The organism is Herbidospora sp. RD11066 (assembly GCF_054661255.1).
The window spans coordinates 227291-284961 of record NZ_BAAGDO010000008.1 but is presented as its reverse complement, the minus strand read 5'-3'; the positions used below and the strand labels follow the sequence as shown (position 1 = coordinate 284961).

The following is a 57671-nucleotide window of genomic DNA, read 5'->3' as shown; positions in this document are numbered from 1 at the left end:
CGGGTTCGTCCGGGTCTCGCCGACGTCGGTGCTGGTCCCCGAGGGCGGGTCGGCCACGGCCGCGGTGTCGCTGTCGCTCCAGCCGACGTCGAACGTCACGGTCACCCTGACGAAGTCGAGCGGCGGTGACGCCGACCTGACCACGGCGTCCTCGACGCTGACCTTCACGCCGAGCAACTGGAACGTCCCGCAGAACGTCACCGTGTCGGCCGCGCAGGACTCCGACACGACCAGCGGCACCGCCCGGTGGACCCTGTCGACGAACGGGGGCGGGGTCTTCTACTTCTCCTCGTTCCTGGACGCCACCGAGGCCGACGACGACGGCACGACGGGCAACCAGTACGTCCAGCGGTTCACGTCGCTCTACAACAAGATCCACGACCCGGCCAACGGCTACTTCTCACCGGAGGGCGTGCCCTACCACTCGGTCGAGACGCTGCTGGTCGAGGCGCCGGACCACGGGCACGAGACCACGTCGGAGGCCTACAGCTACTACCTGTGGCTGGAGGCGGTGTACGGCCAGGTCACCGGCGACTGGTCCAAGTTCAACAACGCGTGGGCGTCGATGGAGAGGTACATCATCCCCTCCACGCAGGACCAGCCGACCAACTCGTTCTACAACGCGAGCAGCCCGGCGACCTACGCCGGTGAGTTCGACGACATCAGCGCCTACCCGTCGCAGATCACCAACGGCGTCTCGGTCGGCGTCGACCCGATCGCGGCCGAACTGCGGTCGGCGTACGGCACCAGCGACATCTACGGCATGCACTGGCTGCTGGACGTCGACAACACCTACGGCTTCGGCCGCTGCGGCGACGAGACGACCAAGCCGGTCTACATCAACACCTACCAGCGCGGCCCCGAGGAGTCGGTCTTCGAGACCATCCCGCAGCCGTCGTGCGACACGTTCGCGCACGGTGGCCGTAACGGCTACCTCGACCTGTTCATCAAGGACAGCAGCTACGCCAAGCAGTGGAAGTACACCAACGCCCCCGACGCCGACGCCCGCGCCGTGCAGGTGGCCTACTACGCCAACGAGTGGGCCAAGGCCCAGGGCAAGCAGTCGCAGGTCTCCGCCACGATCGCCAAGGCCGCGAAGATGGGCGACTACCTCCGCTACGGCATGTACGACAAGTACTTCAAGCAGCCCGGCTGCACCAGCACGTCGTGCCCGGCCGGAACCGGCAAGAACTCCTCCAACTACCTGCTGAGCTGGTACTACGCGTGGGGCGGCGCGACCGACGCGTCGGCCGGCTGGGCCTGGCGCATCGGTTCGTCGCACAACCACGGCGGCTACCAGAACCCGCTCGCGGCCTGGGCCCTGTCGACCCAGTCGGACATGCGTCCGCGCTCGGCGACCGGTGCGTCCGACTGGGCCACCTCGCTGACCCGTCAGCTCCAGTTCTACAAGTGGCTGCAGTCGGACGAGGGCGCCATCGCCGGCGGCGCGACCAACTCGTGGCAGGGCCACTACGCGACCCCGCCGTCGAACCTGCCCAAGTTCCACGGCATGACCTACGACTGGCAGCCGGTCTACCACGACCCGCCGTCGAACCAGTGGTTCGGCTTCCAGGCCTGGTCGATGGAGCGCGTCGCGTCGCTCTACTACGCCAGCGGCAACTCCGACGCCAAGACGATCCTCGACAAGTGGGTCGCCTGGGCGATGGCCAACACCACCATCAACGCCGACGGGACCTACCAGATCCCGTCGACGCTGCGCTGGTCGGGCGCCCCCGCCGGTAACTGGAGCTCCACCACCGGCATGCCCCCGGCCAACCCGGGCCTGCATGTCACCGTGGCCGACCACACCACCGACGTGGGCGTCGCGGGGTCGTACGCGAAGGTCCTCATGTACTACGCCGCCCGCGCCAACCACACGGGTGCCAAGAACATGGCCAAGGCGATCCTCGACGGCCTGTGGCTGGTCCAGGACGCCAAGGGCGTGTCGGTCCCGGAGACGAAGGCCGACTACAACCGCATCGACGACCCGGTCTACGTGCCCCCGGGCTGGACCGGCACCATGCCGAACGGCGACGCGATCAACCAGAACTCGACGTTCCTGTCGATCCGCTCCTTCTACCGGAACGACCCCGACTGGCCGAAGGTCCAGGCCTACCTCGACGGCACCGGACCTGCTCCGACCTTCAACTATCACCGTTTCTGGGCCCAGGTCGACGTAGCCGTCGCCATGGGCGAATTCGGCCGCCTCTTCCCGAACGGCTGATCCCGCTGACCGGGGGGTGACGGCGCCGGACCCTCCGTCACTCCCCACCCGCGCACCAGGAGCCCCCTCCCGAGGGGGCTCCTTCTTTTCGGGTACGTCCACCGTCGGCGAGCTGAAAGTTTCAGTGCACAAAGTCACTGGTCACAGCCTATGAAGGGCATAACCGCAGCCCGGAGTGCACACGCCTCACGAGGCCCGATCGTGCCTTACAGCGCTTGATTGACATCTGGTCCCGGGTCCAGAGAATTGAATGTGGGAGCGCTCCCACGCGCTCCGAAGGCCAGGGGTGCGACAGCGCCTGACCCGCTGTCGCACCCCCGACACCCCTCGCCCCGTAAGGACGCTTCTATGCGCCGTACGCTCCGCATCGCGGCCGTGGCCCTGATCGCCGCGGTCACCCTCCAACCGCAACAGGCCTCGGCCGCCGTGTTCAACTACGGCGAGGCGCTGCAGAAGTCGATCCTGTTCTACGAGGCCCAGCAGGCGGGCCCGCTGCCCTCCTGGAACCGCGTCTCCTGGCGCGGGCCCTCGGGGCTCACCGACGGCGCCGACGTCGGGCTCGACCTGACCGGCGGCTGGTACGACGCCGGCGACCACGTCAAGTTCGGCCTCCCGATGGCGGCGGCCACGACGATGCTGGCCTGGGGCGCGGTCGAGAACCGGGCCGCGTACGGGAGCCAGCTCACGCACCTGACGAACAACCTGAAGTTCGTCAACGACTACTTCATCAAGGCCCACCCGTCGGCCAACGTGCTCTACGGGCAGGTCGGCAACGGCGGGCTCGACCACGCCTGGTGGGGTCCGGCCGAGGCGATGCAGATGAACCGGCCGTCGTACAAGATCGACGCCTCGTGCGGCGGCGCCGACCTGGCCGGGGAGACGGCGGCGGCGATGGCGGCCTCCTCGATGGTGTTCAGGCCGACCGACCCGACCTACGCGAACACGCTGGTCACGCACGCGCGGCAGCTCTACACGTTCGCCGAGAACGTCCGGCGGGCCTACAGCGACTGCATCACCGACGCGGCGGGCTACTACCGGTCGTGGAGCGGCTTCAACGACGAGATCGTATGGGGTGCGATCTGGCTCTACCGGGCGACCGGGGAGGCCGCCTACCTGGCCAAGGCCGAGGCCGCCTACGCCAACCTGGGCACCGAGCCGCAGTCGACCACGAAGTCGTACAAGTGGACGATCGCCTGGGACGACAAGTCCTACGGCGCCTACGTCCTGCTGGCCAAGCTGACCGGCAAGCAGCAGTACCTCGACGACGCCAACCGCTGGCTCGACTTCTGGACCGTCGGCGTCAACGGCCAGCGGGTGGCCTACTCGCCCGGCGGCCAGGCCGTTCTCGACCGGTGGGGATCTCTGCGGTACGCCGCCAACACGGCCTTCGCGGCTCTCGTCCACAGCGACTCGATCACCGACGCGACGCGTAAGGCCCGCTACCACGACTTCGCGAAGCGCCAGATCGACTACGCGCTCGGCGACAACCCGCGCAATTCCTCGTACATGATCGGTTTCGGCGCGAACCCCCCGAAGAACCCGCACCACCGCACGGCCCACGGCTCCTGGACCGACCAGATGACCAACCCGGTCGACACCCGCCACGTCCTGTACGGCGCCCTGGTCGGCGGCCCGCCCGACCCGAACGACGCCTACACCGACAAGCGCGACGACTACGTGATGAACGAGGTCGCCACCGACTACAACGCCGGCTTCACCAGCGCCCTGGCCCGCCTCTACGGCGAGTACGGCGGCACCCCGCTGGCCAACTTCCCGCAGCCCGAGGTGGCCCCCGAACCGGAGATCTTCACCGAGGCCTCCGTGAACGCCACCGGGACCAACTTCACCGAGATCAAGGTGATGGTCCGCAACCAGTCGGGCTGGCCGGCGAGGAACCTGACGAACGGCTCCTTCCGCTACTACTTCACCCTCGACGGCGACACGACCCCCGCCGACATCACGGTGACCGCGAACTACAACCAGTGCAGCGCGCCGACCGGCCCCACCCAGCACTCGGGCGCGACCTACTACGTGACGATCAACTGCACCGGGCAGAACATCGCCCCGGCGGGCCAGTCGCAGCACCGTCGCGAGGTGCAGTTCCGGGTGGCCAGCTCGAAGCAGTGGAGCGCGGCCAACGACTGGTCCTACGTGGGCGTGTCGACCACGCCGGGCTCGACCCCGGTGCGGGTGACCAACATCCCGCTGTACGCGGGCACGACCAAGATCTGGGGCAACACCCCGGGCAACGACCCGTCGCCGTCGCCCTCGCCCTCCCCCAGCCCTTCGCCGTCGCCGTCGCCTTCACCGTCGCCTTCACCTTCGCCGAGTCCTTCTCCCAGCCCGTCGCCGTCGCCCTCTCCCAGCCCCTCCCCGTCACCTTCGCCGGGTGGTAAGGCCTGCGCGGCGACGTACAACGTGACGAACCAGTGGGGCGGCGGCTTCGGCGCCGAGGTGTCGGTCCGGAACTCCGGTGCGGTGAACATCACCGGCTGGACCGTGAACTGGACCTGGCCCAACGGCCAGACCATCTCCCAGCTCTGGAACGGCCAGCACACCCAGAGCGGCTCCGCCGTGACGGTCCGGAACCTCAGCTACAACGGCAACCTCACCCCGAACACCTCGACCGCGTTCGGCTTCAACGGCACCTGGAACGGCACCAACGGAACCCCGACCCTGACCTGCACCCCGGCCTGACCCCAAGCCGCCCGCCTCCCCCAGACGGACCCCTCTGGGGGAGGCGGGCCTCCAACGGCCCCGCCCCCTCATTCCGCAGGGGGGCGGGGCTTTCCACGTCCTGCCGAGGCCTCGGCGTTCAGCTGGGAGATGCGCTGGTGGGACAGCATCAGGGCGCGCCCCGCGTCGCGGGTGGTCCAGCCCTGGCCGATGAGGACCCGCACGGCGTTCCGCACCGCGTCACGCTCGGCCTGCTCGGCGTAGACCCGGTCGGACCGCGCCATCATCACGGCGCCGATGGCCGACGCGGCCTCCGGGTCGGCCGGGACCATGTGGTAGCCCAGAACGTAGGGAGGCTCCGGCGTGACGGCCGCGTCGAGGCTCTCGCCGACGTTGTGGGTCGTCTCGGCCCAGGTGGCGCCGTGGGCAACCACGACTTTCCCGCCGGGGAGGTCACTGACGGTGGCCTTCCATCCCCGGCCCTCCCGGGTGACGACGGCGATGTAGTCGGTGGAGATCCCCAGGGATTCGTCGACGTCCTCGACGATGTCGGGCTCGTCGAAGACGGCTTCGTGTCGTGTACGCATCTTGGCAGTATGTCTAGCGAGCTAGTCAGAATTCGTCTATCCGGATAGCCACAGTACGAACGCGCGAGCCTTCCGGGTACGGTTCGGCTCGTGAGTTCCCAGCGCAGCAAGTGGACGATCCACGGCGAACGGCTCGTCGACGACACCCCCCACATCACCCTGAGCATCGCCTCGGTCGAGTTGCCGAACGGCGTCACCTTCGAGCAGTACGTGATGCGGATGCGCCGCTGCGCGATGACGGTCGTCCTCGACGACGCGGCCGAGCACGTGCTGCTCATGTGGCGGCACCGGTTCGTCGTCGACGCCTGGGTGTGGGAGCTGCCCGGCGGTTACGTCGACGAGGGGGAGGACGAGGCCGCCGCGGCGGCCCGCGAGGTGGAAGAAGAGACGGGCTGGCGGCCTCGGCGGCTGGAGAAGGTGCTCAGTTTCCAGCCCGCCATCGGCAACGCCGACTTCCCGCAGGACCTCTATCTGGCGCGGGGCGCCGAGCAGGTCGGGGAGCCCGACGCCGACGAGACCGAATACGTGCAGTGGATCCCGCTGGCGAAGGCGCGGGAGATGATCTCGTCGGGCCGGATCGTGGGGGCGGCGACTGTCATCGGGGTGCAGCATGCCCTGCTGGTCGCAGGAGGCCCGGCAGTGTGAGATTGGCGTGCTCGGTCAGTTCGCGCACCTCGATGGTGTCGCGGTGGGGGTGCAGGCGGCGGAACAGGTCTTTCAGGTTTCCGGCGGCCCGGTGGGAGTTGAGGCCGCCGACGAGGTCGACCGCCGTGCGGCCCTCGGCGCAGGCGCGGTCGACCTGGCCCTGCTGGGCGTGCGCGACGGCGAGCAGGATCTGGTTGAACGCCCGGCCGCGCGCGTAGCGGTCGTCCATGTTGAGCGACAGCTTGGCGTAGCGCTCGGCCTTGTCGCCCTGGCCCAGATCCCGGAAGCACTGGGCGAACTTGGCGTCGAGGTAGGCGGCGTCGAAGTAGGTGAGCCAGGCCGGGACGTCCGACGAGCGTGCCTGGTCGAAGGTCTTCTCCGCCCTGGCCAGAGCGGCGGCGCAGGCGCGGGCGTCGCCCCTGGCGGCGTGGCCGTGGGCCTCCAGCACGACGCACTCGGTGAGCAGCGTGGGCAGTCCGGCCCGGCGGGCCGCCGCCTGGCCGGTGCGCGCGACGTCGATGGCGGTGGCCGGGCGGGCGAGGTAGACGCTCTGGTGGCTGATCGCGGCGAGGATCTCCCCGCACAGCGCGCTGTCTCCGGCCGACTCGGCGAGCGAGAGGGCTTGCAGCAGGTGGCGCTGGGCCAGGCCGTGCGCCTCGGCGTCGTAGCTCAGCCATCCGGCGAGCTGGGCGAGTTCGGCGGCGGCCCCGGCGAGGGACCGGCCGATCTCGTCGCCGTAGCGGCCGTGCCGCAGCAGCGGGGCCACCTCGTTGTTGAGGTAGTTGACGACCACGCTCCTGATCCGGACCCCGCCGAGCCGGTTGTCGAGGGAGCGGTAGGTGCGGGTGACCTCGCGGATCGCGGCGACGTCGGAGGGGCCGACGCGGCGCAGGCCGCGCCCGATCGGGGGCTCGGCGCCGGGTGCGGTGAGCCATCGCAGCGCGGCGGTGGACGACGCCGCCACGGCGATGCCGGCGTCGGTGAGGAACTGGCGTCGTCGCACGTCTTCCTTCCAGAGCCCGGTGACCGCCCGGACCCGGTCGGGCCACCGTCCGTCGGTGTCCAGGCCGAGTTCGGCGGTGACGGAGCTGCTTCTCATGCCGATGTCGTCGGCGGTCACCTGACGTCCGAGCGCGGTCGTCAGGACTTCGGCGATGAGCTCGGGAACGGGCTCCTTCGGCTGCTCGCCCTCGTACCAGCGGGCCACCGAGCTGTGGTTGTAGCGGAGCCCGTCGAGACCCCTCGTCTCGCCGTGTTCGACGACGCGGCGCGCGAGTCCCTTGTTCGACAACCCGGCCTCGTCGGCCAGCCCGGCCAGGCGGGTGTTGGGTGGTTTGGGCTGTCTGCCCATCACTGCCTCCGAACGCCTCGGATGCGGACAGTGTCACATGCATCACTGATCGTGACTGTCGATTCTCCGAACGTGCACGCCCCCCGTGCACTCCCCCGCCTCCGGTTCACGCCTTATGCGACCTGCCCGAGGTGGGCTGTGCTGGGAGAATGACCACCGACCTCAGGATGGTGCTGGGCCTGCCGGCCGAGGAGCGCAGCCTCGGCGTCGTCCGCCGCGCGGTGGCCGCGGCCCTCTCGGCGTGGGGGTTCGACGACCTCGTCGACGACTCCCGCCTGGTCATCGACGAACTCGCGACCAACGCCGTCGCCGAGCTCCCCGGCGCCTGGATCGAGGTCCGCGCCGAGGTCGGGACCGACGGCCTGGTCCTGAGCTGCTGGGACGGCTCCCCCAACCTGCCCGGCGCCCCCGGCCTCCCCGACGACGACGCCGAAGACCACCGCGGCCTGTTCATCGTCGACGCGCTGTCGGTCAAGCACGGGACGACGCCCACACCCGACCAGGGCAAATGGGTCTGGGCGCTGATGAGCACAGACTCACCCGCCGGAATGGGCTAGATACAAGGTGTGGAATCACACACCCTCGCCCGTCTCCAGTTCGGACTTCGCATAGCGCTGCTCCTGGTGCTGATCTGTGGTGCGGTGCTCGTGAGCGCCACGCTCCGGCCCTCGGCCCGGACACTCGACGAGTTCCGCGCCGCGGTGGCGGCCGGAGAGGTCGACCGGGTGACGTGGCGGGGCGACGACTTCGGCATCTGGGAGCTCCACTGGTCGGAGTCACCGCTGGTCTGGCACGAGGTGCCGGGCAACGGGCTGACGGCCGACAGCGGGACGTACATGCTCGCGCGGTTCTACGAAGATCTGGATCGCGCCCCGGTCCGGCCCTCGATCGAGCAGATGACGCATCGCGGCGGGTCGATCGTCCCCGACTGGCCCTTCCGCTTCGCCGGCGGCGGTGCCCTGTTGTGGCTGGCCGCCGCCTGGTTGATCGCGTTCGTCGTGATGGTGGCCTCACGGCCCCGGCTGGGCAACCGGTGGGCGTGGTTCTGGCTGTTCACGGTCGGGGAGATCGGCGCCCCGCTCTTCCTGGTCCTGGAGCCGAGGCCCCTGTGGAAGGGGCCCGGCCCGGGCGCCGCCGAGAGCACACCGATCAGCGGCCGCAGGGGCTGTCTCTACTCGATCCTGCTGGGCATCATCTCCGCCGTGCTCGCGCTCGGCATCGGCGAACTGGTCAGACTGCTGCTGGGGTAGCCATGCGCGTCCTCCTGTACGGCGTCCGCATCCTGCTTCTCGCGATCCTGGTGGCCGGGGCGCTGTTCAACGCCGCCACCCTCCAGCCCGCCCACCGGACAATCGAGCAGTTCCGCGCCGCCCTCGCGGCCGGTGAGGTGGACCGAGTCAGTTTCGACGTCGTCCGCGACGGCGGGCCGATGAGCGAGCTGCGCTGGTCGGAGTCGCCGCTGCACTGGCGGATGGTCACCGACGACTTCGCCGACGGCGAGGGGCGCTACACCGGGGAACGGCTCTCCCAGGATCTGTCGGCGGCTCCCGTCCATCCGGAGTTGCGGCAGCAGCCCTGGCTGACGGTCACCCGGCTGCTGGTGTTCCCGACCTGGCCCTTCGCGTTTCCGGGTGGCGGCAACCTGTGGTGGCTGGCCGCCGCCTACTGCGTCGCCGTCTGGCTGCTGTTCTGCTCACGGCCCCGGCTGGCCACCCACTGGGCCTGGTTCTGGATGTGTACGGTCGGCGAGTCCGGAACCCTGTTCTTCCTGCTCCTGGAGCCGAACCCGCTGTGGAGGGGCCCGAGCGAGGGGCCCCTCCACGCCAAACCGATCAGTGGCCTCTACGGCCTCTTCGTCTCGATCCCGATGCTCTACGCCTCGTGGGGCGTGTCCGCCGGGGCCGGGTGGGTGATCATGAAGCTGCTGGGGTGAGACGGCGCGACAGGTCGAGGTAGGCGTAGTTCATCTCGCCGGTACGGATCGTCCGCAACGTCAGCACGTGACGGCCCGCCGCCAGCCACGGCAGGTCGAACCTCAGCAGCGCCCAGTGATGCCAGCGGCGCCACTCGATCTCGTCGTCGGCGCCCGTCGACGGGAGGTCGACCACGTCGCCGATCTCGTCGTCGACGTCGATCCTGATGGCGCCGTCTCTGGCCGCCGCGTAGAGCAGGGTCGCCTCGTACTCCCCCGGTTCGGCCACCTCGACCGTGTAGCGGAGCCAGTTGCCGGGGGACGTCCACCCCACATAGAGCAGGCCCATGTCGGGGCGGTGCGACTGGTAGGGGTGGTTGTCGATGCCGTCGGGCTTGGTGTAGCTGGTGCCGACGTTCTCGTCGGCGCGGAAGTCGTTCAGGTAGCTGCCGTCGATCGGGTTGAGGCCGCCACTGCCGTGGTTGCGGTGGTGGCGGTCGTGGTAGGCGACGCCCTCTCCGCCCAGGTCGTAGAAGGCGCACATCACCCGGCCGGGCACCCGCTGCGGCGCACCGGTGAACGGGCGGCCGGTCACAGGTCGGTGCCGGCCACGGGGGCCAGCAGGTGGTCGATCCGGGCGAGTTCCTCGTCGGTCAGGGGGGCGCCGTCGAGGGCGGCGAGGTTGTCGTCGAACTGGGCGACGCTGCTGGCGCCGACGATCAGCGAGGTCACCCGGTCGTCGCGCAGCGCCCAGGTGAGGGCGAGCTGAGCGAGCGACTGGCCGCGTTCTTCAGCGAGCGCGTTCAGGCCGCGCAGGGTGTCCAGCAGGGCGGGGTTCAGCACCGAGCCGCGCAGCGAGTCGCCGCGCGCCATGCGGGAGTCGCCCGGGGTTCCGTCGAGATAACGGCTGGTCAGCAGGCCCTGGGCGAGCGGCGAGAAGGCCACGCAGCCGATGCCCCGGCCGCCGAGCACGTCGAGCAGGCCCTGTTCGGGGGTGCGGTCGAGCATCGAGTATCGGGGCTGGTGGACGGTGAGGGGGACGTCCAGGAGCTTGGAGGCCAGGGCGGTCTGGTCGGCGTCGTAGTTGGAGAGACCGACGTACAGGGCCCTGCCTGATCGGACGATGTCGGACAGTGCGCCGAGCGTCTCCTCCAGCGGGGTGTTCGGGTCGGGGCGGTGGCTGTAGAAGACGTCGACGTAGTCGAGGCCCATCCGCCGCAGCGACTGGTCGAGGCTGGCGATCAGGTATTTGCGCGAACCCCACTCGCCATACGGTCCGGGCCACATGCGGTAGCCGGCCTTGGAGGAGATGACCAGTTCGTCCCGATGCCTGGAAAGATCTTTTTGCAGGACGGTGCCGAAGGTGGCCTCCGCCGAGCCGGGCGGGTTGCCGTAGTTGTTGGCCAGGTCGAAGTGGGTGACGCCCCGGTCGAAGGCGTGGGTGATGATCTGGCGGTGGCGTTCCATGGGGCCGTCGTCGCCGAAGTTCTGCCACAGGCCCAGGGAGATCTCCGGCAGCAACAGGCCGGAGTTGCCGAGCCGGCGGTAGGTCATCTCGTCGTACCGAGACAAGGAAGTGCCTTTCTAACGGACGCCCACGGTCGCGATGCCCTGGGTGAAGTAGCGCTGGAGGAAGACGAACACGAGCACGATCGGAGCGATGACCAGCACGGATCCGGCCAGGAGAAGTCCGTACTGGGTGGCGATCTGCCCGGTGGAGTAGAGGGACAGGGCCACCGGCAGGGTGTACATGTCCTGGGTCTGGGCCGCGACGAGCGGCCACAGGAAGTTGTTCCACGACCCGAGGAAGGTCAGGATGCCCAGGGTCGCGAGCGGCGGCCCGCACAGCGGCAGCACGATCCTGGCGAAGATCCGCAGCTCACCGGCGCCGTCGATGCGGGCGGCCTCCAGCAGCGCGTCGGGGATGTCCGCGATGAACTGCCGCATCATGAACACGCCCAGCGGCGACGTGAGGAACGGCAGGATCAGCGCCGTGTACGTGTTCGTCAGCCCCAGCTTCGCGACCAGCACGAACAGCGGCACGAACGTCACGACGCCCGGCACCATCAGCGTGATCATCACCAGGGTGAAGATGAACCGCTTGCCGCGGAACTCGAACTTGGCCAGGGCGTAGCCGACCATCGAGCAGAACAGCAGGTTCCCGGCGACGGTGACCGCCGCGACGACCACGCTGTTCAGGAAGAACCGGCCGAGGTGCAGCTCGGTGAACCAGGTCGCGTAGTTGTCCGCCGTCGGGGCCTCGGGCCAGAAGCCCGAGGGGTTGCGCAGGATCTCGCCCTGGGTCTTGAACGACCCCAGCAACATCCAGATGAAGGGCAGCAGCGTGATGACGACGGCCACCACGAGGCCCACGTACACGATCGATCGACGAGTCATTTTTTCGACCTCAGCGCCCGGAACATCACCATGCTGAGCAGCGCGATCGCCACGAAGAGGACGTAGCTGGCCGCCGAGGCGAAGGCGTAGTTGCCGAATCCGAACTGTTTGTAGGCGAAATAGCCGACCGAGAGCGTCGCGTCGAGCGGGCCGCCCTGGGTCATGACGAAGGGTTCCTCGAAGAACTGCAGGTACCAGACCGACAGCAGCACCGCCCCGAACAGCAGGGTCGGCCGCATCAGCGGCAGCGTGATGCTGGTGAACCTCTTCACCGGCCCGGCGCCGTCGGTGCGCGCGGCCTCGTCGAGCTCGGTCGGGATGGTCTGCAGCCCGGCCAGGAAGATCACCATCAGGGTGCCCATGTTGCGCCACACCCCCATGACGATCATGGCGGGCATCGCCCAGGTCGTGCTGTGGAGCCAGTCGGGGCCGTCGATGCCCACCAGGCCGAGCACCGCGTTGAGCGGGCCCTCCTGCTGGAGGATGAACCGCCACACCACGGCCACCGCGACGATGCTGGTGACGACCGGGGTGTAGAAACCGGTGCGGAACGCGGTCCGGAACCGGTTGATCCCGCTGTTCAGCGCCACCGCCAGGGCCAGCGCGACGCCCATCGTGAGGGGGATGCCGACGAGCACGAAGTAGGCCGTCGTCCACATCGACCGCACGAACTGCGGTGTCTGGAACAGCTTGACGTACTGGTCGAGCCCGACGAACTCGACCGCGAACGGCGTCTGGACGTCGGCGCTCCTGAAGTCGGTGAACGACATCCCGAACGACGACACCAGGGGGACGAAGGTGAAGGCGCCGAACAGCAGCACGAACGGCAGCGCGAACGCCCAAGCGATCACCCCTTGGCGGCGCTTCAGGCCTCCCGGCCCGCCGCCCGTGACGGCGGCGGGCCGGGCGACGCGCTTCCCGGTGAGGACGGCCATGATCGTCAGCTACCGGTGCCGATCGAGTCGGCGGCGGCCTGGGCCTCGCCGAGGGCGGCGGCCGGGTCCTTGCCGTTCTTCACGACCTGTTCCATCTGCTGCCCGAGCACGTCGGCGACCTGGAGCCAGGTGGCGTTCGGCGGCGGCGAGTTGGTGTCCTTGAGTTGCTCGCCGAACACGCCGAGGCGGGCGTCGCCCGACAGCGCGGGGTCCGACCAGGCCGACTGGACGGCCGGGAGCGCTCCACTGATCTTGTACCACTCGACCTGGACCTCGGGCTTGGACAGCCACTCGACGAACTTCCAGGCGGCGGCGCTGTTCTTGCTGGCCTTGAACACGACCAGGTCGGAACCGCCGGCGAAGGAGGTGCCGCTCTTCTGGACGGGGAAGGTGGCCAGGGCGTACTTGTCCTTGAAGCCGTCGCCCCCGGCCTCGTCGAGCGCGGTCGACTCACCGGGACCGGCGACGAGGATGCCTAGGTCACCGCTGACGAAGGCCGATTCGGCGGCGCCCGCGCCGCTGTCGGGGGCCGGGTCGGCGATCTTCTCGGTGAACAGGCTCTGGTAGAACTTCACGCCGTCGACGACGGCGGGGTCGTTGAGCGTCCACTTCGCGCCGTCGGCCGAGACGATCTGGCCGCCGTTGGACCACGGGAAGGCCAGCGAGTTCTGGAGCTCCTGGTCGGGCGTGGTGGACATGCGGATGCCCCACTTCGCCCCGGCCTTCTCCTGCATGCCCTTGGCCATGGCCTTGAGCTCGTCCCAGGTCTTGGGCGGCCCGTCGAACCCGGCCTTCTTCGCCAGGTCGGTGCGGTAGTAGAGGACGCGCGTGTCGACCACCCACGGAACGCCGACCGTCTGGGTGCCGACCTGGGCCGACTTCAGCGGGCCCTGGAAGTAGACGCTGGTGTCGGTGCCCGCGGGCACCTCCTGGAAGGCGTCGGTGATGCCGCCCATCAGGGTGGTGCCGACCTGGGCGATGTCGGGCGTCACGCCACCGGCCTGGGCGGTGCGGAACTTGGCCGCCGCGTCCTGCCACGGGACCGAGGTGACGTCGACCTTGTAGCCGGGGTTCTCGGCCTCGAACTTCGCGGTCAGCTTGGGCAGGTTGTCGCCGTCGGTGCCCATGGCCCAGACGAGCAGGGTGGCGGGGGCGGCGCTCTGCGCGGGGGCGGGGGCCGCCGCTTCCGGTGCGGGCGTGGCGTCACGACCGCAGGCGGCGAGGGCGGCGAGGGCGAGGAGAGCGGCCGAAGCGGCTTTCAGAGTTCTCACGTGCAGGTCCTTCTGGGGGGTTACCGCAGTGTTAAGAAGAGGTATTTATTAAATATTTTTCGTAACCATAGACCCAGGCCACACCTGCGTCAACCATCCTCAGAGGTTAATTTATGTCCAGTACGAACCGATACGGACAGCCGGTAAAGCTTCAGGCGGCGGGGAACGGCGAGGCGCCGAACAGGCGGCTCTCGACCTCGACCACGGCCCGGCGGATGGCGCCGAGCACGGTCGCACGGCCACCGAGCTCGGCCAGCGCGAGCTCGGGAGCGGGGGCGGCCAGCCGCCGGTAGAGCGCGGCCGTCTGCGTCTCGATGGCCGGCATCAGCCGGGCCGCCGCGTCGGCGGGCAGCCCGCAGATGACCACGAGCTCCGGATCGAGCAGCGTGGCCAGCATCGCGATCGGCCGCGCCACGATGGCGCCGACCTCGTCGATCACGCGGGACGACACGGCGTCGCCCGCCTTGAAGATCATGTCGGTGGTGACGTTGCCCGGGTCGCCCCCGGCGAGCTCGGCCAGCGCGCCCGACTCGTGCATGGCCGCCGCCCCGAGCTGGGCGGCCTTGCGCAGCACTCCCCCGGACGGCCCCATGCCCGACAGCAGGTCGACCGAGGTCATCTCGCCCGCGAACCCGTTGCTGCCCCGCACCAACGCGCCGTTGACGATCAGCCCGGCCCCGAAGCCGTTCTCACACACGTCGAGCAGCACCGCGTTGGCCCGGTCACGGGCGGACCCCTGCCACTGCTCGCCGATCATGGCGAGGTTGGCGTCGTTCTCGGCCACCATCGGCCACGGGAGATGACTCTCCAGCTCGGCGATGACGTCACGCGCGCTGGAGCGATAGGCGGCGGCGGTGCCGGGGTCGTATCCGGTCGACTGGACCGGCGCCGGGATGCTGACACAGACCTGCCACACCTGCCGGGCCTGGAGCCCGGCGAGTTCGAGCAGCTCGGCGGCGATGGCCGGGGCGTGCACGGTGGCCTGGGAGCGGAGCTCCTCGTCGGTCTCGATCTCCCGGGCCAGCTCGGCGCAGACCGTCCCGGCCAGATCGGCGACGGCCGCGACGATCCGGCTCTCCCGGATGTCGACGGCGATCACGAACCCGGCCCGGGGGTTGGTGCGGTAGCGACGGGCGGGCCTGCCGGGCTGGGAGTCGGGCCCCGGATCGCTGTCGAGCTCCACGACCAGCCCCTGGCCGATGAGCCAGTCACAGGTCGTGTGGACGGTCGGCCGGGACAGCCCGGTGATCGACATGAGGTCTTTGGCGGTGCAGGAGTCGAGCGGGCGCATGGCGTCGTAGACGGCGGCGGCGTTGACGAACCGGATCTGCGCCGCCGACGGTGTGCTCACACGACGGGACACCCCGGTTCCCTCCTTCGAAACTCCGGGCCCGAGCGTAATACATGCAGCCGGAACTCGGGACCGGGCGGCGGGGCCACGAGATCGGCGCCGGGTGGGCCCGCACGGCGATTTGCGTTCCGCGCGGGCACGACCCAGCATGGCCCGGGTGAAGCCCTGGGTGAAAGTCGTCTGTCTGGTCCTGGTCGTCAGCCTCGCGGGCGCGGCACTGGTCTCCGCCGTGGATCTCTTCCTGTCGTTCGTCTAACGGATCTGCCGGGTGATCGAGGGGTCGTCGATCGCGGTGTCGTTCGCCAGGAGGAAGGCCTTGCTGAGGATGAGGGACAGGCGGCCGTCCTCCTCGAACGGGAGGAACACCCCTCGCTGGACCTCGCGTCCGGCGACGATGCACAGGTAGGCGTCGTTGGGCTCCATCAGGATGTTCGCCGAGCCCAGGTGGATCTTGTAAGTGCGCAGATCACCCCGGACCACCAGGAACCGATCGGTCAGCGTGCACCGGTCGGCGATGGTCAGGCGCGGGAGGAGACGGGCCAGCGCGTCGCGCCGGACCTCGGCCGAGGGCCACAGCTCGGCGAACGCGCCGGTCTGCCAGTGGGCGCGCATCTCGCCCGGCTCCCGGTCGGCCCACTGGGGATCGGTCGCGATCGAGGTGACCGCGACGAACAGGTCGAGGTCGCGCATGGCCTCGCTGAACACCAGCGGCGGAACCTCCGGCAACGGCGTCTCGCGCCAGCCCTTCCCGTCGAGCCGGTGGAACCGGACCTCTCCGGTCTGCGCGTAGCCCTCGTCGTAGAGACCATGACTGAACGTGGCCCGCCACCGCCCGCCCGCCATGATCCGCCGGGCCTCCCCGTCGGTATCGGCGCCGTCCCAGAAGCCCAGGTAGTGGGACGTCCAGCCGCGGTCCTTGAACAGTGCGCGGATCCGCGAGTAGTGGACGATGTGATCGGCGAACCGGCCGGAGTGGCGACGGGTCGCCTCCTCGGCGGGCGTCAGCAGGTAGACCTCGCGGAACGCCTGCTTGAACGGCTGCCGGATCTCCTTGTCCTGGACGACCTCCCGCCAGGCCCGCACCTCCTCCACCGTCGCCCGTGCGGGATGCCACAGCCGCACCGGCACGTCGGGGACGACCATCCCCAGCTCCGCCCGCCACACCCCGGGCGCGACCTCGAACTCCCAGATCAGCCGGTCGGTGATGGGATTGCCGGCCAGCTGCCGGTAGGGCGGCGGCGTCGCGCCCGTGTATCCGGCCTCCAGCGCCCTGGCCAGGGTGACCTGCCGCTGGGCGGCCTGCTTGGCCAGGTCTTTCAGCCGCTTGACCTCCTCGGGGTGGTCCCGTCTGACCGCGGCGGGCACCGACTTGAGCTTCCTGTCGCCCTGCCACCAGGACAGCTCGACGGCGCCGTCGACGGAGATCACCGCGGTGTGCGCGCCGACCTGCCGCCGGAGCCGCCCGTCGGGCACCCGGAACGCGACGTCGAGCCGTTCGGCCAGGGCGGGTTCCATGCGCTTGAACTTCTTGTCGAGTTCCTTGGGCACTCCCCCGTGCCGGGTGATCCGGGCGGCCGTGCGCAGCGAGGAGATCGCCTCGGGGGTCGGCCGCTCCTCGACCGCGCGGGCGATCTCGAACAGCAGCCCCTGCGAGGGCAGGGTCTTGGCCTGGGTGGGGGCGACCGCGATGCCGCGTACGAGGCTGTCGAGCAGTTCGGGCAGCCAGGTCTCGTCGCGGTGGAGCGCCAGCCGGGCCGCCCGCCCCAGGCTCACGATCTCGGCGGGCTCGAAGGCCTTGGTCGTGTACGGAATCTCGCCCGCCTGGATCGCCCGCGCCCTGGCCTCGGCCGACTCCAGCGCGCCTCGGGCGAAATCGAGGTAACCGGGCTGGTCGGCCAGCCAGTCGAGCCCGTCGGCCGGCAGCGGCGGGCGGGGCAGCTGGCCGGCGACGCTCCGTACCAGCTCGGAGAACAGCGCCCGGCCCTCGACGCCCCAGCCGAAGATCACGGTGTTCTCTGCGACCGCGATCGGGCCCTGCCGCCCGGCGAGATGGGCGGCCAGTTCGGCGTCCATGCCCGCGATCCCCGCCGCGACCATGGTGGGGAGCGTCGGCAGGCGCGGGTGGTGGTCGTTCAGCGTGTTCCCGACCAGTTCGCGGGCCGCTTCCGCCATCACGCGCAGGTCCGGGATGTTGGCCCCGGCCAGGGTCTTCGTGTCCTGAGCGGTTCCGTCGAGCACGTGGTAGAGGCGGTTCGCCAGAGGAGAGAGATGCATGTCCGTCGTTTCGGTCAGGGTCGAAGCTGGCGGGTGATGGTCGGGTCGGTGATGGCCGTGTCGTCGGCCAGGAGGAAGGCCTTGCTCAGGATGAGGGACAGGCGGCCGTCCTCCTCGAACGGGAGGAACAGCCCGGTCGACGAAGCGCGTCCGGCGACGATGCACAGGTAGGCGTCGTTGGGCTCCATCAGGATGTTCGCCGAGCCCAGGTGGATCTTGTAGGTGCGTAGATCACCCCGGACCACCAGGAACCGATCGGTCAGGGTGCAACGCTCGGCGATGGTCAGGCGCGGCAACAGGCGGGCCAGCGCGTCGCGCCGGACCTCCGCCGAGGACGACAGCTCCGCGAACGCACCCCTCTGCCAGTAGTCGCGCAGAGGTCCGCGGTCGGCCCGTTGGGGGTTGGTCGCGATCGAGGTGACCCCCACGAACAGGTCGACGTCGCGCATCGCCTCGCTGAAGATCAGCGGCGGGACCTCGGTCAGGGGTGCGTCGCGCCAGCCGTCGTCCCCGTCGCCCACCCGGCCGCCCTCGGCCGGGCGCTGGAAGCAGACCAGGCCGGTGAGGGCGTAGCTCTCCTCGTAGAGGTGGTGTTCGAGGGTGGCGCGCCAGCGGCCGCCCGCCATGACGCGCCGGGCCCGGTCGTCGTAGCCGCCTTCCCAGCGGCCCATGTAGGGCGCCTGCCAGACGCGATCTTTGAACAGGGCATAGAGCTGCGCGTAGGTGACGATGTGGTCGGCGAACCGCCCTGAGTAGGTCGCCGTCGCCTCCTCGGCGGGCGTCAGCAGGTAGACCTCGCGGAACGCCTGCTTGAACGGCTGCCGGATCTCCTTGTCCTGGATCACCTCCCGCCAGGCGCGCACCTCCTCCACCGACGCCCGCGCCGGGTGCCACAGGCGCACCGGCACGTCCGGCACGGTCATCCCCAGCTCCGCCCGCCACTCCCCCGGCGCGACCTCGAACTCCCAGATCACCCGGTCGGCGATCGGGTTGCCCTCCATTTGCCGGTAGGGCGGCGGAGTGGCGCTGGTGTAACCGGCCTCCAGCGCGCGGGCGAGGGTGACCTGCTGCTGCGCGGCCTGTTTGGCCAGGTCTTTCAGCCGCTTCACCGCGTCGGGGTGGTCGCGCCGGACCGCCGCCGGGACCGACTTGATCTTCTTGTCGCCCTGCCACCACGACAGTTCGACGCCGTCGCCGACGGAGATCACGGCGGTGTGCTCGCCGAGCTGTTCCCGATGGCGGCCGTCGGGCATCCGGAACGCGACGTCGAGCCGCTCGGCCAGGGCGGAGACCATGCGCTTGAGCTTGCGGTCGAGTTCCTTGGTCACACCGGCGTGCCGGGCGATCCGTCGGGCCGTGCGCATCGTGTTGATCGACTCGGGGGTCGGGCGTTCCTCGACGGCGCGCGAGATCTCGTACAGCAACGCCTGTGAGGGCAGGGTCTTGGCCTGGGTGGGCGCGACCGCGATGCCGCGGACGAGGCCGTCGAGCACGTCGGGCAGCCACGTCTCGTCGCGGTGCAGCGCCACCCGGACGGCCCGGCCGACGGTGGCGACCTCGGCGGGTTCGAAAGCCGTGGTCGTGTACGGAATCTCGCCCGCCTGGATCGCCCGCGCCCTGGCCTCGGCGGCCTCCACCGCGACCCGGGCGAAAGCGACATAACCCGGCTGGACCTCCAGCCACTCGAGTTCGGCGACGGGCACCGGCTGGAAGCCGATGTCGGCGATCCGCGAGTCCACCACCTTCCGCAGGAACCACTCCCGGCGGCCCACTCCCCAGCTGAGGGTCAGCAGCCACTCGCCGAGATGGATGGCGCCGTCTTCCACGCTGAAGTGGGCGCGCCCGTCGGCGTCGAGTCCCGCCAGACCCGCCGCCACCAGCTCGGGGAAGGTCCACCGCTCGCCCAGGAGCCGCTCCACCTGCGCGCGGCCGGGACCGGTCAGCCGCCGGAGGTCCACGTCGGCGAAGGCCGTGGGCCACTGCGCGGGGTCCTTCCACGGCCCGTCGAGCAGCGTCTTGAGATCTTGGCTGATGTCCATGTCCGTCATTTCGGTCAGGTGTGGAGCTGGCGGGTGATGGTCGGGTCGGTGATCGTGGTGTCGGCGGCGAGGAGGAACGCCTTGGACAGCACGATCGACAACATCCCGCCCTCCTCCTCGAACGGCAGGAACACCCGATCGCCGCCGCCGCCCGGCACGATGCAGAGATAGGCGTCGTTGGGCTCCATCAGGATGTTGCCCGAGCCGAGATGGATCTTGTAAGTACGCAGGTCACCCCGCACCACCAGGAACCGCTCGGTCAGCGTGCAGCGCTCGGCGATGGCCAGCCGGGGCAGCAGGCGGGTCAGCGCGTCGCGCCTGATCCTGGCGCTCTCGGCCAGGTCACCGAAGCCGTAGGACTGCCAGTAGTCGCCCGTCCCCTCAGGATCGAGGCCGGTCGAGGTGACGCCCACGGCGAGGTCGGCGTCGCGCAGCGCCTCCGACAGCACGAGCGGCGGGACCTCCGCCAGCGGGACGGCCCGGTCTCCACCGTCGTGGAAACGCAGGGCGCCGCTGACGCAGATGGACGCCGTTGCGCCGAAGCCGTCGCGTTCGTAGGCGTCGGGGTCGAGGTGGAAGTCCCAGGCGGCGGTCAGCCCGCCGGGCATCCGCCGGACGGCCGTGCAGTGGCCGGAGCCGCCCGCGCCGTCCCAGTTGCCGAGCGACATGTCGGTCCAGCCGCGCTCGGTGAGCAGCGCCTTCGCCTGGCCGTAGCGGAGCAGGTGCCCGGAGAAGCGCAGCGAGTGGTCACGCGTCCGCTCCTCGGCCGGGGTCAGCAGGTAGACCTCGCGGAAGGCCTGCTTGAACGGCTGCCGGTGTTCCAGCAGGTGATCGCGCCACACCCGCACCTCGTCGGGCGTGTGGGTGAGCGGATGCCACAGCAGAACGGGCGTCTCGGGGTTGGGCTGGATGCGGCGGCCGGCCGGGTCGGTCAGTTCCCACGCCCCGTCGACCCGCACCGGCACCCCGGCCGGGCCCTGGAGGATCTCCCAGATCAGCGTGCGGGCGTAGCAGCCGGTGACCGGGTGGTCGAGGTAGAACGCGCACACGTCGCGCCAGCGCCAGATGCGCTCGGCCGCCATCGCCCGCTCGATGCGGAACCGCTCGGCCGGCAGCGCCTTCTTCAGTTCCTTGGACGTCGCCCGGAACTCGGCGAGCAGCTCGCGGTCGACGCTCTTCGGGATCGTCTTGCGCCCATTGAAGGTGATCGCACCGCTCACCGACAGCACGAGCCCGCCGGAGGAACGTGTTCCGCCGTCGTCGAGGCCGAAGGTGGGCACGGTGCGTTCGAGGAGCTGGTCGGGGGACAACCCCTCGCGGGCGCCGATCGATGCGAGGATCCCGGCGACCTTGGCCAGGATGCTCTTCCTGCGGACCTTCGCCTGCACCAGTGCGAGCTGGGGAACCGCGTCCAAGCCGCCGAGCCGGTCGAGCACGTTGAGGGCCGCGTTGGCCACCCGCTCGTTGCGCGAGTTGGGGCCCGAACCGCCGATCCCGATGCCGGTGGCCAGCGCGACCTGGCCCAGCAGGCCGGTCACCCAGGGTTCGTCGATCACCTCACACGTCCAGAGCATGCCGCGCAGCAGGTCGGCGGTGCGCTTGTCGAGGTAGGTGACGACGTTCTGGTAGCCGTTGTGCCAGGTCGTCTCGCGGTAGGCGGGCACCCGGCCGAGGATCTCGCGTAAGAGCGCGGTGTTCACGGGGGTGAGCAGGTCGCGGGCCCGGTCGGTCCAGCCCTTCGGCGGGGTGGGGACGGTCGCGGTGGCCCAGTGGCGCAGCAGCGGCAACGCGCCGGGCGTGCCGAGACGGGCGGCGTATTCGTCGCACAGCAGGGCGGCGAAGCCGTCGCGGGCCGACAGCAGGGCCGACGCGGCTTCGGCCGGGTCGGCGGCCAGGTGACCGGCGAGGTGGTCCTCCAGAACACGGCGCATGGTCCAGTCGCCGGAGTAGGGCGTCAGCTCCATGTCCTTGCGGGCCTGGAGCAGGTGCGGCAGCAGGGGCTCCCGCTCCTCGGCGGTCAGGCCCTTGAGCGCGGCCACCGGGATGCGGTAGCGGTAGTCGCTGCGTGGGGCTCCGGGCAGGCCGTTGGTGACCCGCCACAGCAGGTCGCGCTGCGGCGATGTCCATTTCAGCTTCCGGTGGGCCAGCCGCCAGACGACGCCCTCGGTGGCGCAGGTGTGCGCGAGCAGGTGGGTCCACAGCGTCATCGCCCGCCACTCGGGCTCGCCCCACGCGGCGGAGTGCTCCTTCAGGAGGTCGTCGTCGACGAAGGTGTGGCCGTGCCGGACGGACAGCAGCTTCGCGTCGAAGACGGCGAACAGCTCCAGAGTCGCCGGGTCGATCTCGTCGAGCCAGGCGCGGTGCCGGGCCGGCAGGTCGTCGAGCACTCCCATGTCAGCCGCCCACTAACGGCACGAGCTTCACGAACGACACGACCGGGTCGGTGAGCAGGTCGATCTCGGCGTCGAGGTCGAGGATCTGCCGGTCGCCGATCAGCAGCAGGAACCCGTTGCGGGTGAAGGCCGCCTCGGCGGCGTCGGCCTGGCGTTCCCAGTCGAGCTTGCGGACCGAGCGCATGCGGTAGCCGTTGAGCTCGGCCTCGGCCTCGGTCGGCTTCACCAGACCGCGGAAGTGCTCGGAGGGGGCGGCGTTGTAGCGGGCCACCTCCTCCCGCACGCGCAGCCGGACCAGTTCCCGCGCGGAGATGCGTTCGGGCAGGTCGGGAAGGGAGAACTCCGCCAGCGCGCGACCGGTCGCGGTCTCGTCGCGGAACGTCACCAATGCCATGGGGGGCGCCTTGTCCTCGGGGAAGATCATGTCATTCATAGCAACGGCGCCCGACAGAATCGGGGGTAGCTTGTCGGGATGCTTGTGCACGCGGTCTGGGCCGGGGGGCGGGCCGGATTCTGGGCGGAAGGTTCGCCCTGCCCCGCCACGTCGGAACACCATCCCTTCGCCGAACCCCCGGAGACCCTCGACGACCTGCCCGAAGAGATCGTCCTGCGCCTTCCGTCCGACGCCGACGGTCCGGTGCACTCGTCGTTCACCACCGCGACCCATCTGCGCGAGTGGTCCCTGCCCGCGGTCTTCCCCGCCGCGTTGCCCGAGGTCGAAGAGCCTTCGGGTTCTGTACGTTTTCTCGCCGCCCTCGACGACTTCGCGCGTGACCTGGTGCGACGCGGTCGCGTGCTGCCCGGCCTGGTCGGGCGTGAGGCGCGCTGGCGGCCGGTGCTGACCGGTGCCGACGCCACCCGGGCGGCCGAACTGGTCGCGGCGATGCCCCCGGTCTTCCGGGCCGCCGATGCGCGCCCCGCCCGTGAGGTGCTGCACGAGGCGCTGATGCGGCTGGCCGACTCCGCCGTCCGGCGGAACCTGCCCGACCGGATCCTCATGGGCCACCGTCCCGGTAAGCGCAGCCCGATCGCCGACCAGTGGGCGGTGAAGCTCATCGGCGACGACACCCTCCTCGATGGCGACCTCTCCGAGCTGCGCGGTGAGCTCGACCGCTGGCACACCGCCGCCCACGCCTTCGACGGCCCCGCGCGGGCCGCCTTCACCCTGCGGGAGACCGGCGACGACGGCTGGGAGGTCGGCTTCTCGCTCCAGTCGGCCGACGACCCGAGCCTCGACCTGCCGGCCGCCGAGGTCTGGCGCGGCGCGCGCCTGCCGGGGGCCGTCGCGGAGAACGAGCTGCTCGCGGGGCTGGGCCGGGCAGTGCGGCTCTATCCGGAGCTCGACCGGGCGCTGCGCGACCCGCAGCCCGAGGGGCTCACGCTCGACACCCGGGGCGCGTTCGTCTTCCTGAAGAACGCGGCGCCGCTCCTGGGCGCCGCCGGTTTCGGCGTACGCCTCCCCGCCTGGGCGGGCAAGACGAGGCTGGGGCTCAAGCTCACCACACGTACACGACAGGGACCGAAGGCGGTCGGCGGCCAGGGGTTCGGGCTCGACCAGATCGTCGACTTCCGGGTCGATCTCGCCGTCGGCGAGGAGGTCATCTCCGAAGAGGAGCTGGCCGAGCTGGCCCGGCTGAAAGTGCCGCTGGTGCGGGTGCGCGGCCAGTGGGTGGAGCTCGACGACCGGCAGCTCAAGGCCGCGCTGAAGATCCTGGAGCAGCGGCGCGAGGGCGAGCTGTCGGCGCGGGAGGTCATCAACGAGGTCGTGCTCGGCGGTGACGACGACCTGCCGATCACGGCGGTCGACGCCGACGGGCTGCTCGGCGACCTGCTGTCGGGCGAGGCCGACCGGCGGCTGGAGCCGGTCCCGGTGCCCGCGACGCTGACCGGCACGCTGCGGCCGTACCAGCAGCGGGGTCTGTCCTGGCTGAGCTTCCTGTCGGGCCTGGGCCTGGGCGGGGTGCTGGCCGACGACATGGGTCTCGGCAAGACGATCACGACGCTGTCGCTGCTGCTCGCGGAGCGGGAGGACGGCAGGCTTCCGGCGCCGACGCTGCTGGTCTGCCCGATGTCGCTGCTGAGCAACTGGCAGAAGGAGGCCGCGCGGTTCGCCCCGAGCCTGCGGGTGCACGTCTACCACGGGTCGGGCCGCGAGCTGGCCGACGCCGATCTGGTGCTGACCACCTACGGCACCGCGCTGCGCGACGTCGGGAACCTGGCGGCGCAGACGTGGGAGCGGGTGGTCTGCGACGAGGCGCAGGCGATCAAGAACAGCGCGGCCCGGCAGTCGCAGGCGGTCAGGTCGATCCGGGCCCGCACCAAGCTGGCCCTCACCGGCACCCCGGTCGAGAACCACCTCGCCGAACTCTGGTCGATCATGGAGTTCTGCAACCCCGGCCTGCTCGGCACCGCCCGCACCTTCCGCGACCGCTTCCAGGAGCCCATCGAGGTGCGCCGCGACGAGAACGCGGTGGCCGCCCTGAAGCGCGCGACCGGCCCGTTCGTGCTGCGGCGCCTGAAGACCGACAAGACGATCATCTCCGACCTGCCCGACAAGCTGGAGATGAAGGTCTGGTGCACGCTCACCCCCGAGCAGGCCACCCTCTACCGGGCGGTCGTCGACGACATGATGGGCCGCATCGAGAGCAGCGACGGCATCGAGCGGCGCGGCAACGTGCTGGCCGCGATGACCCGGCTCAAGCAGGTCTGCAACCACCCCGCCCACCTGCTCAAAGACGGCTCCCGGCTGCCCGGCCGGTCGGGCAAGCTGGCCCGTCTCGAAGAACTGTGCGAGGAGATCCTGGCCGAAGGCGAGAAGGCACTGGTCTTCACCCAGTACGCCGAGTTCGGCTCCCTCCTGCAACCGCATCTGGCGGCCCGGCTCGACCGTCCCGTGCTCTGGCTGCACGGCGGGCTCACCAAGAAGAAGCGCGACGCGCTCGTCGAGCGGTTCCAGACCGACGACGAACCGATGATCTTCCTGCTGTCCCTGAAGGCGGCCGGCACCGGCCTCAACCTGACGGCCGCCAACCACGTCATCCACGTCGACCGCTGGTGGAACCCGGCCGTGGAGAACCAGGCGACCGACCGCGCGTTCCGCATCGGCCAGACGAAGAACGTGCAGGTCCGCAAGTTCATCTGCACCGGCACGATCGAAGAGCGCGTCGACGAGATGATCGAACGCAAGCAGGCCCTGGCCGAGAGCGTCGTCGGCACCGGCGAAGACTGGATCACCTCCCTGTCGACAGACCAGCTCAGAGACCTGTTCAGCCTGGGGCCGGAGGCGGTCGCGTGAGCTGGTTCGAGGCGGGCACCCCGATCAAGGTCGAAGGCGGCATCCGAGCGAAGGGGCGCCGGGGCACCCTCGGGGAGAAGTGGTGGTCGCGGCGGTTCGTCGACATCCTCGAACAGGTCTGCGACCGGGGGCGGCTCGCGCGTGGCCGTGCCTATGCCCGCCAGGGCCAGGTGGTCTCGATGTCGATCGGAGACGGCCTGGTCGAGGCCGTGGTGCAGGGGTCGCGCCCAGATCCGTACCGGGTGGAGATCGAGATCGAAGCCTATGGCCAGGCTGAATGGGCCGTGCTCGAACGGGTCATCGCCGGGCAGGCCGGTCACCGGGCCAGGCTGCTCGCCGGTGAGATGCCGAAGGAGCTCGACGCGCTGTTCTCCGAGGCGGGGTTCCCGATCTTTCCCGAGCAGGGCGAGCTCGAGATGACCTGCGGCTGCCCCGACTGGGGAAATCCGTGCAAACACGTCTCGGCGGTGCTCTATCTGCTCGCCGAGGCGTTCGACGACGACCCGTTCCTGGTGCTGGCCTGGCGCGGCAAACCCCGGGAGCAGCTCTTGGACGACCTCCGCACCCCCGCCGACGAACCGCTGGAAGACCGGCTCGCCGACTTCTACGCGCTCAACGTCTCACCCGCGAGGCTGAAGGGCACCCCCGCGCCCGACACCCCGCCCGACCTGCTGCTGCGGGCGCTGGAACCCCCGAAGGTGAAGGTCAGGCACATCCCGCTGCTCGACCTGCTGCGCCCGGCCTACCGGAGCTTTACGTATCCACAAAACCCTGAGGGACCATGACCCGCACCCCGTTGGGGATCGTCTTGATCACCAGCGGGGTCATCAGCCGCACCTCGCCGTCGATGTCGGCGGCCATCGGCGGGTCGGTCTCCAGGAGCATCTCCTTGCCGACCACGAACGGCCCGCCCGCGAGCGAGCGCCACTTGCCGGTAGTGGCCCGCAGGAACGTTTCCCCGAGCAGCCGCACCCGCTTGCCCGAGCCGAGTTGGTAGGCGACCAGGTTGCGGTTGTCGATGGAGATGTCGCTGGCGATCTGCCAGCCGCCGTGGAAGCGGCCGTTGGCGATGTTGAGCTGGTGGGTGAGCAGCTCGTGGCGCTTGCCCTCGACGGTGATGAACGCCCGGAACGGCGTGTGGCCCGGCAGGATCGTCAGCGCCGTCAGCGGATAGGCGGCCCGGCCGGCGAGCTTCTTCAGCCACGGCTTGACCGTGCCCGCGACCTCGACCGACACCCCGAAGCTGGCCAGGTTGGCGAACGGGCGGTCGCCGCACAGGCCGAGGTCGATGTCGGCGACCTTGCCCTCGCTGAAGACGCGCACCGCGCCCGCGCGGGTCAGCGGCAGGCCGAGACTGCGGGCGAAGTTGTTGGTGGTGCCCAGCGGCAGCACGCCGAGCGCGACGTCGCGGTGGGCGATGTGCTTGATCGAGCTGGACAGGGTGCCGTCGCCGCCGCCGACGATGAGCAGGTCGGGCCCGAGGCCGAGCGCTTCGTCGAGACGGTCGCGCAGACGGCGCGGATCGTCGACGGGGAAGACGCCGAGCGGCGAGAAGCCGGACTCCCGGATGAGCCGCACGACCTCCGCGAAGTGTTTGCGGCCACGGCGGGATTTCGTGTTCACGACGACAGCGGCCCGGCGATTATCCCGGATGGCCGCCGTATGGTCGGGCTTGCTCCGCACCCTGCACATGGTAGTGCCCGGCGGTCTCCCGCCGGGCACCAGTCAGATGAACCTGATCTTTACTTCTTGGACGGGGTCACCTGGACGATGACACCGAGGTTCAGCGGCAGCGGGCTGACCAGCTTGAGCTTGACGCCCAGCTGCTTGCCCTCGTCGCCGGGGTTGCCCGTGCCGAGCACGAACCCGTTGACGTTCTCGCCGTAGAGGTCGGTGGCCGGGCTGCCGTCGGGGTTGACGATCCGGGCCGAGTAGGCCTGGTTGCCATAGGACGGCACGACCGCCGAGGCGTCGCGCGAACGGTAGTAGAGCCCGTCGGGACGGTTCTCGAAGCCGGGGTACCAGGTCTTGGCGTCCGTGAACTCCTTGACCGGGTTCTGCGCCGGGAACGAGGTGCAGTACTCCTTGAACGGCTCGGCGGCCAGCTCCAGGCACTCCTTGAACGTGTAGGACTTCCCGAAACCGAAGGCGGCGTTGGACGCCTGCGGACGCATCGGGATGTTCTTCAGCGCACTCGGGTCCTTCGTCGCGGCGACGCCGGAGCGGCGCAGCGGCTCGAAGTGCGAGTCGATCAGGAGCAGCTGGCCCTTCGAACCCACCGACGGCAGGTTGAACTGGTTGGCGGCCGGGTTGTTCATCCCGTACGACGCGTCGCGCAGCCACACGAGGAGGCCGGGGGCGTTGTAGGGAACCTTCTCGACCTTCCAGGCGCCGTCGCGCTGCCAGGTGGTGTCGTAGGTGTACTTGAGGCCCTGGTCGAAGCCGTCGTAGTTACGCCACTCGGCCAGGTAGTACTGCTCGGAGTTGATCGAACCGCCGTGGATGTTCCAGCCCGCACCGGTGGTGTCGGTGAACGTGCCGGTCGTGGCGGTCCAGCCGTTGGCGCCGCCCTCGACGTCGTCGCTCCAGACGGTCGCGCCACCGTTGGTGAGCGAGAAGTCGTCGGAGAACCAGCCGCGCTCGATGGCGGCCTCGTCGGTGTTGTACGTCAGGCGGACCTGCACGGTGGTGCCCACGAACGGAGCCAGGTCGACGTAGTCGTGACGCCAGCCGTGGGTGTCGCCGGTCAGTCCGTACTTCTTGTTGCCGAAGTCGTGCAGGCGGCCGTTCGGGTCGCCGTAGCCGTCGTCGGTGGTGACGAGGGTGCCGTCCTCGGAGTAGACCTTCTGCTGGGCCCACGTGGTGCCACCGTCGGTCGAGACCTCGACGAAGCCGAAGTCCCACTCCTCTTCGATGGTGTAGTCGTTCCACATCCAGAACTTGGGGTCACCGGCCGGGACCTGGACGGTCCGGGTCAGCTTGCTGTCGGACCACATCTGGTCGTTGTTCGACCACCACATGTTCGCGCCGGAGTGGGGCGTGGCCATGGTGACGTGCTTGGACGGCAGGTTGATGCGCAGGCCGTCCTCGGTGAGCTTGGGCGTCCGCGAGGTCTGGCCGATGGTGACGAGCTTGGACTTGTCACCGGGGTTGACGATCTTGGGGTTCGCCCAGCCGAGCACCCACTTGTCCCACAGACCCATGTGGGTCGGCATCGACTGGAAGATCGGGCCCGAGTGCGAGCCGGTCGACATCAGGTCCCAGAACTCCACCGAGCTGTCGCCGGCGCCGGAGGCGTCGTACAGGTCGGGCAGGCCCAGGTCGTGGCCGTACTCGTGGGCGAACACGCCGACGCCGGAGTCCTCCGGCTGCACGATGTAGTTGGCGATCTTCTTGTTGGTGCCGGGGACGGTGTAGCCGCCGGGGATGGTCGAGGAGTGCGCCCAGATGGCGTACGTGCCCTCGGCGCCGCCGCCGCCCGACTTGTCCTCGCCCGCGTGCACCAGCACGAGGTGGTCGATGACGCCGTCGGGCTCGAGGACGTTGCCGTCACCGTCGGCGTCGGCGGTGTCCTCGATGTCGTAGTCGGCCCACGGGAAGTTCGGCTGCTGCTGCGCCAGGACGTTCACCGCGTCGATGCCCAGACGGGCGGGGCCCGCCGGGTTGTCGGGGTGACCGGCCATCTGCTGCGGGTAGGTGCCGCACTGACCGGCGCCGTACCAGGCCTCCGAGTGGGGGACCTTCAGCCAGCCGATCGCCGCGCCCGAGACGGTGTAGGCGCCCTTGGACATCTCCTCGTACATCTTCTTCATGGTGAAGCCGGAGACGTCGATGCCCTTCTTCCCGTCGCGGGGGTCCTTGAGGTCCTTGCGGACCCGCTCGGTGATCCCGGCGTCGGAGTAGAGCATCTTGTTGAAGTGGTCGGTGCTGAAGTTCGGCACCCAGAAGGAGTTGTTGTCCTTCCCGCCGCCCGCGGCCGTGGCCGGGTCGGGGATGTTGTTGTGCAGGGGGCCGTTCATCTTCGTACCGGCCGGCTCGGTCACACAGGTGTTGACGTCGGCGGTCGACACCGGACGGACGAATCCGGAGAAGTCGTCGTTGGCGTTCTCGTTGAACTCCACCAGAAGCGTCAGCAGCTTGGCCGTACGCTTCGTGCCCGCCTTCTTGTAGATGAAGTCGAACGGGTTCTGGCCGGTGCGGATCGCGCGGCGCTCGTTGTTGGCGAGACCCCGAGCGGCGACGGGGTTACCGCCGGCGTACTTGTGGTCGATCTCCTCGGCGATCGCCTGGGTGGCCTGGCGGCTCGCCTTGGCGGCCTCGCTCACCTTCTCGTCGGAGCGCTCGGAGACGTCCGACTGCGCACGAGGGGGCGTGTAGTTGATGTAGTGGTCGCTTAACGACGGGATCCAGCGGGCCTCCGTGGAGTCCGCCGATGCCGGGACCGTGGCCGCGGTGAGACCCGCGGCCAGCAGCCCGAGCGCGGGCACGATGGCGGCCAACCGCCGTGCTCTGCGAGGGGATGCTGCAAAGGCTGACAAATGTTCCTCCCTCACCCGGTAGTCAGCCGGGCTGTTTCCGAGGCGCGCGGGGGGTGTTTGCGCGCCACCGCTGTAACTGGTGCGGCAAACCAGCCACACCAGTCGCAACCGGGACGTTAGATGACTCCGTAAAGGAAAAGTAAAGTCAATTCGGGATGTTGCGAAACCGATATCGACCGACCGCCTTACCGGAGATGTCAGGCCGATTGATACTGTTTCGCGATGTGGACGACCTCATCTCAGCGCTGCCCCCCGGCCGTGTGCTGACCGACCCCGACGTCACCGCCTCCTACGCGGGCGACCGCACGTTCCTGCAGCCTGGAGCGGTGCGCGGGGTGGTTCTGGCGGAGTCGCGCGACGACGTCGTGGCGACGATGAAATGGGCCACCACCTACGGGGTCCCGGTGGTCCCGCGCGGCGCCGGCACGGGCCTGGCCGGAGGGGCCGTGGCAGGAGACGGGTCAATCGTCCTGTCGCTGGCCCGCATGACTCGGATTGTCGAACTCTCCCCCGCCGACGAGGTGGCCGTCGTCCAGCCCGGAGTCATCACCGCCGACCTCGACCGCGCCGCCCGCGCCCATGGGCTGATGTACGCCCCCGACCCCTCGTCCTACGAGATCTCCACGATCGGCGGCAACCTCGCCACCAACGCGGGCGGCCTGCGCTGCGTCAAATACGGCGTCACCCGCGACTCGGCCCTCGGCCTGGAGGTCGTCCTGGCCGACGGCCAGGTGATCAACACCGGCCGCCGCACCATGAAGGGTGTCACCGGCTACGACCTGACGGGCCTGTTCGTCGGCTCGGAGGGCACCCTCGGCATCATCACCGAGGCCACCGTCCGGCTCCGGCGAGCGCCGTCGAAGCCGCCGATCACCGTCGCCGCCGAGTTCACCTCCCTGTACGACGCCGCGGAGGCCGTCGCCGCGATCATCGCGGCGGGCTGCCAGCCGTCCATGCTGGAACTGGTCGACCGCAACACGTTGAAGGCGATCGACGACTGGAAGAACATCGGCTTGGAGCCGACGACGATGGCCATGCTGCTGGCCCAGTCGGACGCCTCCGACGGCGAGGCCGCCGCCGACCGAATGACCGAGATCTGCGAGGCCCACGGCGCCACGTTCGCGGCCCGCTCGACCACCCCCGAGGAGGCCGACGAGCTGATCGCGGTCCGCCGGATGGCCTACCAGGCGAAGGAACGCCTCGGGGCCTGCCTGACCGAGGACGTCTGCGTCCCCCGCTCGAAGCTCCCCGAGATGATCGCCGAGATCGAGGCCGTCGGCCGCCGCCACGACCTCCAGATCTGCACGGTCGCCCACGCGGGCGACGGCAACCTCCACCCGGTCTTCATCTTCGAACGCGGCCTCCCCGAGCCCCCGCCCCACGTGTGGGCGGCCGCCGATGAGATCTTCCGCGCGGCCCTGGCCCTCGGCGGCACCCTCACAGGGGAACACGGGGTGGGACTGTTGAAGAAGAGGTGGCTGGAACTGGAGAGCGGCCCGGTGGTGGCGTCGCTCCAGGCCGGGATAAAGCAGGTCTTCGACCCGCATAACCTCCTGAATCCCGGCAAGGCGATCTAAACCAACTGGTAGCGTGCTCCACATGTTGGAAGGCGACCCCGAGAAGCTGGGGCCGTTCGAGATCGTCGGGCGACTGGGCGAGGGCGGCCAGGGCGTCGTCTACAAAGGTCTGACCCCCGACGGCACGACCGTGGCCGTGAAACTGCTGCACACCCGGCTCAGCTCCGACGAGACCGCACGCGCCCGCTTCCTGCGCGAAGTGGACCTGGCCCGGCGGGTGGCCCGCTTCAGCACCGCCCCGGTCCTGTACGCCGACCTGGCCGGCAACCAGCCCTACATCGTCAGCGAATACGTCCCGGGCCCGTCGCTGAAAGACCTGGTCGAGCAGGAGGGCCCCCGCGGCGGCGCCGCGCTGGAACGCCTGGGCCTCGCCACCGCCACGGCGTTGTCGGCGATCCACCGGGCGGGCATCACCCACCGCGACCTGAAGCCCGCCAACGTGCTGATGGGCCCCGAGGGCCCCGTCGTGATCGACTTCGGCGTGGCGAAGGCGCTCGACGCCCCGCAGGCCACGATGAGCGGCACGACCATGGGCACCCCCGCCTACCTGGCCCCCGAGTTACTGAGCGAATCGACCGCGAGCCCCGCCTCCGACGTCTTCGCGTGGGCCGTCACCATGGTCTTCGCCGCCACGGGCCGCCCGGCGTTCGGCGCCGACTCGATCCCGGTCGTCCTGAACCGCATCCTCAACTCCGAGCCCGACCTGGGCGGCCTCGAAGAACCGATGCGTTCCCTGATCGCCCGCTGCCTGGCCAAGGATCCGGCCGACCGCCCGACCCCCGACCAGCTCATCGCCTACCTGCGCGGCGACACCAACGCGATCCGCCTCGCCCGCCCCCGACGCGGCCGCCTGGTGCTGGCTGCTGCGACCGCCCTCCTGTTAGTGGGCGGCGGCGCCTATCTGATCCTTCAGAACCCCGATCCGGGCACGACGCTGGCCGCCCCGACGGCGGCCCCCGTGATCACCCCGACGAAGCGCGCCCCCCGGCCGTCGCTGTCGCCGGTAGCCGCCCAGCCCGTTTTGGACGTCCCGACGACGCGGCCTCCGACGGAGCGCCCCGACGTGGTCGACAAACCACGCCCGAGCGTGACCCCGACGCCCAGCCCCTCCCCCAGCCCTTCGCCGTCGCCGTCACCGACCCCCACGCCGAGCCCGAGCCCGACGCCGAAGGTCAGGGAGCCGAACCCGTACACGGCGGCAGGACTGTGCGGCGCCGGATTCGCCGTCGTCGACCAGCGCAAATGGCAGGCCGGCCGGGCCGTCACCTATCTCCTGTACGAACCGGCGAGCGGCCTGAACTGCGTGGTGACCCTGTCGAGGAACCTGATCTCGGCCACCATCAAGATGGGCGCCGTCCTGAAGGTCCAGAAGGGCCCCCACGACAACGACTGGGGCAGGTATTCCGCCTACGCGGGCCCGATCCGCCTGCTCGCGAAGAACAAGTGCATCGTGTGGGGCGGCGGCTTCGCGAAAATGACCTGGCAGAGCGGCTGGACCCACTGCAACTAGGGGTGCCGGTTTGGCCGATGAGGCCGTTGAGCACGTCGCCGAACAGGTCAAGGTGCCTGCCTCGGAGCTCGAACTGCAGGCTCGCCGTCACGGCGGGCCCCAACTTGGCGAACGGGGTGAGAGCGGACCGGTCCACGTCATGGACCGGCCCGCCGTTTTCACGGGTTGTGACCAGCAGGGTTGTTGAGCGGGGTTGTTACCAGCATTGGTTGGCCACGCAGAGCTGCTGTCCGTTTGACGAGGGCGGCTGGGGGTCGTTCTGCATGAGTCCGGTCGTGTCGTTCCTCGACCCGGCCGCCCCGGCCGAGCCGTTGTTGAACCAGCCCTTCACCCCGCCCAGACTGTCGTGGGCGAGGTAGTCGGCCCGGCGGTCACCGTTGATCTCGGCCAGGGTGACGTTCGCCCGGACCACCCCGACTCCGGCGGCGATCTCTCCCGCCGAGAGCCAGGCCGAGCCGCCACCGCCCCGGTTGTTGATCCAGGCGCGGATCTGGCCGTAGTCGCCGATGACCAAATAGTCGTCGCGGCGGTCACCGTTGACGTCGGCGAAGGTCACCGTGGGGCCGGACGCGCCGACCCCGGAGGCGATCTCGCCCTGGCTGACCCAGGTGACGCCGGTGGCGTCGCCGGTGTTGCGCCACATCCGGACCTTGCCCAGGCTGTCGACCACGAGGTAGTCGTCGCGGTTGTCGCCGTCGACGTCGGCGAACCTGATCTGGTCGCGGGGCGCGGAGCCCGAGGCCAGTTGACCCTTGCTGGTCCAGGCGATCGCGTCTCCTGTCCCGGTGTTGAACCAGGCGTTGACCTGGCCCTGATCCCCGACGACGAGGTAGTCGTCGCGGTTGTCGCCGTTCAGGTCGGCGAACCGGATGTGGTCCCGCAGACCCGACCCAGACGCGACGTCGCCCCGGAAGTTCCAGCCGACCCCGTCGCCCTGACGGACGTTGAGCCAGGCCTGCACCCGGCCGTTGTCCTTGACCAGGAGATAGTCGTCACGTCCGTCGCCGTTGAGGTCGGCGAACCTGACCTCCTGGCGGGGCGCGTCGGTGGAGGCGATCTGGCCCTGGTAGTCCCACGTGTCGGGGCGGCCGAACTTGTCGTTCAGCCAGGCGGAGACCTCACCGGCGTCGTTGACGGTCAGGAAGTCGTCGCGCCCGTTCCCGTCGATGTCGGCCATGAGCAGCCCGGCCGGGCCGACGCCCGCCCCGCCCACGACGGTGCCCTGGTAGCCCCACGGTCGGGCGCCACCGATGTTGTTCAGCCAGGCCCGGACGTAACCCGAGTCGTCGAACACGGTGTAGTCGTCGTCGCCGTCCCCGTCGAGGTCGTGGAACCGCACACGGCTACCGGCAGCGCCGACACCCGACGCGATCTCGCCCCGCGACGACCAGGCGGCGCCGGCGGCGGTGTAGCCGTTCAGCCAGGCGCGCACCCGCCCCTGGCCGTCGACGACGAGGTAGTCGTCGCGGCCGTCGACGTCGACGTCGGCGAACTGCACCTGGGCGCGGGCCGCGCCGACGCCGGTGGCGACCACGCCCTTGGCTGCCCAGCTCACCGCGTTGCCGGAGCCGACGTTGAGCCAGGCCGAGACCTCACCGCCGTCGCCGACCGACAGGTAGTCGTCGCGGCCGTTGCCGTCGATGTCGGCGAACCTGACCCGGTCACGTGACGCCGCACCCGAGGCGACCTCGCCGATGTAGTTCCAGCCGCCGCCTTGGCCGGCGCGGTTGTTGAGCCATGCCTTGACCTGGCCCTGCTCGCCGACCAGGAGGTAGTCGTCGCGGCCGTCACCGTTGAGGTCGGCGAACCGCACCTGCGCGCGGCTCGCGCCGGGGGTCGAGGCGATCTTGCCGACGTAGTCCCAGCCGGCCGGCCCGGGTCCCGGGGGAGGCGTCGGCGTCGGGTTGCCCGACGCGGGCGTGCACGGCCGGTTGTCGCCGGGAAGCGGAGGCATGATCTGGTTTGCGGCCAGCGCGGCCTTGATCTCGTTGTGGTAGGCGTTGGCCATCTTGCGGTAGCCGTTGTTGTTGGGGTGCAGTGAGTCGGTCAGGTCGTCGAAATTGACATTGAGTTCACCGTTGCTGACCAGACGGACGCGTTTGCCTTCGGCGATCCAGGTGTTGACGGCTTGCGCAAGGTAGGCGTTGAACAGCGAGATCCGTGAGTTGGTCGCCGGGGTGTTCGACGGCACAAGGCTGGAGACGATGATCGTGGTGAGCGGCGCGACGTCGTGGATGTTGTTGATCAGCTTGCCGTAGTTGCCGAGCGTTGTCAGATGATCCTGGCCGTTGGCCAGGTCGTTGGTCCCGATGTGGAGGACGACGACGTTTGGCCGATAACGGGCGATGCTACATTCGGCCGCCAGGGCATCGATCTGGCTGACCCACCAACGGGGATGCCCCTCGTGGTCGGTGTCGGAGATGTGGCCCTGCCCGGAGTCGACGGAGCCGACGAAGTCGAGTGTGTCCGCGTCGTCCCGTAGTAGATCCAGAAGACGGGCCCGGTAGCCGACGCCGCCGGGGTTCCCGCCGACGCCGTGGGTGATGGAGTCACCGAGCGGCATGACCCGCAGGGCCTGGGTGTCGGTGCTTCGCATGGCCTCCTCGACCACTGCGACGTTCTCGGCGGCGTGCTCCTCCAGGGCAATGGCCACGTCCTCGATGGCCGCGCCGGCGCTGGCCCCGCCCCACCAGCCTTTCACCTGGCGGCCGAAGTTACGCGCGCCCTTTGCCATGTTCACGAAAAAGCCTTCGGCAGTGGGGGCGCCGAATTTGGGTCCGAAGAATGAGTCCCAGACGAACGCCGTCAGAGCGCCCAAAGCCGCATAAATAAGGGTGTTTTTCAATGCGTCCGGATTCGGGTCCGGGGCGAATGCATTTGCAATCGCGAACCTACCGTAAACCATCAAGAACGTCGCCATTGCCGAGCATGCCCCGTTGGCGAGGGGCGCCAGCGGACCTGATTCGGGAAGGAAGAGGATGGAACAGGTGAGCCGGACGACGAAGTAGATGGCCATGGCCCCGAGGCCGGCAACAAGGGCCTGCCACGGGGACAGATATCTGGGTTCGCCCGGCGAGGGGCTTGGTGAAGGGCTCGGCCCGGGGGGCGGTCCCTCGTACTCCGCTGTGACTATCAGGTTGGAACCACTGACGGCGATGGTTCCGTCGAAATCCACCCAGTCGTCAAAGTGGGCACGTGGGATGGTTCCCGCGCTCAGGATCTCCTCTTTGAAGGAGTCGCTGAGCAGGTCATGGGAGGTGTTCATTTTCGTGACCCACGCGTTGAGTTCAGTACGCGCGAACCCGTCAGGGAGCGCGATCGTGAACGTGTGCGTGGTCGCGGCACTCGATGCGGGCTGGAAGCCCACCTGAAGGAGAAGCGAGATGATGACCAGCAGGGCCGTCGCGACCCCGCCTGTCCCTAATCGCGCGGACAGCCTGCTTCGGGTTGCGGGCACAGTTCCTCGACTTTCGTCCACCGGCGGCTCGCCGGGCGGGTGGTTGATCAGACATCGCTCCGCCATCGACCGGCTGGAGCGGAAACAGGAGCGCCGCATGATCATTGATGGTGACCACACGGCCGCCCGTCACCTCACGACTGGCCGGATCGGCGACCGCTCGCTCTCAAGGCGGAATCCCGGCTGATCACGGCCGGATTCCGCGTCAGAGACGCTCTTACGCGATGAAGTTCCACTGCTGGTGCTGGCCGCCGTTCCAGGTCTGCGCGTAGGACTGGCCGGCGTGGTTGCTGTCGACCGCGTAGCTGGTGTTGCCCCACCACAGGGAGAAGATGACCTTGTTCCAGCTCGACCCCTGCGCGTACCACTCGCGGGCGGAGTTCCACTCGTTGTCGTCGCACTCGACGGTCGTTCTGAGAGCGCCGTTGTCCATGCGGGCGAGGCAGCGGTTGGTCGCCCTGTTCTTGAGGACCACGAGGTCGAAACGGTGGGGCGAGCCGGCGATGCCGTCGCCGCGGTACTGCAGAATCGGCTCCCAGAGCTGGTGCAGGTTGAAGTAGGGCGGACTGCACGGCAGCGTGTACACGTTGCCGTTGAAGTCGCTGTCGAGGCAGCGGCCGGTCGCGTAGTTCTTCAGGTTCCCCGTGCCGACGTAGGCCTGCGCGGGCGCGGGCAGCGTCATCCCCACAGCAACCGTCACGGCGGCGCTCACCACGACAGCGTTCGTTTTCCGGCTGAGACGAGCCCAGCCCTTCGTGATTTCGGACATCTTTCCTCCGTTTTCGGGACGCCTCGATCGGCATCGTCACCGTCCTAAGCGCGCATACAACAGCGCCAAAGGATCATCACGATGTACGGAAGATGAACGAATAATCATCGAAAGATGGCAACAAAACCGGTCAACGCAGGATTTTGCAATGAGTCGCGATCCGACTGCCTTCGGTGATTAAGTTTCCATTATGTTAAATGAAACTCGCCAAAATGCAGCAGATGTCCGCCCTTGTCAACGTGCGGCCCGCTCGCCACCGCACGAGAGTGTCGCTGAACCTGGTCCAGGCCCATCGGATGCGGCTTCACGTTGTCAACGATCAAATCCTTACCGATTCCTTACGGATCCCCCGTGTGGCCGGCTCGCCCTGGTATCCAAGGGGACGTCGGAGCGGACTGAAATTCAGATCTCCCGCGTCATCAGCACGGAACCCGTGCCCGATGAATTCGCCAGAAAAATCTGCGACAGAATTCTGTTCACGTTTAATGCCGAGTGTCCGGCAGGTGGCCCCTCGGCCCGGACGATCGAATTATCTCGCCGCAGACGCCGACCGTAATTCGGCCGACCCTCGAGGTGGCGTCACCTGCTCGACGATCGCCCACACCCCCAGCGTCCCGACGATCGATGCGGTGGGTCGACCGGCGGGCGCTGGTCGACTTCGAGCCCCGTTAGATCCGATCCGACGCTCGGCAGAAGGTGTGGACCCCTACCGCCAATTTCTGCACTCAGACTCCTCGAAGGCCGATACCCGTGCGGCCGCCGGCCGCACGGGTATGACCCAGGGAACTGGGCGGAGCGGGAGATGATTCTCGCGGAATCACGGCGGAAACTGGTCCGCCGGGCCCTCGCCCGGTTTCGGGCTCATGACAGCGTTCTCACCGACACCCCGACTAGAGCAGCCCCTCGACGATGTCGGCCGCCTTGGCGGTGCCCCCGTTGTCCCGCAGCTCGGCCCTGATCGCCGCCAGCCGCGCGGCGGCCTCGGGATCCGACGTGAGCTCGAGGAACACCTCCCGCAGCCGCTCGGGCGTGGCCTCCTCGGTCGGGATGTGCCGCCCGATCCCGAGCTCCTGCAGCCGCTCGGCGTTCTGGAACTGGTCGGCCGCCTGCGGCACCGCGATCATCGGAACGCCGTGGTAGAGCCCCTCCATCGTCCCGCCCATCCCGGCGTGCGTCACGAACGCCGACGCCCGCGCGAGCACCGCGAGCTGCGGCACCCACGAATGCACCTCGACGTCGCCGGGCACCTCCCCGAGCACGGCGGGGTCGACCTTGGCCCCGATCTGCAGCACGACATGCCACCCCAGCCCTGAGAACGCCGCGACACAGTTGCGGTAGAACTCGGGCCGATCGGTGTAGGCGGACCCGAGCGAGACCAGCAGCACGGGCTTCGCGTTCGGCGGCTCCCAGGTGCCCTGGTGCGCGCGGTCGGCGAGGGTCGGCCCGACGAAGGTGATCGTGTCGGGAACCCGGTCGGCGTTGGGCTGGAGAACCTTGGGAATGAGCGCGATGCAGCGCGGGGGCCGCCCGGTGAAGTTGTTGTACGAGATCTCGATGCCGTTCCCGGCCAGCCATGACGTGAAGTCGGCGTAGTAGTCGTCGCCTCCCGGCACCGACCGCACCAGTTCCTCGACACCCACCGCGACCTCCTCCTCGTAGCCGTCCCAGCCGACGTAGGTCGGGGAGAGCTGGACGATCGGGATGTTCCATTTGTGGGCGAGCACGCGGCCGGGGTAGCCGCCGATGTCGTACAGGATGAGATCGGGCCTGTCATCGGCGTAGAGCTTCTCGACCTGCGGAAGCACGTGGACGGCCTCGTCGAAGAACGACTTGAACGCCATGAGGATGTCGTCGTCGGCGTAGGGCCAGGCCTTCCCGGGCTCGGGGAAGACGGAATCGTGCGGCAGCGGCTCGGCGCCGGCGGAGGCGACGGCGTCGGTGAAGTGGGCCGTGGTGGGGAAGGTCACCCGATGGCCGCGCCGGACCAGCTCGGCGATGACGGCCAGCGACGGATTGACGTGACCGTGCGCGGGCACGGCGAACATGGCGATATGAGCCATCGGTAGGAGCGTCTCCAAACGGTAGATCCCGGCAGCGCAAGCCGACCCACCCAACCAGTCGTGGGCGAGGGACGTCCAGGGATTAAGCGCGCCTCACCCCGGACGGGTCACTTGAGGCGCGCCACCAGCGCGTGAGGATCGGCGACGGTCACCGTGAGCCCCGGATGGCGCAGCAGACCGATCGGCTCGATCCCCCGAACCGGCCGGTGGAACTTCAGGCAGGCGCCCAGCCGCGTGTTGGTGCCGAAGGTCAGCCCGCGGTCGGCGAGCGAGACCCTCGGGCCGATCGCCTTGATCGCCGCGTAGGGCCCGCTCACTTCAGCCGAGGCCAGATTTCCGATATCGGTCGCCACCGTCCAGGGACCGAACCACACCCGGATCCCCCGCTCCGTCACCACCAGCCCGCACGTGGCCGGGCGGACACCCAGCAACAGGAGCGGCCACCGATACCGCTCGTCGATCGCGAAGGAGAACACGTCACCGGTCATGACCTGGCCCTACCGCAGTTCTCAGTCCTTCACCCATTCGCCGGTGGACCGCTTGTACGCCTCGGCCCCCGCCCGGTCGATGGACGCCTTGACCACGGAGAAGATCGCGCCCTGAATGGCGGCGGCCACGAGTACCTCGGTCCAGCCGTACTCCGGCGAGTCCGCCGTCGGAGCGTCCTCCCGGCCGGCGGCCAGCTTCCAGACCTGCTTGAAGATCAACCCCGCGACGGCGCCGCCGACCATCCCGCTCAGCGCGCTCGCACCTCTCACTGCCATCTTCTTCATGAGCCCCCTACTGCCCCGCAGATGCGCGACCACCGCAAGGATCTGACGGGATATTCCCGCCGCAGCAGGGCAGTGGCGTCATTCCGGCTGACAGGAGGACGCCTGTGAACGAGGTCTGGAAGCCTGCTCGTCGAGGCTTTCGTCGTGGCCGCAGGAACCGGGAAGAGGGCATCCGCCTGCCTCCCTCGCGACTGCGTTCCATCTCCGTACGCGGCCTCGCGGTGCGCTTCGCCGTCGGCGCGGCGATCTCGATCATCGGCGGCCTGATCGCCGACCAGCGGAGTCTCGTGGTCGGCGGTCTGTTCCTGGCCGTCCCCGCCGTCCTGGCCGCCACGCTGACGAGGGCCCCGAAGGTAGTGGGAGTGGCCGGCCTGATCGGGTTCGCCGGATGGGTCTGGGGCCTGGCGGTGACCTTGCCCGCCTGGCTCGCCCTGGTGATCGCGGTCGTGGCGTGGGTCGCGATCGCCGACATCCTCTACCTGGTCTTCCGCCGCCGGAGCACGTCCAGGACCAGAAAGACGTTCGTCCTCCTCCGCACGGGCACCAGAAGGTTCCACCGCAACACGAACTAAAGGGGACGTCCATACAGCGAGGGTGTCGTGTCCGCTGCCGGGGTGAGCGGCGGCAAGATCGGTTCCGTGGACGAGCAGAGTGACGCCGTCGGCGACGCGTACATCGTGGTCGACACGGGCTTCTGGATCTTCGACAAGAAGGTCGTCATGCCGGTCGGCACGATCACCGAGGTGGACCCGCAGGAGAAGAAGGTCTTCCTGCCGCGCACCAAGGAAGAGATCAAGAACGCACCCGAGGTCGACGAGGACACGTACAGGGACCCGACCTACCGCGAGCAGGTCGGCAACTACTACAACCAGCAGCCGTAACCCCCAGAGCAGCCCGCATCCGACGTCCGGTCCAAGGGGTTCCACCGGTCGCCGGGTGCGGGCTTCCGCGTTTCCCGAGACTTGGAATCACCGGCATGTGCTCAGGTGATGGGCCGTCGCCTCCATTGCTCCTGCACCTTGAGCCGCCGGACGAGGCGTTCCTCGTCTTCGCCCGCGCTCGCGAACACGGTGAGAAATCGCGCCGGGCCCGGTCCCGCTGGTTGCGGCATGCCAGAGATGTCGTCTTGGCATCGGCGGGGTGGGTGTGGTGTGTGAGGGCTTCCGCAGGGCAGACGGGTCTGCAGCTTCACCTCCACCTCTAAGGGAGTCCTGTATGACCATCACCGGCATCATCATCGCCATCATCGTCGGCGCCATCATCGGTGCTCTGGGCCGCCTGGTCGTTCCGGGCAAGCAGCACATCCCGATCTGGCTGACCATCGTGGTGGGCATCGTGGCCGCCTTCATCGGCACCTTCCTCGCCAGCGCCCTGGGCGTGGCGACGACCAGCGGCATCGACTGGATCGAACTGCTCCTCCAGGTCGCCGTCGCGGCCGTCGGCGTCATCCTGGTGGTCAGCCTGTACGACCGCCGCAGCGTCCGCCACTGACCACGGCCGAGCCGCTGCTACGCAGACCCCACCCGGATTCGCCGGGTGGGGTTTTGCATGCCCGACCAGGCGGGGAGCTGCTACGACACACCCGCCGTGGCATCTTCAGTGGAACTCTGGGCATGCAAACGACAAATAGCCCTGCGGTCGGTATCTAAAGGCCAACAACCATAAGCGCACCTTGTTACCTATGGAGCTAGCGGGCGCTTACTCGAACTCGTCCGCCCAGCTTGGGAACCTAGGGCACCAGATCGCCAGGTCCTGACCACCCCGTGCGGGAACGAGCAATCGAGACCCAAGTGTGAGCAGGTCCCGAGGTCGCTTCACGCGGATGGGCTAGGGGGCTGTTTCACCACGTAGAGGGCAACGAGCGCAGTGACTTGGCTCATGATCTGCGTTATATCGCCGCCAGCGAATCCAGCCATGGCGAGCCCTAGCGCGAGGCCAGCGACGATCCCGGAGATAAGCACTGGCTGGGAGCTTGGGGGTAGGCTCATATGCGATTCCTCTCACGTAGGGGTTTCGAGCCGCCCACACTTGAGGACCGTTCCGCAAACGATAGCCCTCAAGTGGTGGGCGGTGTTAGGTCGAACCCTACGCGGGCTAACAGACGTCGACCTGAGGCCACTCGGCCGCAAAGTGGCCACGCATTGTACAGGTACTTAGCACCCAGTACAGCAGAGTATTTAGCAGATCGAGCAGGTCAACGGCATGCGAGTGAAGCGTTAGCACCCATGACGACGTGCTGACATTTAGCTAGACCTTTGGGTGTTAACGCAAATATCACCCTTTCATAACGATCCAAAATTGCGCTCACGAAGCCCACATTTGCCCCATTTTGTGCAACATTCCTCATTTCCGCCCCAGTTAGAGAAGGTCGGTTGCGGCCTCTTCACGGGTCCCTTGATTGCGCCCTGCCGGCCGACCGATCCAAGATCCGCTGGTTGAGCGGGTCTTTCTGCACGCCATGTGGCGCGCTCCGCGAACAGCGCAGTCCGTACTAAACTGGTCTACTGCGACAGCAAGTTTGTGCTTAGGCGGATAGATCGTGGACAGATTCGACATTGGCCGACTTACCGATTTTGACTTCGAAGCGGTCTGCAAGGATCTCTTTGAAGATCATCTAGGAACGACATTAGAGCTTTTCACTCCAGGCCGGGATAGGGGCATCGATCTCAGGCGTCTCGCCCACAACAAAAGAGATGGCCTGCTCGTCATTCAGTGCAAGCACTGGGTCAACAGCAGCTCCAGCAAACTAATCGGACATTTGCGCGATAGAGAGCTTTCCCAAATCAGGGAACTCAATCCCGAGAGATACATTCTCGCAACTTCGGTCCGCCTCACGCCAAACGATAAAGATCGGATAGTCGCCACCCTCGATCCCTTTGTCCGATCTCCAGCCGACGTATATGGCTTACACGAGATCGAGAGCATGCTTCGCATGCGACCGGCCATTGTTAAGAATCACATGCGTTTATGGCTGAACAGTACGGGCGTACTTGAAGCGCTGATTAATAGGCGGATGCTCACTCGTTCGGCCAGTTTTATTGAAGATGCCAGAAGGGCCGCGCAAATATACGTCCCAAATCGAAGCTATGACCGCGCTATCGAGATTCTTAATCAGCGCCACGTATGCATCGTATGCGGGATTCCAGGCATCGGGAAAACGACACTGGCGCGCGTGTTGGCCTTGGCTCACGCGGCACAGGGATACGAGGTTTATGAGATATCAGAAGACATTGAGGAAGTTAATGCGGTATGGAATGAAGGAACTAGGCAATTCTTCTATTATGACGATTTTCTTGGACAAACGGCATTTGGTGATAAGCTAAACAAGAATGAGGATGCCCGCATGGCATCCATTCTTCAGAGGGTAGCGCGATCCAGCAGCAAAAGAATAATTCTTACGACTCGTGAATATATTCTTGAGCAAGCGAAGCACCGATACGAGAAAATTTCCCGATACAATTTCAACCTCGACTCATACACGATAGACGCACGTAGCGACTACACATTCGAAGTCAAAGCTCGCGTCCTCTACAATCAAATCTATCATTCGGAACTGCCGCAGGCGGATAAAGAACTATTCGTAAGCGCTCGGGCCTATATGCCCATCGTGGCACATCGGAACTTCAATCCACGGTTATTGGAAGATGCCCTACAGATTTGCGCTGCGGAGCGCGAACAGACTGATTCTACGCCGCTTCGTCTGCTGAAAACCCTAGATGAGCCTCAATCCCTCTGGGCACACGTAGTAAATAACCAGCTAGATGACACTTGTATCCATCTCCTCTTGGTGCTCTTCTCTCTACGTAGTCATGTGAAAATCGAGGATCTATGGCGAGCATATGAGTCTTTTTGTCGGCATGTGGGCGGCGAATGTAGCGAGCGATTGTTCAAGCGTTCACTTAAGACCCTTGAGCAGACGATGTTGGCGATCACTCAAAACGAAGGGGATACAGAAGTAGGTTTCCACAATCCGTCGGTTGTGGACTATATGAAGATATTCTTGAGAGAGCATCCAAAATTCATGGAGACCCTGCTCTGCTCAGCCGTCTATTTCGAGCAAGTCGACTTACTGTGCACCGTTATTCGAGAACGTCAACTTTCATCTCTGGCCGACACTGTCGGATTTAGGGCAAACATTTCTGAGGCCCTGAGGCGGACGCATCTCACTGAGGGTTGCGCAAGAGAGAACACGCTCTTTGGCCTCATGAGGATTACTGATGTAACCTATCGAATGGCTCGCCTTTTAGAGATCGCCGAGCAGCTTTCCATTAAGAACCTGAACGGCTATATCTCAGGTTTTCTTCGGCGAAATTCTGTAATGAGCCACTCTCGGCATGAACATGTCCAAGTCCGCTTGATTAATGCTCTATGGGATTCAACCCTTCCCGGTGTCCGCTCTCTTCGCAGGGAGCTAACTGAAAGTTATGCAACCAAACTAGTCGACGATATTCATGACTGGGACTCCGCAAAGCGCGTTCAAGACTTCTATGATGGTTTGAGCGAGGAGATGATTTCTAATGATCTCCGCGAAATGGTTCAAGACGCTCTAGATGGCTATGCGGATGAGGTATTTCAGGACGTTGCCGACGGTCGACCGCTTGGGCACTGGGGTACCTTCGATGATGTAGAGGAAATGATCACATACGCGGAAGGTCGCAAGCGAGAATTCCCCTACCTCTCAATTACTAAAAGCATCGTTGCGGACATCATAAACAATCCCTCTTCGAGTCGAGATGATCGGCCGACCTTATTTTCATGGAATGAAAACGAGGAAAGCCCCACTAGCGACGACCTGAATATAATGGGGATGTTTAGATCCTTGAAAAAGGACCTATAGTGCGCGCTGCTCAACCGTGTGTGTCTCCGCAGGGCAGTAGTAGAGTCAACGGCCGCAGGTTCTCACACTACAAAGCTGCCTATGCCGGGCTCAGTCCATGTAAGCCCATCTTGGCGTAGCGCTCGGTAAACCTTCTGGCCCGTTGCTGTGGCGATGCCGTAGATCTCCTGTAGCCGAAGGACAGATGGCACCTGATCGCCGACAGTGAGCTCCCTACGCTCGATCTGCCCTTTGATGTCCTCGTACACCTGGAGCCAAGGTGATTCGACCCCTGAGGCTTTCCATTCGCAGTGCAGGCCCACCACAATCCCGACCTCTGGATCGCATGGCCGAAGTAGTCGAATGGCCAACCTGGCGGAGCCCAAAGATATCGAGCAAAGCGAGCAGCCTCCCGAGCGACAGCGAGGCCCTTCCAGGGAGCGCGAGGGGCGGAGCCCTTCGCAAAGGGAGCGCAGCGACCCCCGGAGCGAACGCGACGGCCGGGGGCGCGCAAGCGGCCCAGGGGGAGCGCGAGGGGGCGCCAGCCCCTTCGCAGCGGGGGCTCGGGGGGTCGTCCCCCCGACCACACCCCGTCCCCCCGATTACACTCCCCAAAGTGATCCAACCTCCCGACTCGGCGGAAACGCAGCAGCGACGTACCGCGATGCTCGGCCGGCTCGCCGAGCTTGCGGCGGAGCACGCGAAAGCGGTGGAAGGTGGCGGTCAAAAGTACGTCGACCGGCACCACGATCGTGGCAAGTTGCTGGCCCGTGAGCGCATCGAGCTCCTCCTCGACCAGGATGCCCCCTTCCTCGAACTCTCCCCGCTCGCAGCGTGGGGCTCCGACTTCCCCGTCGGTGCGAGTGTCGTCACCGGCATCGGTGTCATCGAGGGGGTCGAGTGTGTCGTCATCGCCAACGACCCCACCGTCAGAGGAGGCGCGTCCAACCCCTGGACGCTGCGCAAGACCCTCCGCGCCACCCAGATCGCCCTGGAGAACCGCCTCCCGCTCGTCAATCTGGTCGAGTCGGGCGGCGCCGACCTCCCCACCCAAAAAGAGATCTTCATCCCCGGCGGACGAATGTTCCGCGACCTCACCCGCCTATCAGCAGCGGGCATCCCCACCATCGCCCTCGTCTTCGGCAACTCCACCGCCGGAGGCGCCTACGTGCCGGGTATGTCGGATCATGTCGTGATGGTCAGGGAACGTGCCAAGGTGTTCCTCGGTGGGCCGCCTCTGGTCAAGGTCGCCACCGGAGAGGACGCCGACGACGAATCGCTGGGCGGCGCCGAGATGCACGCCCGTGACTCCGGCCTCGCCGACTACCTCGCCGAGACCGAGCACGACGCCCTCAGGATCGGCCGGGCCATCGTCAAGCGCCTCCATTGGCAGAAGAAGGGGAGAACGCCCAAACCCAGCCGGCCCCCGCTGGAAGACGAAGACGGCCTTCTCGGCATCGTCCCCGAAGACCTTCGCATCCCCTTCGATCCCCGCGACGTCATCACGAGGATCGTCGACGCCAGTGAGTTCGACGAGTTCAAGCCGCTCTACGGGCCCAGTCTCGTCACCGGCTGGGCCACCATCCACGGCCACGACGTCGGGATCCTCGCCAACGCCCGGGGGGTGCTCTTCAGCCAGGAGGCTCAGAAGGCCGCGCAGTTCATCCAGCTGGCCAACCAGTCTCGTACACCTCTGCTGTTCCTGCAGAACACCACGGGATACATGGTCGGCAAGGAGTACGAGCAGGCGGGGATCATCAAGCACGGTTCGATGATGATCAATGCCGTGTCCAATTCCACGGTGCCGCATCTCACGGTCGTCATGGGGGCCAGTTACGGCGCGGGGAATTACGGGATGTGCGGGCGCGCCTACGACCCCCGGTTCCTGTTCACCTGGCCCAGTGCCAAGTCGGCCGTGATGGGGCCGGCGCAGCTCGCGGGGGTGCTGTCGATCGTGGGGCGGGCGGCCGCCGAGGCGCGGGGGCAGGCGTTCGACGAAGAAGGGGACGCCGCGATGCGGGCCATGGTCGAGGCGCAGGTGGAGGCCGAGTCGCTGCCGTTCTTCCTGTCGGGGCGGCTTTACGACGACGGCGTGATCGATCCGCGCGACACTCGTACCGTCATGGGGTTGTGCCTGTCCGCCATCGGCTCGGCCGCCGAGTCGCCCGCCGCCGGTTTCGGCGTCTTCCGGATGTGAGTCAGATGATCAGACGGGTTCTGGTGGCAAACCGGGGCGAGATCGCCCGGCGGGTGTTCCGCGCGTGTGACGCGCTGGGGATCGAGACGGTGGCGGTGTTCAGCGACGCCGACGCGCGTTCGCGGCATGTGGCCGAGGCCGGGATGTCGGTGCGGGTGGCCACATACACCGACATCGAACAGCTGGTCTCGGCGGCGCGGGCCGCGGGGGCCGATGCGGTGCATCCCGGTTATGGATTTCTGTCCGAGGACGCCTCATTCGCTCGGGCGGTGGTCGAGGCGGGGCTGACCTGGATCGGGCCCTCTCCTGAGGCCATCGCGGCGATGGGCGACAAGATCGAGGCCAAGGCGCTGATGGCCGAGGCCGGGGTGCCGTTGCTGCCGACGGTGGCGTTCACCGAGCCGCCGGGCGATCTGACCTATCCGCTGCTTTTGAAGGCGTCGGCGGGAGGTGGCGGGCGCGGGATGCGGGTCGTGCGGTCGGCCGAGGAGCTCGCCGAGGCGCTGGAGTCGGCGGGGCGGGAGGCCGCTGCCGCGTTCGGCGACGGGACGGTGTTCGCCGAGCCGCTGCTCGAATCGGCGCGCCATGTCGAGGTGCAGATCCTCGCCGACGCGCACGGGACCGTCTGGGCGCTGGGCGAGCGGGAGTGCTCGATCCAGCGGCGGCATCAGAAGGTGCTCGAGGAGGCGCCCTCCCCCGGGGTGACGCCGGAGCTGCGCAGGGCGCTGGCCGAGGCGGCGGTGAACGCGGCGCGCGCGATCGGCTACACCGGTGCCGGAACCGTCGAGTTCCTGCTGGCCGACGGGCGGTTCCACTTCCTGGAGATGAACACGCGGCTCCAGGTGGAGCACCCGGTCACCGAGGCCGTCTACGGCGTCGACCTGGTGCGGCTCCAGATCGAGATCGCCGAGGGCGCCGCCCTGCCCGGATTGCCGCCGAGTCCGGTCGGGCACGCCATCGAGGTGCGGCTCTACGCCGAAGACCCGGCCGACGGCTGGAATCCGCAGAGCGGCACGATGCACCGGTTCGAGGTGCCCGGGGTGGAGGCCGAGTTCGGTGAGGGCGGGCTGCGGCTCGACTCGGGGATCGTCTCGGGTGACGTGATCGGCACCTTCTACGACCCGATGCTGGCCAAGGTCATCGCCTACGCCCCCACGCGGGAGGCGGCGGCGCGGCGGCTGGCCACCGCGCTGGCCTCCGCGAAGCTGCACGGGCCGACGACCAACCGCGATCTTCTCGTACGCGTCCTCCGGCACCCCGAGTTCCTCCAGGGCAAGACCGACACGGGCTTCCTGACCCGTCACGACCTGACTCCCCCGGCCGATGTCGAGACCGTGCGCTACTCGGCGCTGGCTGCCGCGCTGGCCCAGGCGGCCCGTCCGAGGAAGACGCTGAACGATCTGCCCTCCGGCTGGCGCAACGTCGTCTCCCAGCCGCACAAGGCGGGCTTCGCCGAGGCCGGGGAGATCAGCTACCTCCACACCCGCGACGGCCTGGTCTCCTCCCCCGAGGCGACCCTCGTCTCCGCCGCGGAGAGCGAGGTCGTGCTGGAGATCGCCGGGGTGCGGCGGGTCTTCGAGGTCGCGAGTTATGACGGGGTCGTCCACGTCGACTCCTCGCTCGGTCCCGTTCGGCTGACCCCGCTTCCGAGGCTGCCGTCGCCCGTGGTGCAGACTCCTCCTGGGTCGTTGCCCGCCCCGATGCCCGGGACCGTCCTGCGGGTCGAGGTCGGTGTGGGTGACGAGGTGAAACCTGGGCAGACGGTCGTGGTGCTCGAAGCCATGAAGATGGAACACCGCATCACGGCCCCCGCCGAGGGGGTGGTGGCCGAGCTGACCGCCGTCGCGGGGCGGCAGGTCGACGCCGGCACACCCTTGGCCGTGATCAAAGAGGTGGAACGGTGACCGAGGTCGTACATCTGACGGTCGAACGGGGAGTGGCCACGGTCACCCTCGACTCGCCGCGCAACCGCAACGCCCTGTCGCGCCAATTGGTCGAGGAGCTGTCGGCCCATCTGGAGGCTGCGGGCTCCGACGACGACGTGCGGGCGGTGCTGCTCACCCACACCGGGCCGGTGTTCTGCGCGGGAGCCGACCTCTCTGAGGCGGCGGCCGAGGGCATGGAGGCCGGAACCCGGCGGATGATCGACCTGTTCACCCTGGTCGTCGAGCTGCCCAAGCCGGTCGTCTGCCGGATCGCGGGCAAGGCGCGGGCGGGCGGGCTCGGCCTGCTGGGCGCCTGTGACATCGTCGTGGCCGACGACGGCGGCGACTACGCGTTCTCCGAGGCCCGCCTCGGGCTGGCCCCCGCGATGATCTCGCTGACGCTGCTGCCGCGGCTCGACGGCCGGGCCGCCGGGCGCTACTTCATCACCGGTGAGACGTTCGGCGCGATGGAGGCCCAGCGCATCGGGCTGCTGACGACGGCGGTGCCGCTGCCGCAGCTCGACGACACGGTGGAGACCGTGCTGGAAGGTCTGCGGGCCGCCTCGCCGCAGGGGCTCGCCGAGTCGAAGCGGCTGGTCACCGAGCCGGTGCGCAGGCTCCTGGCCGAGCGCGGCGACGAGATGGCGACCCTGTCGGCCAAGCTCTTCTCCTCTCCGGAGGCCCGGGAGGGCATGAGCGCGTTCCTGCAGAAGCGCCCGCCCGCCTGGGCCGTCTGATGCTCCGCGTCGCCAACTGCTCGGGGTTCTACGGCGACCGGCTGTCGGCCGCGAGGGAGCAGGTCGAGGGCGGGCCGATCGACGTCCTGACCGGTGACTGGCTGGCCGAGCTGACCATGCTGATCCTGGCGGGCAACCGGGCGAAGGGCCGTCCGGGGTATGCGACGACGTTCGTGAAGCAGATGTCCGAGGTGCTGGCGACCTGCCTCGATCGCGGGATCAAGGTCGTGTCGAACGCGGGCGGGCTCGATCCGGCGGCCTGCGCCCAGGCCGTCAGGGAGCTGGGTCTTGCGGCCAAGGTCGCGACCGTGACGGGTGACGACCTGATGCCGTACACGGGACCGCTGGTCAACCTCGACACCGGTGAGACCCTCGCGGCCGATCCCATCACCGCCAACGCCTATCTGGGCGGCTTCCCCATCGCCGCCGCGCTCTCCGCCGGCGCCGACGTCGTGGTGACCGGCCGCGTCACCGACGCGGCCCTGGTCACCGGTCCGGGCATCTGGCGGTACGGCTGGAGCCCGGCCGACCTCGACCAGCTCGCCGGATCGGTGGTGGCCGGGCACATCATCGAGTGCGGCTGCCAGGCCACCGGCGGCAACTACGCGTTCTTCGACGAGATCCCCGACCTGGCCCACTGCGGCTTCCCCATCGCCGAACTCCACGACGACGGCTCGTGCGTCATCACCAAGCACCCGGGCACCGGCGGCGCGGTCACCGTGGGAACCGTCACCGCCCAGCTCCTGTACGAGATCAGCGGCCCCTCCTACCCCGGCCCCGACGTGACGGCCAGGTTCGACACCATCCGCCTGATGCAAGATGGGCCCGACCGCGTGTCGGTGAGCGGGGTGCGCGGCGACCCGCCGCCGCCGACACTGAAGGCCGCCGTGAACGTGCTCGGCGGCTACCGCAACACGATGACGATGGTGGTGACCGGTCTCGACGCCGAGGCGAAGGCCCGCGTCGCCGAGGAGGCCGTCTGGGCGCGCGTGCCCAGGGAGACCTTCGAGCGGACGTACACGGAACTGAACGGAGACCTGCTCCGGATCACGGTCATGGATCCCGACCGGCGCAAGGCGGGCCGCCTGTTCTCCTCCGCCGTGGTGGAGACCGGCCTGGCCAGCTATCCCGGGTTCTACGGCCTGACCCCGCCCGGCGACGCGTCGCCCTATGGCGTCTACTGGCCGGTCGCGGTGCCCAGAGACCTGGTGCGCGTCGAGGTGACCCTCGACGGCTCGGCGGTTCCCTTCGAGGAGCCGGAGCCCGAGAGCGGCGGCGCTCCGGTCGATCGGGCCGAACCCGGTGCGGCCGGGCCGTGGTTCTCCCCGCTGGTGCCGCTGCCGCTCGCGACCGATGGAGACCTCCGACCTCTGGGTCTCGTCGCCGGAGCCCGTTCGGGCGACAAGGGCGGCAACGCGAACCTCGGCGTGTGGGTGCGGAGCCCCGACCACCACGCCTGGCTGGAGAGCTGGCTGACGGCCGACCGGCTGCCCGAGTTGCTCCCCGAAGTGGCCGGATTGCGCGTCGAGCGCTTCGTGTTCCCCAAGTTGCTCGCGGTCAATTTCGTCGTGCACGGCCTGCTCGGCCGGGGCGTCGCGGCCAGCCCGCTGATGGACGCGCAGGCCAAGGCGCTGGGCGAGCGCCTGCGCGCGATACCGGTTCCGCTGCCCTGAGTCCATACCGAAATCCGAACCGGACTGCGGCGAAACATGAGTCCTCCTACAATTGCTCGCAATTGCGACAGTTGTACGGAAGGACACTCCCCATGCGCCTCCGCTTCCTCGGCACCACCTCCGAGGCCACGTCGTGCCCGACGCTCTACGAGACCGACCGCGGCACCATCGTCGTGCAGGGCACGCTGCTGGTGGACCCGGAGGCCAGGGCCGATCTCCGGCACCTCGCCGACGACGAGTCGGCGGTGGAGGTCCCGCGCGAGCTTCTCGTCGAGATCGCACGCAAGGTCTTGACCTGATCACGATTAGGGAGCTCCCTATGGCCTGAGTGGGGAACCGCGGTCTAACTTGGTCCGCACCATGCCGGGAGGGATCGAGTGAGCGGTTTTCAGCAGGCACGCATCGACTTGGGCATCCAGCTCAGGCAGCTCCGCGAGGCCGCTCACCTGTCGGGCAAAGATCTCGCGGAGCGCCTGAACTGGCAGCCGTCGAAGGTCTCCCGCATCGAGAACGCGCGGCAGACCCCGACCGAAGACGACGTGGTCGTCTGGGCGCAGGCCGTCGCCGCCGAACCCGGCGTGGTCGACCTGCTGATCCAGCAGGCGGTCGGCCTGGTCGAGCGGCACGACTCGTGGAAGGCCCGGCACAAGGGCGGGCTCGCGGCGCTCCAGGAGGACGTGCGCGACCTCGAAGCGCGCATCCGCACGCTGCGGATCTTCGAGGCGGGGCTGGTTCCGGGGCTGCTCCAGACCGCGGAGTACTCACGGAACATCTTCCAGAAGGTCCGCCGGGTCTACGAGGCGGTCGACGACGTCGACGCGGCGATCCGGGTGCGCATGCAGCGCCAGGAGATCCTCTACGACCCCAAGCGCCAGTTCCGTTTCGTGGTGCCCGAGGCGGTGCTGCACGTGCGGCTGGCCCCGGTCGACGTGATGCGCGGCCAGATGGACCGGCTGCTGGCGATCACCACGCTGCCCAACGTCGAGTTCGGCGTGATCCCGTTCGAGACGCCGCTGCCGGCCTCCCCGCTGAACAGCTTCGCCATCTACAACGAGGCGCTCGTCGGCGTGGCCACGTTCACCAAGGATCTGCTGCTCAGGGACGCCGACGACATCACCTTCTACGGCCGCGCCTTCGACGACTTCGCGGGCGCCGCCGCCTATCGCGACGAGGCGCGCGCGGTCATCGTCCGCGTGATCGACGAATTGGGGAAACAATCTCCTGATTCGTAAGAGCAATTGCTTGCCTCATGTGACGGGAGCGTGCAATCCTTTTCCCTCAGCCGGGAGGTGATTGTGCGATGGTTGACACATTGTGGTGTCTTGAACGATTCGCCGATGCGACACGGGATCACATCGACCTTTCGGTGCGCCTGTTGAGCGCCAACCCACCCGCGGTCCACGTGCGGAATCGTTTCTCCGAGACGCTCGAGGAAACGGTGACCTGCACCGACCGCGGCGCCTTCGTGACCTCGTGGGGTTACCGGCTCGGCACGGTCGAGTCGGTCGAAGACGCCGCCGCCCGCCTCGCCTACCTGATGGCCGCGCTTCCCGCGTAGTCACGGCCCATGGCCTCGAGGTTCACCAGGAACCTGCGCACATCGGCCTCGCCGTGCTGGACCGACAGCGTCCACTGCTCACACTTGCCCCACGGCGGCAGGAAGACCCCGCCGTTGTGCTGGTAGAGCCAGTGCGCCTGGCCCCATTCGTCGGGGTACTCCAGAAAGTCGCGATAGTCGCGGAGTTTCTGGTGAAATATTACCGAGCCCTTCGCGCCATACGCCTGGACATAACCCGGCATTCCATAAGTCCGGAGAATGCCGGTCACCCCTTCGGCCATTACCGAGCGCAGCCGGTCGAAGTGACGATAAGCGTCCGTATTCAGCACGTCCCGGAGCACGACGGCCGCGACCGCCATGGTCAGCGGATTGCCGTTGAACGTGCCGACCTGCTCGTACACCCCCTCGGAGATCAGCCGCATCAGTTCGGGGGTGCCGCCGATCGCCCCGCAGGGCAGGCCGCCGCCGAGCGCCTTGGCCAGGCAGAGCAGGTCGGGCGTCACGCCCAGTAGTTCGGAGGCGCCGCCGGGTGCGACCGAGAGCCCGGTCTTCACCTCGTCGAAGGCGAGGTAGGCGCCGTGGCGGTGCAGGAGGTCCTTCAGGGCCGCCAGGTAGCCGTCGGGCGGCGGGATGAGCCCGATGTTCATCATGACGGGTTCGAGGATCATGCCGGCGACCTCGCCGGAGTTCTCGATGAGCGCCCGCTCGACGGCCTCCAGATCGCCGAACGGGACGACGACGGTCAGCCGGGCGAGGTCCGGCGGGACGGACACGCTGTAGCGCACGGAGCGGGGACGCAGCGGCGGCCCGGCCTCTTCGACGGTGGGATAGACGCTGACCTGCACGGAGTCGTGGTGGCCGTGGTAGCTGCCCTCGACCTTGAGGATCTTCATGCGCCCGGTGGCGGCGCGCATGAGGTGCACCGCGTCCATGGTGGCCTCGGTGCCGGAGTTGCCGAACCGCCACATCGGCAGCCCGAACCGCTCGGCGAGGAGCCGGGCGACGACGACGGTGTCCTGGGTGGGCTGGGCGAAGTGGGTGCCTCTTCTGACCCGTTCGTCGATGGTCCGCACAATTGCCGGATGGGCGTGCCCGACGAGGTTCACGCCGAACCCGCCGTGCAGATCGACGTACGAGGTGCCGTCGAGGTCGACGACGCGGGACCCCTGGCCGTGCGAGATCCACACGACCCCGGGCGGGGCGTCCTGCCAGTTGGAGGCGACTCCCCCGGGCAAGACATCGGAGCATTCGGTGCGCACGCGCCGGGACTCGACGGTCCTGGCGAGGAACGCGACCTCTTGGAGGGCGATCAGGTCGTCCAGTGCGCGAGCCGTGGTGGGCTCGCTGACGACGGTCATCGTTAGATCCTCTCGGGCAGGGCCGGCGCGCGGCCCGTGAGATAAGCGGTCGCCACGGTGGCGATCCACTGGAAGGTGACGTCCTCGTCGGCCGAGAAGGGCCCCGGCCGGTAGCCGCGTGAGCTCACGCCGCGCTGGACCCCTTCGCAGGCCGCCCAGTCCTGACGGTTGGTGAGGTCCCAGAAGTCGACGGCGTACCCGACGTCGGTGACGCCCTTCGGGAACAGCCACTGACAGGTGACCCGGGTCCGCGTCGCGGTGAGGGGTTCGAGGACGTGCGTCATGACGTAGTCGGGGTGCAGGCTGAGCAGCAGGTTCGGGAACAGGTGCAGGTATTCGACGATCCGCAGCCGCTCACCCTCGATGCCCGGGAGGGGGCCGGCCGCCGAGGCGCCGTCCATCGACATGGTCTCGGCGCCGTCGATCAGGTCCATCCGTCCGCCGGCCCACAGGCCGGTCGGCACGTAGTTGTCGCCGCTGTCGGGCGGGGAGACGGCGCACAGCTCCGGGTGGATCGCCGGGCAGTGGTAGCACTCGTGGTAGTTCTCGACCGCGAGTTTCCAGTTGGCGTCGAGCTCGTATTCGTGGGACGCGGCGACGTCGAGGTCGTTCAGGGTGTACGGGCCGACGATCTCGTCCAGGCCGTCGAGGTAGTCGTGGATGGGCGGCGCCTGGCCGTCGGCGTTGACGAACACGAACCCGTGCCACTCGGTGACCGGGACCTCCACGAGGCCCAGCTTGGGTGCGGGTTCTCCCGGTATGCGGTGCAGGTCGCCTTTCAGGTTGTAGACCCAGTTGTGGTACGGACAGGCGATGAACCTACCCGTCGCACTGGAGCCACAGGGGAGCAGCTCGTGGGCGCGGTGACGGCAGACGTTGTAGAAGCCGCGGAGGGTGGCGTCGTCGTCGCGGACGAGAAGAACGGAGTCGTCGCCGACGGCGACGGCCTTCCTGCCCCGGTTGGGGATGTCGGCCGACCGCCCGGCGCAGACCCACCCACCGGCGAAGACGACCTTCCGCTCCCAGCCGAGCACGTCGTCGTCCGTGTACGCGGCCTGCGGGAGCATCTGGCCGGGAGCCTTGAGACACTCGCGGACCTCGTCGAGGTTCAGCGGAGCGGGGATCATCGGTTCCATTTGCGGTCCTTCAGGATGCGGCGGGTCGCCAGGTAGCCCGCGATGCCCGTTACTCCTCCGCCGCCGTGCGTGGCGGAGCTGCACTGGTAGAGGCCCTTGACCGGGGTGGTGAAGTCGGCGTAGCCGGGGGCGGGTCTCAGGTGGAAGAGCTGGTCGGGGGAGAGTTCGCCGTGGAAGATGTTGCCGCCGAGCAGGCCGTACTCCTCTTCCATCTGGTGGGGGCCGATGACCTGGCGGTGGATGACCGACGCCTTGAAGCCGGGGGCGAGCTGGTCGTAGCCGTCGATGACGCGGTCGGCGTAGGCGTCGAGCTCCTCGGTGTGCGGCGCCTCGTTCCAGGTGTGCGGGACCCACTGCGTGAACATCGACATGATGTGTGTGCCGTCGGGGCAGATCGTCCGGTCGACCGTCGAAGGGATGACCGAGTCGGAGAACGGCCGCTGCGCGGGGACGCCCGACCGGGCGTCCTGGAAGGCCTGCTCGACGTACTCGATGGAGTGGCAGAGCTCGACCGAGCCGGTCAGGTCGGCGCCGGGGTTGGACGGGAAGGTCGGGAGCTCGGAAAGGGCGACATTGATCTTCACGACGCCCGAGCGGGAGCGCCAGCGCTCGATGTCGTGGACGAAGTCGTCGGGGAGGTGCGCGCGGTCGATGTGCTGGAGGAAGGTCGTTTTGGGGTGGGTGGCGGCGACGATGATCGGTGCGGTGAACTCCTGGCCGTTTTCTAGAGCTATACCTGCGGCTTTGTTGCCTTTTATCAGGATTTTTTGGACACGGGCGTCGGTGAGGACGGTCGCGCCGAAGGCCTCCGCCGAGCTGCGGATGGCCTGGCTGACCGCGCCCATCCCGCCGATCGGGTAGCCCCACGAGCCCATCCGGCCGTCGCCGACGTCGCCGATCGTGTGGTGCATCATCACGTAGGCGGTGCCGGGTTCGGCCGGTCCGGCCCAGGTGCCGATGACGCCGTTGATCGACATCACGCCCTTGACCTGCGGCGACTCGAACCACTCGTCGAGGAGGTCCTCGACGGACATGGTGAACAGGCGGACCGCGTCGGCGGTCCCCCGGGTCCGCAGGCCGCGCAGCCCCCAGGCCAGCCGGAGCTGGTCGATGAGGTCCTTCGGCCGCATCGAGCCGACGTTGGGCGGGGTCCGCATGAGGAGCGGGGACAGGACGTCGCCGATGCCCTGGAGCCAGGCCTCGTAGCGGGGCATCGCCTCGGCGTCCTTGCGGGAGAACGCGGCGAGCTGGGCGTGATCGGTGGCCGGATCGCCCGTTTCGGTCAGGAGGGAACGGCCGTCCGGGAAGGGGACGAAGCTGGGACCCATGGGGATGACCTCGTAGCCGTGGTCCTTGAGCCGCAGGTCACGCAGGATCGTGGGGGGCATGAGGCTCATGACGTACGAGAGAGCGGTGACCTTGAAGTCAGGTCCCCAGGGAGTTTCGGTCGTGGCCGCGCCGCCGGTGACCGGACGGGCTTCGGCGACGAGGGTGGAGAGTCCGGCACGGGCGAGATAGGCCGCGGCGACGAGCCCGTTGTGCCCGCCCCCGACAATGATCGCGTCGTATGCGTGTTTCACCGGCTTGAACCCCTTCTGCATGGCGTTACGACCCGGAAAACTTATGCCCGCACGCCTTGCGGCCCATGGGGGCCACACCAGCAGACTAACTGGGCAACCAGTCAGTCTGGCAAGAGGAGATTCGGTACCAGAAAAGGAAGCAGCATGGATCGACGCAGGTTTTTGCTGGTCAGCGCCTTAGCTGCGACGGCGGCATGCGGAGGCGAGCGGCCCGGCCGCCCGACGGGGTCCTCCGCAGTGCCGCTCACGAGAACAGACTCACCGGGTTCGTTGCCCCTGCACGACGACATCCCTCCGATAGCGGACGGCCTCTCCCCGGAGTCCGGCGGGGTGCTCAAGATCTTGAACTATCCCGAGTACGTGTCACCGGACGTGCTGAAGGCGTTCGGGAAGACCCACGGGGTCGAGGTCGAGTTGACGACCTTCAACACGATGGAAGACGCGATCTCCAAGCTCCGGACGCCCGGGGCGTCGTTCGACGTGTGGTTCCCGACCCCTGACGTGATCGGGAAGGCGGCCGTCGGGAAGCTGCTGCGGCCGCTGAACAAGACGTACCTGCCGAACCTGGCCAACGCCTGGCCCGAACTCCAGTCGCCGTTCTACGACGACGGGTCGCGGTATTCCGTCCCCTACTGCGCGTACACGTCCGGGATCGGC

General features: G+C 68.2%; 45 protein-coding genes (2 of these 45 running past the window's edge). 22 read left to right on the top strand and 23 right to left on the bottom strand.

All coding sequences use genetic code 11. The features are described from left to right. Nucleotides 1–2224: the 3' portion of a glycoside hydrolase family 48 protein gene (locus tag ACYQ78_RS28650; RefSeq protein WP_459804045.1), read on the top strand. 548 nt of this gene lie to the left of the window's left edge; 2224 of the gene's 2772 nt are visible here — the last part of the coding sequence; the start codon falls outside the window, past its left edge; the stop codon is at nt 2222–2224. Between the two features lie 348 nt (nt 2225–2572). Further along, the gene (locus tag ACYQ78_RS28645; RefSeq protein ID WP_459804044.1) at nt 2573–4921 is read left to right on the top strand and encodes a glycoside hydrolase family 9 protein; all 2349 of its coding nucleotides are present in this window, start codon (nt 2573–2575) and stop codon (nt 4919–4921) included. Nucleotides 4922–4989: 68 nt separating this feature from the next. Here the strand turns inward: ACYQ78_RS28645 and ACYQ78_RS28640 are convergent, their stop codons facing one another. Then, nucleotides 4990–5487 carry a hypothetical protein gene (locus tag ACYQ78_RS28640; protein WP_459804043.1) on the bottom strand — a complete coding sequence of 166 codons (498 nt, stop codon included), beginning with the start codon at nt 5485–5487 and terminating at the stop codon, nt 4990–4992. Between the two features lie 90 nt (nt 5488–5577). Here ACYQ78_RS28640 and ACYQ78_RS28635 point away from each other — a divergent pair, with 90 nt between their 5' ends. Further along, complete coding sequence (locus ACYQ78_RS28635; protein WP_459804042.1) at nt 5578–6132, top strand: NUDIX domain-containing protein; 555 nt, start codon at nt 5578–5580, stop codon at nt 6130–6132. Here ACYQ78_RS28635 and ACYQ78_RS28630 read toward each other — a convergent pair. After that, nucleotides 6083–7483 (bottom strand): hypothetical protein, encoded by a 1401-nt coding sequence (locus tag ACYQ78_RS28630; RefSeq protein ID WP_459804041.1) that lies wholly within the window; start codon nt 7481–7483, stop codon nt 6083–6085. The two genes, ACYQ78_RS28635 and ACYQ78_RS28630, sit on opposite strands and share 50 nt — an antisense overlap. 149 nt (nt 7484–7632) lie before the next feature. Between ACYQ78_RS28630 and ACYQ78_RS28625 the strand changes: the two genes are divergently transcribed. From ACYQ78_RS28625 to ACYQ78_RS28615, 3 genes are read left to right on the top strand one after another with little or no spacing between them, the layout of a single operon-like run. Continuing rightward, nucleotides 7633–8040 (top strand): ATP-binding protein, encoded by a 408-nt coding sequence (locus tag ACYQ78_RS28625; RefSeq protein ID WP_459804040.1) that lies wholly within the window; start codon nt 7633–7635, stop codon nt 8038–8040. A gap of 9 nt (nt 8041–8049) precedes the next feature. Beyond that, nucleotides 8050–8733 carry a hypothetical protein gene (locus ACYQ78_RS28620; protein ID WP_459804039.1) on the top strand — a complete coding sequence of 228 codons (684 nt, stop codon included), beginning with the start codon at nt 8050–8052 and terminating at the stop codon, nt 8731–8733. A 2-nt stretch (nt 8734–8735) separates the two neighbouring features. Further along, nucleotides 8736–9416, top strand: coding sequence for a hypothetical protein (locus ACYQ78_RS28615; RefSeq protein ID WP_459804038.1), 681 nt, complete (start codon nt 8736–8738; stop codon nt 9414–9416). Here the strand turns inward: ACYQ78_RS28615 and ACYQ78_RS28610 are convergent. From ACYQ78_RS28610 to ACYQ78_RS28565, 10 genes are all read right to left on the bottom strand, one after another. Next, nucleotides 9397–9990, bottom strand: a complete 594-nt coding sequence (locus ACYQ78_RS28610; protein ID WP_459804037.1) for a carbohydrate-binding domain-containing protein — start codon at nt 9988–9990, stop codon at nt 9397–9399. The genes ACYQ78_RS28615 and ACYQ78_RS28610 overlap by 20 nt on opposite strands. Beyond that, nucleotides 9987–10949, bottom strand: coding sequence for an aldo/keto reductase (locus tag ACYQ78_RS28605; RefSeq protein ID WP_459804207.1), 963 nt, complete (start codon nt 10947–10949; stop codon nt 9987–9989). Before ACYQ78_RS28605 ends, ACYQ78_RS28610 begins: the two co-directional genes overlap by 4 nt. Nucleotides 10950–10979: 30 nt before the next feature. Then, on the bottom strand, nt 10980–11792 hold the full coding sequence (locus tag ACYQ78_RS28600; protein WP_459804036.1) for a carbohydrate ABC transporter permease: 813 nt from the start codon (nt 11790–11792) through the stop codon (nt 10980–10982). Further along, nucleotides 11789–12727: a carbohydrate ABC transporter permease gene (locus ACYQ78_RS28595; protein ID WP_459804035.1), complete on the bottom strand. Its 939-nt coding sequence runs from the start codon at nt 12725–12727 to the stop codon at nt 11789–11791. The genes ACYQ78_RS28600 and ACYQ78_RS28595 overlap by 4 nt, the downstream gene beginning before the upstream one ends. Before the next feature lie 5 nt (nt 12728–12732). Then, nucleotides 12733–13998 (bottom strand): extracellular solute-binding protein, encoded by a 1266-nt coding sequence (locus tag ACYQ78_RS28590; protein ID WP_459804034.1) that lies wholly within the window; start codon nt 13996–13998, stop codon nt 12733–12735. Between the two features lie 151 nt (nt 13999–14149). Next, a complete protein-coding gene (locus tag ACYQ78_RS28585; protein ID WP_459804033.1) occupies nt 14150–15361 on the bottom strand; it encodes an ROK family protein in 1212 nt (403 codons plus the stop codon). A gap of 240 nt (nt 15362–15601) precedes the next feature. After that, entirely contained in the window at nt 15602–17623 is a 2022-nt protein-coding gene (locus ACYQ78_RS28580) for a DUF4132 domain-containing protein (RefSeq protein WP_459804032.1), read from the bottom strand. Nucleotides 17624–17637: 14 nt separating this feature from the next. After that, nucleotides 17638–19662 carry a DUF4132 domain-containing protein gene (locus tag ACYQ78_RS28575; protein ID WP_459804031.1) on the bottom strand — a complete coding sequence of 675 codons (2025 nt, stop codon included), beginning with the start codon at nt 19660–19662 and terminating at the stop codon, nt 17638–17640. A gap of 14 nt (nt 19663–19676) precedes the next feature. Continuing rightward, nucleotides 19677–22055, bottom strand: coding sequence for a DUF4132 domain-containing protein (locus ACYQ78_RS28570; RefSeq protein WP_459804030.1), 2379 nt, complete (start codon nt 22053–22055; stop codon nt 19677–19679). A gap of 1 nt (nt 22056) precedes the next feature. Then, a complete protein-coding gene (locus tag ACYQ78_RS28565) occupies nt 22057–22479 on the bottom strand; it encodes a hypothetical protein (RefSeq protein ID WP_459804029.1) in 423 nt (140 codons plus the stop codon). A 48-nt stretch (nt 22480–22527) separates the two neighbouring features. Here ACYQ78_RS28565 and ACYQ78_RS28560 point away from each other — a divergent pair, with 48 nt between their 5' ends. Next, nucleotides 22528–25350, top strand: coding sequence for an SNF2-related protein (locus ACYQ78_RS28560; RefSeq protein ID WP_459804028.1), 2823 nt, complete (start codon nt 22528–22530; stop codon nt 25348–25350). After that, nucleotides 25347–26135 (top strand): SWIM zinc finger family protein, encoded by a 789-nt coding sequence (locus tag ACYQ78_RS28555; RefSeq protein WP_459804027.1) that lies wholly within the window; start codon nt 25347–25349, stop codon nt 26133–26135. Before ACYQ78_RS28560 ends, ACYQ78_RS28555 begins: the two co-directional genes overlap by 4 nt. Here the strand turns inward: ACYQ78_RS28555 and ACYQ78_RS28550 are convergent. Together ACYQ78_RS28550 and ACYQ78_RS28545 are read right to left on the bottom strand one after the other, a co-directional pair. After that, entirely contained in the window at nt 26104–26973 is an 870-nt protein-coding gene (locus ACYQ78_RS28550; RefSeq protein ID WP_459804026.1) for a diacylglycerol/lipid kinase family protein, read from the bottom strand. The genes ACYQ78_RS28555 and ACYQ78_RS28550 overlap by 32 nt on opposite strands. A gap of 119 nt (nt 26974–27092) precedes the next feature. Continuing rightward, a complete protein-coding gene (locus ACYQ78_RS28545) occupies nt 27093–29849 on the bottom strand; it encodes an immune inhibitor A domain-containing protein (RefSeq protein WP_459804025.1) in 2757 nt (918 codons plus the stop codon). 233 nt (nt 29850–30082) lie between these two features. Between ACYQ78_RS28545 and ACYQ78_RS28540 the strand changes: the two genes are divergently transcribed. Continuing rightward, nucleotides 30083–31465 carry an FAD-binding oxidoreductase gene (locus tag ACYQ78_RS28540; protein ID WP_459804024.1) on the top strand — a complete coding sequence of 461 codons (1383 nt, stop codon included), beginning with the start codon at nt 30083–30085 and terminating at the stop codon, nt 31463–31465. Nucleotides 31466–31487: 22 nt separating this feature from the next. Then, on the top strand, nt 31488–32975 hold the full coding sequence (locus ACYQ78_RS28535) for a serine/threonine-protein kinase (protein WP_459804023.1): 1488 nt from the start codon (nt 31488–31490) through the stop codon (nt 32973–32975). Between the two features lie 196 nt (nt 32976–33171). On the opposite strand, the gene ACYQ78_RS28530 is transcribed toward ACYQ78_RS28535, so the two are convergent. From ACYQ78_RS28530 to ACYQ78_RS28510, 5 genes are all read right to left on the bottom strand, one after another. Beyond that, entirely contained in the window at nt 33172–35709 is a 2538-nt protein-coding gene (locus tag ACYQ78_RS28530; RefSeq protein WP_459804206.1) for an FG-GAP-like repeat-containing protein, read from the bottom strand. A 940-nt stretch (nt 35710–36649) separates the two neighbouring features. Continuing rightward, entirely contained in the window at nt 36650–37201 is a 552-nt protein-coding gene (locus tag ACYQ78_RS28525; protein ID WP_459804022.1) for an RICIN domain-containing protein, read from the bottom strand. An 890-nt stretch (nt 37202–38091) separates the two neighbouring features. After that, entirely contained in the window at nt 38092–39261 is a 1170-nt protein-coding gene (locus tag ACYQ78_RS28520) for a macrolide family glycosyltransferase (RefSeq protein WP_459804021.1), read from the bottom strand. 107 nt (nt 39262–39368) lie between these two features. Then, entirely contained in the window at nt 39369–39749 is a 381-nt protein-coding gene (locus ACYQ78_RS28515; RefSeq protein WP_459804020.1) for a hypothetical protein, read from the bottom strand. 21 nt (nt 39750–39770) lie between these two features. Continuing rightward, on the bottom strand, nt 39771–40034 hold the full coding sequence (locus ACYQ78_RS28510) for a DUF4235 domain-containing protein (protein WP_459804019.1): 264 nt from the start codon (nt 40032–40034) through the stop codon (nt 39771–39773). A gap of 104 nt (nt 40035–40138) precedes the next feature. On the opposite strand from ACYQ78_RS28510, the gene ACYQ78_RS28505 reads away from it, so the two are divergent. From ACYQ78_RS28505 to ACYQ78_RS28490, 4 genes are all read left to right on the top strand, one after another. Next, entirely contained in the window at nt 40139–40606 is a 468-nt protein-coding gene (locus tag ACYQ78_RS28505; RefSeq protein ID WP_459804018.1) for a hypothetical protein, read from the top strand. 66 nt (nt 40607–40672) lie between these two features. Next, the gene (locus ACYQ78_RS28500) at nt 40673–40915 is read left to right on the top strand and encodes a hypothetical protein (RefSeq protein WP_459804017.1); all 243 of its coding nucleotides are present in this window, start codon (nt 40673–40675) and stop codon (nt 40913–40915) included. 334 nt (nt 40916–41249) lie between these two features. Then, a complete protein-coding gene (locus ACYQ78_RS28495) occupies nt 41250–41525 on the top strand; it encodes a GlsB/YeaQ/YmgE family stress response membrane protein (RefSeq protein ID WP_459804016.1) in 276 nt (91 codons plus the stop codon). A 1048-nt stretch (nt 41526–42573) separates the two neighbouring features. Further along, nucleotides 42574–44871, top strand: a complete 2298-nt coding sequence (locus ACYQ78_RS28490; RefSeq protein WP_459804015.1) for an nSTAND3 domain-containing NTPase — start codon at nt 42574–42576, stop codon at nt 44869–44871. Nucleotides 44872–44933: 62 nt separating this feature from the next. Here ACYQ78_RS28490 and ACYQ78_RS28485 read toward each other — a convergent pair whose 3' ends face one another. Then, nucleotides 44934–45119, bottom strand: coding sequence for a GntR family transcriptional regulator (locus tag ACYQ78_RS28485; RefSeq protein ID WP_459804014.1), 186 nt, complete (start codon nt 45117–45119; stop codon nt 44934–44936). Between the two features lie 395 nt (nt 45120–45514). Here ACYQ78_RS28485 and ACYQ78_RS28480 point away from each other — a divergent pair, with 395 nt between their 5' ends. From ACYQ78_RS28480 to ACYQ78_RS28450, 7 genes are all read left to right on the top strand, one after another. Next, the gene (locus ACYQ78_RS28480) at nt 45515–47047 is read left to right on the top strand and encodes an acyl-CoA carboxylase subunit beta (RefSeq protein WP_459804205.1); all 1533 of its coding nucleotides are present in this window, start codon (nt 45515–45517) and stop codon (nt 47045–47047) included. Nucleotides 47048–47052: 5 nt separating this feature from the next. Continuing rightward, nucleotides 47053–48951, top strand: coding sequence for an acetyl/propionyl/methylcrotonyl-CoA carboxylase subunit alpha (locus ACYQ78_RS28475; protein ID WP_459804013.1), 1899 nt, complete (start codon nt 47053–47055; stop codon nt 48949–48951). Continuing rightward, entirely contained in the window at nt 48948–49709 is a 762-nt protein-coding gene (locus tag ACYQ78_RS28470; protein WP_459804012.1) for an enoyl-CoA hydratase family protein, read from the top strand. Before ACYQ78_RS28475 ends, ACYQ78_RS28470 begins: the two co-directional genes overlap by 4 nt. After that, nucleotides 49709–51382, top strand: a complete 1674-nt coding sequence (locus tag ACYQ78_RS28465) for an acyclic terpene utilization AtuA family protein (protein ID WP_459804011.1) — start codon at nt 49709–49711, stop codon at nt 51380–51382. Before ACYQ78_RS28470 ends, ACYQ78_RS28465 begins: the two co-directional genes overlap by 1 nt. A gap of 92 nt (nt 51383–51474) precedes the next feature. Then, nucleotides 51475–51681: a hypothetical protein gene (locus ACYQ78_RS28460; RefSeq protein ID WP_459804010.1), complete on the top strand. Its 207-nt coding sequence runs from the start codon at nt 51475–51477 to the stop codon at nt 51679–51681. A 78-nt stretch (nt 51682–51759) separates the two neighbouring features. Further along, nucleotides 51760–52614, top strand: a complete 855-nt coding sequence (locus ACYQ78_RS28455) for a helix-turn-helix domain-containing protein (RefSeq protein WP_459804009.1) — start codon at nt 51760–51762, stop codon at nt 52612–52614. A 134-nt stretch (nt 52615–52748) separates the two neighbouring features. Further along, nucleotides 52749–52940, top strand: a complete 192-nt coding sequence (locus tag ACYQ78_RS28450; protein ID WP_459804008.1) for a hypothetical protein — start codon at nt 52749–52751, stop codon at nt 52938–52940. On the opposite strand, the gene ACYQ78_RS28445 is transcribed toward ACYQ78_RS28450, so the two are convergent. From ACYQ78_RS28445 to ACYQ78_RS28435, 3 genes are read right to left on the bottom strand one after another with little or no spacing between them, the layout of a single operon-like run. Continuing rightward, nucleotides 52913–54298 carry an aspartate aminotransferase family protein gene (locus tag ACYQ78_RS28445; RefSeq protein WP_459804007.1) on the bottom strand — a complete coding sequence of 462 codons (1386 nt, stop codon included), beginning with the start codon at nt 54296–54298 and terminating at the stop codon, nt 52913–52915. The genes ACYQ78_RS28450 and ACYQ78_RS28445 overlap by 28 nt on opposite strands. 2 nt (nt 54299–54300) lie before the next feature. Then, a complete protein-coding gene (locus ACYQ78_RS28440; protein WP_459804006.1) occupies nt 54301–55434 on the bottom strand; it encodes an aromatic ring-hydroxylating oxygenase subunit alpha in 1134 nt (377 codons plus the stop codon). Beyond that, nucleotides 55422–57014, bottom strand: coding sequence for a phytoene desaturase family protein (locus ACYQ78_RS28435; protein WP_459804005.1), 1593 nt, complete (start codon nt 57012–57014; stop codon nt 55422–55424). The genes ACYQ78_RS28440 and ACYQ78_RS28435 overlap by 13 nt, the downstream gene beginning before the upstream one ends. A gap of 330 nt (nt 57015–57344) precedes the next feature. Between ACYQ78_RS28435 and ACYQ78_RS28430 the strand changes: the two genes are divergently transcribed. After that, on the top strand, nt 57345–57671 hold the 5' end (the start) of the coding sequence (locus ACYQ78_RS28430; RefSeq protein WP_459804004.1) for a polyamine ABC transporter substrate-binding protein. It continues 669 nt past the right edge of the window; 327 of the gene's 996 nt are visible here — the first part of the coding sequence; it begins with the start codon at nt 57345–57347; its stop codon lies beyond the right edge, outside the window.

Bases quoted from the DNA above. Each gene is read 5' to 3' on its own strand.
- ACYQ78_RS28645 (WP_459804044.1), top strand. From the start codon at position 2,573: ATGCGCCGTACGCTCCGCATCGCGGCCGTGGCCCTGATCGCCGCGGTC.
- ACYQ78_RS28640 (WP_459804043.1), bottom strand. From the start codon at position 5,487: ATGCGTACACGACACGAAGCCGTCTTCGACGAGCCCGACATCGTCGAG.
- ACYQ78_RS28630 (WP_459804041.1), bottom strand. From the start codon at position 7,483: ATGGGCAGACAGCCCAAACCACCCAACACCCGCCTGGCCGGGCTGGCC.
- ACYQ78_RS28625 (WP_459804040.1), top strand. From the start codon at position 7,633: ATGACCACCGACCTCAGGATGGTGCTGGGCCTGCCGGCCGAGGAGCGC.
- ACYQ78_RS28615 (WP_459804038.1), top strand. From the start codon at position 8,736: ATGCGCGTCCTCCTGTACGGCGTCCGCATCCTGCTTCTCGCGATCCTG.
- ACYQ78_RS28605 (WP_459804207.1), bottom strand. From the start codon at position 10,949: ATGACCTACCGCCGGCTCGGCAACTCCGGCCTGTTGCTGCCGGAGATC.
- ACYQ78_RS28600 (WP_459804036.1), bottom strand. From the start codon at position 11,792: ATGACTCGTCGATCGATCGTGTACGTGGGCCTCGTGGTGGCCGTCGTC.
- ACYQ78_RS28595 (WP_459804035.1), bottom strand. From the start codon at position 12,727: ATGGCCGTCCTCACCGGGAAGCGCGTCGCCCGGCCCGCCGCCGTCACG.
- ACYQ78_RS28580 (WP_459804032.1), bottom strand. From the start codon at position 17,623: ATGCATCTCTCTCCTCTGGCGAACCGCCTCTACCACGTGCTCGACGGA.
- ACYQ78_RS28575 (WP_459804031.1), bottom strand. From the start codon at position 19,662: ATGGACATCAGCCAAGATCTCAAGACGCTGCTCGACGGGCCGTGGAAG.
- ACYQ78_RS28570 (WP_459804030.1), bottom strand. From the start codon at position 22,055: ATGGGAGTGCTCGACGACCTGCCGGCCCGGCACCGCGCCTGGCTCGAC.
- ACYQ78_RS28565 (WP_459804029.1), bottom strand. From the start codon at position 22,479: ATGATCTTCCCCGAGGACAAGGCGCCCCCCATGGCATTGGTGACGTTC.
- ACYQ78_RS28560 (WP_459804028.1), top strand. From the start codon at position 22,528: ATGCTTGTGCACGCGGTCTGGGCCGGGGGGCGGGCCGGATTCTGGGCG.
- ACYQ78_RS28540 (WP_459804024.1), top strand. From the start codon at position 30,083: ATGTCAGGCCGATTGATACTGTTTCGCGATGTGGACGACCTCATCTCA.
- ACYQ78_RS28535 (WP_459804023.1), top strand. From the start codon at position 31,488: ATGTTGGAAGGCGACCCCGAGAAGCTGGGGCCGTTCGAGATCGTCGGG.
- ACYQ78_RS28530 (WP_459804206.1), bottom strand. From the start codon at position 35,709: ATGGCAAAGGGCGCGCGTAACTTCGGCCGCCAGGTGAAAGGCTGGTGG.
- ACYQ78_RS28525 (WP_459804022.1), bottom strand. From the start codon at position 37,201: ATGTCCGAAATCACGAAGGGCTGGGCTCGTCTCAGCCGGAAAACGAAC.
- ACYQ78_RS28520 (WP_459804021.1), bottom strand. From the start codon at position 39,261: ATGGCTCATATCGCCATGTTCGCCGTGCCCGCGCACGGTCACGTCAAT.
- ACYQ78_RS28515 (WP_459804020.1), bottom strand. From the start codon at position 39,749: ATGACCGGTGACGTGTTCTCCTTCGCGATCGACGAGCGGTATCGGTGG.
- ACYQ78_RS28510 (WP_459804019.1), bottom strand. From the start codon at position 40,034: ATGAAGAAGATGGCAGTGAGAGGTGCGAGCGCGCTGAGCGGGATGGTC.
- ACYQ78_RS28495 (WP_459804016.1), top strand. From the start codon at position 41,250: ATGACCATCACCGGCATCATCATCGCCATCATCGTCGGCGCCATCATC.
- ACYQ78_RS28480 (WP_459804205.1), top strand. From the start codon at position 45,515: ATGCTCGGCCGGCTCGCCGAGCTTGCGGCGGAGCACGCGAAAGCGGTG.
- ACYQ78_RS28475 (WP_459804013.1), top strand. From the start codon at position 47,053: ATGATCAGACGGGTTCTGGTGGCAAACCGGGGCGAGATCGCCCGGCGG.
- ACYQ78_RS28465 (WP_459804011.1), top strand. From the start codon at position 49,709: ATGCTCCGCGTCGCCAACTGCTCGGGGTTCTACGGCGACCGGCTGTCG.
- ACYQ78_RS28460 (WP_459804010.1), top strand. From the start codon at position 51,475: ATGCGCCTCCGCTTCCTCGGCACCACCTCCGAGGCCACGTCGTGCCCG.
- ACYQ78_RS28445 (WP_459804007.1), bottom strand. From the start codon at position 54,298: ATGACCGTCGTCAGCGAGCCCACCACGGCTCGCGCACTGGACGACCTG.
- ACYQ78_RS28440 (WP_459804006.1), bottom strand. From the start codon at position 55,434: ATGGAACCGATGATCCCCGCTCCGCTGAACCTCGACGAGGTCCGCGAG.